The 41,908-nt window shown below is 70.0% G+C and carries 24 protein-coding genes and 1 pseudogene; 7 read left to right on the forward strand and 18 right to left on the reverse strand.

Annotation, left to right across the window (positions count from 1 at the left end):
- Window positions 1-375 (forward strand): annotated as a pseudogene (locus ACGWYJ_RS31905) (hypothetical protein); the annotation flags it as partial.
- Window positions 376-1,119: 744 nt separating this feature from the next.
- On the forward strand, window positions 1,120-1,503 hold the full coding sequence (locus tag ACGWYJ_RS31910) for a hypothetical protein (protein ID WP_395110156.1): 384 nt from the start codon (window positions 1,120-1,122) through the stop codon (window positions 1,501-1,503).
- 328 nt (window positions 1,504-1,831) lie between these two features.
- On the opposite strand, the gene ACGWYJ_RS31915 is transcribed toward ACGWYJ_RS31910, so the two are convergent.
- From ACGWYJ_RS31915 to ACGWYJ_RS31970, 12 genes are all read right to left on the reverse strand, one after another.
- Window positions 1,832-9,214, reverse strand: coding sequence for a neuraminidase-like domain-containing protein (locus ACGWYJ_RS31915; protein ID WP_395110179.1), 7,383 nt, complete (start codon window positions 9,212-9,214; stop codon window positions 1,832-1,834).
- A gap of 221 nt (window positions 9,215-9,435) precedes the next feature.
- The gene (locus tag ACGWYJ_RS31920; RefSeq protein ID WP_395110157.1) at window positions 9,436-11,520 is read right to left on the reverse strand and encodes a hypothetical protein; all 2,085 of its coding nucleotides are present in this window, start codon (window positions 11,518-11,520) and stop codon (window positions 9,436-9,438) included.
- A gap of 19 nt (window positions 11,521-11,539) precedes the next feature.
- Window positions 11,540-18,829 (reverse strand): SpvB/TcaC N-terminal domain-containing protein, encoded by a 7,290-nt coding sequence (locus tag ACGWYJ_RS31925; RefSeq protein WP_395110158.1) that lies wholly within the window; start codon window positions 18,827-18,829, stop codon window positions 11,540-11,542.
- Between the two features lie 198 nt (window positions 18,830-19,027).
- Window positions 19,028-19,558, reverse strand: coding sequence for a nuclear transport factor 2 family protein (locus ACGWYJ_RS31930; protein ID WP_395110159.1), 531 nt, complete (start codon window positions 19,556-19,558; stop codon window positions 19,028-19,030).
- Window positions 19,559-19,655: 97 nt separating this feature from the next.
- The gene (locus tag ACGWYJ_RS31935; protein WP_395110160.1) at window positions 19,656-22,346 is read right to left on the reverse strand and encodes an AAA family ATPase; all 2,691 of its coding nucleotides are present in this window, start codon (window positions 22,344-22,346) and stop codon (window positions 19,656-19,658) included.
- Between the two features lie 257 nt (window positions 22,347-22,603).
- Window positions 22,604-23,809 (reverse strand): phosphoribosyltransferase, encoded by a 1,206-nt coding sequence (locus ACGWYJ_RS31940; protein ID WP_395110161.1) that lies wholly within the window; start codon window positions 23,807-23,809, stop codon window positions 22,604-22,606.
- Window positions 23,810-23,822: 13 nt separating this feature from the next.
- Window positions 23,823-25,310 (reverse strand): D-Ala-D-Ala carboxypeptidase family metallohydrolase, encoded by a 1,488-nt coding sequence (locus ACGWYJ_RS31945; protein WP_395110162.1) that lies wholly within the window; start codon window positions 25,308-25,310, stop codon window positions 23,823-23,825.
- Between the two features lie 10 nt (window positions 25,311-25,320).
- On the reverse strand, window positions 25,321-26,628 hold the full coding sequence (locus ACGWYJ_RS31950) for a hypothetical protein (protein ID WP_395110163.1): 1,308 nt from the start codon (window positions 26,626-26,628) through the stop codon (window positions 25,321-25,323).
- 10 nt (window positions 26,629-26,638) lie between these two features.
- On the reverse strand, window positions 26,639-27,208 hold the full coding sequence (locus tag ACGWYJ_RS31955) for a hypothetical protein (protein ID WP_395110164.1): 570 nt from the start codon (window positions 27,206-27,208) through the stop codon (window positions 26,639-26,641).
- A gap of 31 nt (window positions 27,209-27,239) precedes the next feature.
- Window positions 27,240-28,526: a hypothetical protein gene (locus ACGWYJ_RS31960; protein ID WP_395110165.1), complete on the reverse strand. Its 1,287-nt coding sequence runs from the start codon at window positions 28,524-28,526 to the stop codon at window positions 27,240-27,242.
- Complete coding sequence (locus tag ACGWYJ_RS31965; protein ID WP_395110166.1) at window positions 28,519-30,894, reverse strand: hypothetical protein; 2,376 nt, start codon at window positions 30,892-30,894, stop codon at window positions 28,519-28,521. Before ACGWYJ_RS31965 ends, ACGWYJ_RS31960 begins: the two co-directional genes overlap by 8 nt.
- Before the next feature lie 72 nt (window positions 30,895-30,966).
- On the reverse strand, window positions 30,967-31,152 hold the full coding sequence (locus ACGWYJ_RS31970) for a hypothetical protein (protein WP_395110167.1): 186 nt from the start codon (window positions 31,150-31,152) through the stop codon (window positions 30,967-30,969).
- 153 nt (window positions 31,153-31,305) lie between these two features.
- Between ACGWYJ_RS31970 and ACGWYJ_RS31975 the strand changes: the two genes are divergently transcribed.
- The 3 genes from ACGWYJ_RS31975 (at window position 31,306) to ACGWYJ_RS31985 (ending at window position 34,785) form a co-directional block, all read left to right on the forward strand.
- Window positions 31,306-32,061 carry a BTAD domain-containing putative transcriptional regulator gene (locus tag ACGWYJ_RS31975; RefSeq protein ID WP_395110168.1) on the forward strand — a complete coding sequence of 252 codons (756 nt, stop codon included), beginning with the start codon at window positions 31,306-31,308 and terminating at the stop codon, window positions 32,059-32,061.
- A 362-nt stretch (window positions 32,062-32,423) separates the two neighbouring features.
- Window positions 32,424-33,320: an AMP-binding protein gene (locus tag ACGWYJ_RS31980; RefSeq protein ID WP_395110169.1), complete on the forward strand. Its 897-nt coding sequence runs from the start codon at window positions 32,424-32,426 to the stop codon at window positions 33,318-33,320.
- 256 nt (window positions 33,321-33,576) lie between these two features.
- On the forward strand, window positions 33,577-34,785 hold the full coding sequence (locus ACGWYJ_RS31985) for a PP2C family protein-serine/threonine phosphatase (RefSeq protein WP_395110170.1): 1,209 nt from the start codon (window positions 33,577-33,579) through the stop codon (window positions 34,783-34,785).
- 74 nt (window positions 34,786-34,859) lie between these two features.
- Here ACGWYJ_RS31985 and ACGWYJ_RS31990 read toward each other — a convergent pair whose 3' ends face one another.
- A complete protein-coding gene (locus tag ACGWYJ_RS31990; protein WP_395110171.1) occupies window positions 34,860-35,591 on the reverse strand; it encodes an NAD(P)-dependent oxidoreductase in 732 nt (243 codons plus the stop codon).
- 787 nt (window positions 35,592-36,378) lie between these two features.
- Between ACGWYJ_RS31990 and ACGWYJ_RS31995 the strand changes: the two genes are divergently transcribed.
- On the forward strand, window positions 36,379-37,125 hold the full coding sequence (locus ACGWYJ_RS31995; RefSeq protein ID WP_395110172.1) for a GAF and ANTAR domain-containing protein: 747 nt from the start codon (window positions 36,379-36,381) through the stop codon (window positions 37,123-37,125).
- 48 nt (window positions 37,126-37,173) lie between these two features.
- A complete protein-coding gene (locus tag ACGWYJ_RS32000; protein WP_395110173.1) occupies window positions 37,174-37,914 on the forward strand; it encodes a GAF and ANTAR domain-containing protein in 741 nt (246 codons plus the stop codon).
- Between the two features lie 435 nt (window positions 37,915-38,349).
- On the opposite strand, the gene ACGWYJ_RS32005 is transcribed toward ACGWYJ_RS32000, so the two are convergent.
- The 5 genes from ACGWYJ_RS32005 to ACGWYJ_RS32025 all read right to left on the reverse strand — a co-directional run.
- Complete coding sequence (locus tag ACGWYJ_RS32005) at window positions 38,350-38,532, reverse strand: hypothetical protein (protein WP_395110174.1); 183 nt, start codon at window positions 38,530-38,532, stop codon at window positions 38,350-38,352.
- A gap of 696 nt (window positions 38,533-39,228) precedes the next feature.
- Window positions 39,229-39,588, reverse strand: a complete 360-nt coding sequence (locus ACGWYJ_RS32010) for a CBS domain-containing protein (protein WP_395110175.1) — start codon at window positions 39,586-39,588, stop codon at window positions 39,229-39,231.
- 361 nt (window positions 39,589-39,949) lie between these two features.
- Entirely contained in the window at window positions 39,950-40,753 is an 804-nt protein-coding gene (locus ACGWYJ_RS32015) for an FAD-dependent oxidoreductase (protein ID WP_395110176.1), read from the reverse strand.
- 322 nt (window positions 40,754-41,075) lie between these two features.
- A complete protein-coding gene (locus ACGWYJ_RS32020) occupies window positions 41,076-41,474 on the reverse strand; it encodes a nuclear transport factor 2 family protein (RefSeq protein ID WP_395110177.1) in 399 nt (132 codons plus the stop codon).
- A 160-nt stretch (window positions 41,475-41,634) separates the two neighbouring features.
- Window positions 41,635-41,908, reverse strand: a 274-nt coding sequence (locus ACGWYJ_RS32025) for a hypothetical protein (RefSeq protein WP_395110178.1), incomplete at its 5' end; no start/stop codon positions are given.

Genomic DNA, 41,908 nt, shown 5'->3' on the forward strand with positions numbered 1-41,908 from the left:
CTCGCCGCATGCCTTGACATCTATCTGGACACCTATGTCCAGAACCCGCTGATCTTGAAGCTATGGCTGCGGCGCAGGGCCGGGGAGGCCGCCGATCTGGGGGACATGGAGGGGCAACTCCTCCTGCCCGAGTTCAGCCGGTACGCCGCCCTCTTGCGTGACGCGGCCCCATCGGATCTGGACATCGACTACATCCTCTCGGCGGTCAGGTGGATGGTGGAGGGCTTCCTGACCAGCGGCGTCATCCATAGCGACCCGGAGCGACATCCCGGGCATCCGCAGGGCGTGCACAGATTGCCCTCAGACCTCGATGACTTCCGCACCTTCTTCAAACAGGTCATGGACCGGCTACTACCACTTCCGGACGAGCCTTGACCCCAAGCGTGGCCGACCGCTGAGCCCAACGATCCACCAGCAGCCGCTTGACGAATATCGGAGTCGCTGATGTCCCTGGCGGTGACGTCCTTCGGGCGTGGAAATCAGGTGTGGTGCTGCTCGCCGACGTCGAGGAATGTTTGGCGCCGGTGAGCCCGTATAGGAGTCTGATCGCTGGGAGCCGCTTCCGGGGTCCTGCATTGTTGCCTTGGGCACGTGATTCCACATCGTATGTCCCCTGTCGGTTCCGGCGGGCAGTCCCGCTGGTTTCGATCACCGTCCGCGCCGGGACAGGACGATCGTCATGGACGAGGGTGTCGAGCAGGCCGCCGAGCTGCTGGAGCGGGTGGCGGCGCTGGATATCGGGAAGGCGTCGCAGTGGCGTGTGTGCGGGTGCCGCACGAGCGTATGCCGGGTCGACGCCGGCAGGAGGTGCGCAGGTTCGCCGCAACCACCTCGGCGTTGCTGAGCTTGCGGGCCTGGCTGGTGTGCCAGGGCGTGACCCGGTGCGTCATGGAAGCGACGTCGGCGTACTGGAAGCTGCCGTTCTACCTGCGGAGGAACGAGGTTGAGTGCTGGTGGCGGGCGCCCGCGAGGTCAAGGACGTGCCTGGACGTCCGAAGACGGACAGGATCGACGCGGTGTGGTTGTGCAAGCTGGCCGAGCGGGGCATGCTGCGCCCCTTGTTCATCCCGCCGACCTGGCGGGGAACTGCGGGACCTGTGCCGCTACCGCCGGGTGCTGATGCAGGAACGCACCCGGGAAAAGCAGCGCGCCGAGAAGCTGCTGGAAGACACCCAGATCAAGCTGTCGGCCACCATTTCCGACATCTTCGGTGTTTCGGGCCGGGCGATGCTGGAGGCCCTGATCGCCGGGCAGCGCGACCCGAAGGTGCTGACCCAGACCTGTCCCGAGGGCGATGCGGCCCGGGACGTGCACGAGTCGAGCGCGCATTCTGGGTGCTGGCCGCCACCCGTGAACTGGAAAGATCAGATTCTGGATCTGCGTACCAACCAGACGCCCCGGCACCTGGATGCTGCGCACGCGGGTGACGCTGAGCGTGGTGCATGCGCCGAGAAGGAAGGTCCACTCAGAACCCGGCCGGGTCGAGCAGGCGGTTTAGGTTGATTGCTCGCTACCGCCTGCTTGGAGGTGAACGGTCTGTCAGCGTTGGGAACGCGGCTTCTCGCACTTCCAGTTGGATGCGTCGTCCAGATCGCCGCCACGGAATCTCGCGGTGCGGGGTTCGGGGTTCGCGGAAGCGGCGGAAGAAGCGGCGGAAGTCGAAGGGCCCGTTCTGGGCGCCATCGGCGGCCGCCTGCTGCAGGCGCCGGTGCAGTGCCGGGTCGTCCAGATCGAGGTCGGTGAGGAAGTCGACGTCGGCGCTTCAATGCGCGCCGGGAACCCGTGCCTGCCGGTGAAGGATGCGGTTCCGGGCGCCGGCGGGCGGGGAGTGTCAGTCTTCAGGGCGAGGTCTGTCCCCGGATAGGCCGGGAGCGGGACGCTCTCGGGGCGTGAGTTCGTAGGAGCAGATCATGAACACGCGTTCGGGATGATGGAGGTCGTCCGGGAGCCGGAAGGTGCCCTGGGGGCGCCTGGCCCGCCCGTGGTTGGCCCAGAGGGCGATGTCGTCCAGGACCCCATGGAAGAAGCCAGGCCAGTCGTCTCCCGCGACACACCTGATGCGGTGTTGTTGTCCGCCGGTCTCGGCGAATCGGATGAGCCGGTGCGCGCCGGGCACCGCATCGTCGGCCTCGACGAAGAGGTCGATCCGGTTGACCCGCACGCCGTGCGGTCCGGCGACGAAGGGGAACATGCCACGGCTGAGCACCACCGGGAGCTCCCGCGGCCTTTCCCCGTGCGCTGGTCTTAGTCGTGTCCATGCGTCCGGCATGTCGTGCTGGATGTCGAAGTAGCGCACGCCCTCGCCCGGCAGGTGGTGGCCGGCGGTGGCGGCTGCCGCCTCCCGCAGTGCCTCGCCGCCTTCCCTCGCCGTGTAGTTCAGCGTGAGGACGAAGTCGGACAGCGTGCCGAGATCGAAGTGGTTGTCACCGGGGGGCAGTTCGACCCGCCACCGTGATACGGCCCCCGCGAACGCGAACGGCAGGCGCCGCTCGTCGCGGAAGTTCAGCTCGAACAGGCCGGTCTCGTTCTCCTGACCGGTGGACGTCGCGATCGCCTCGCCGGCGATGTACCGGTGCCGGACGCGGGGGTCTCCGGGTGCCGCGAGGTAGCCGCGGCCGGGCGCGCCGTCCGGGCAGCACGCGGCCGACTCGGCCAGTGCGGGACTCACCCGGGTGCTGCTGCCGAGCAGGCTCAGTCGGCAGTGCACACCGGTGTAGGGGCTGGTCACGCATGGTGCTGTGACGGCGACGTGGCTGATCAGGCGGTGGTAGTGACCCGGGAAGTCCTGGTCGAGCATCCACTCGGCGATGTCGAACTCGCAGCGGCCCGTGGCCTTCAACCGCAGGAACTGCAGCGGGAAGTGGGTGCGCAGCGAGATCCTCTTGGTGAGCTCGTATTCGCGTTCGTTGGTGTCGCTGTAGGCCTGCTCCATCTGGTGCAGCGCGAGGGCCAGCCGTTCTCCGCTCTGCAGCCCCTGGTGGAGATCGTCCCATGCCGGGTCGGGGGGTACGAAGCTCCTCCTGGTGTGACCGCGTTCGTAGCGGAACGCCGCCTCGGCCTGCCGCGCGGCGTGCAGCGCCAGCTCGTAGGTTTGGGCGTGCAGGGCCGTCGTCTCCTGCTGGAGCCACAGGTACAGCTCGGATGAGGTGAAGCGGTCGCGGAGGAAGTCGTGGATCTCGGCGGAGTGCTCGATCTGCCGACGCTGGTGGTTCAGTTCCCGCAGAGAGATGTCGCGGCGGCGCTCGGCGGCCCGGATCTGCCGGGCGACCTGCTTCAGCTCCAGTTCCAGCACCTCTTTCTGGTGCTGCCACTCGTCCGCGCGGCGCTCCCAGCCCGACTCGGTGACGCGCAGGCCGGCCGTCGTCGTCCCGATCTCCGCGGTCGTGTTGTGGACGCGGGCGATGGCGGCGAAGAACTGGGAGATCTTCGTCCCGATGGGCAGTTCGACGAAGTTGGACGGGAAGCCGACGTACTGGTCGGGGACCGCCGCGAACGCCTGGCCGATCCCCTCCGACAGGCTGCCGCCCGCGCGCAAGCTGAGCGCGGAGTTCGTCAGCGCGCCGTGTTGCGCTTCACGGTTGTTCAGCCCGCTTTGCAGGAGCTGGACGTAGTAGCGGAAGCGGGCCTGGGTCATCTCCCTGGTGGCCTGGAGCGCCTGGAACTGCCAGTCGGCCTCGCGCCATTGCTGCTTCCGTACGTCCAGCGCCAGGTTCAGCAGCTCACGCTCATGCGTCGCGCGGACGGACGCCAGGTATTCGGCGTCACCCTTTTCATGGGCGGAGAGCAGCGCTGCCCCCAGCCCGCGCACCTCCGCGGTGAGTTGCTGCGCCCGCTGCAGGAGGATCGTGAAGCGGTACGGGCTGGGCTGGGCGCACCATTCGTCCTCCTCCAGGCACAGCTCGTCGGCGGTACCGGGTCCGGCGTCCGGGCCCGTCGGGTGCGGCGTCGCGTAGGTCGTGGCGTGCACACGGCGGACGCGGTCGAGCCGGTCCGCGGTCGTTTCGTAGAGACCGAGCAGCCGGGGGTTGAGCCTCGCGGGCTCTGGCTCGAACTCCTCGACGGTCATCGGCTTGGCGATACGTCCTCGCGCCAGGACGACGCGGCGGGGCCGGGGGCCGAGGATGCGCGCGGCGGTGCCGTACACGAGCCGTGCCCGCTGGGCTGCCTCCGCGGTGCCCTCCCGCAGGGCGGCGTCGCCCAGTGACACGAGAGTCTCCAGGTAGTGCAGGGTGATAGCGCGCCGCCGGAACTCGTCTTCGGCCGGTGCCGTGCCGTCGTGGGACCAGGTCGCGTCCGAGCGCAGCGGGGCGAAGGAGGTCTCATATGCCCTGAGCGCCGCCTCGAACCGGCAATGTGAGCGCAGGTGGCCGGCCATGGCGACGGCGGGCGCGAAGGGGCGCCGCGGGGTCAGCGGCGCGCCCGGCGCTTCATAGGCGAAGTACGGGAAGGCGGCGAGCCGTCCGAGGAACGAGGGCTCCTCTTGGGCGTCCCCGCCGCCATCGTCCTCGTCATCGGTGGGGTGGGGGAGCGGCGGCAGCGGCGCCGCCTGGTCGTCGGGCAGGTCGTAACGGAATCCGGGCGGAACGCTCGCGTCGTGGCCCGGCACCGGCTGCACGGCGTTCATCACCTCGAACGTCAGCGAGTCGCCGCGCCTTCCGTGGAAGAGCAGCCCGGGTGGCGCGCCGGTCGTGGCGACGAGATCGGCCGAGCATCGCGGTTGCCCGAACTCGCCGTTGTGCACCCTGCACCAGGCGAGCCGGACGCCGGGCTTGGAATCCCAGCGCAGCAGGCCGGGCAGGATCCGCGGGTCGTCCCACGACCAGGCCGCGTTCTGCGCCTCGTCCGGCTGGGTGTAGCGGCGGGCGTCGACGAGCCAGAAGTAGTACTCGTCCACCATGGCGGGGTGGTCGCCTCCGCATTCGGCGCAGCACGCCGCGGCGCGCCGGTCCGGGCGTGTGGTGAACCGGGCGGACGCCTGGGGCGGGCCCGCGGCGGCGACGCGCACGAACCGGCTGCCGAGCCTGACCGCGGCCTGGATCCACAGCGGGGGCGTCCCGTTCTCGGAGAGCCTGCGGTGTTCGGACGTGGCCAGCCACGACGGGCGGGCGTGCAGTTCCGGCGTGCCGCCGAGCGTGAAGCCCTGGAGGCCGGACAGCCGGCGCAGCCGGGACGGCTCGTCCTGCATCAGCGTGAGCCCGTTGTCCGGACGCTCGCCCGGCAGGTACACCTGACCGCCGCCGGCAGGTATGGCCACCGCGGACCGGCGCAGCCCGTTCTCCAGGAGCCGGAACGCCTCACTGTCGCGGGCCTCCTCCAGTTCGTCCCAGTCGATCCAGTCCTCGCGATAGAGGGTGCGGCGTTGGTCGGCCGCCCATACGCGGTGGCTGGCGAACCGCCGGTCCCAGAGCTGGACGAACGCGGGCGGCACCTGCCAGCCGGGTTCCAGCCCGAGCCGGGCGCGCTGCACGAACGTCTGGACGGCGCCGATCGCCTCGGCGACGCGGGTGCGGCTCTCGGCGTACCCTGCCTCGACGTCCAGCAGGAGCAGGTCGGTGAGGTCCGCCGCATTCCCGGCTTGCCCGCCCTGCGGCAGGGGCAGGCGGTCCATGCCGCAGAGGTAGGCGAGCAGAGCATGCCGGCCCCGCTCGCGCAGCCCGTCGTTGAGCGACCGGAGATCGGCGTACCGGCGCGGCTCCCCGCTGCCGAGGCAGCCGTCCCGCACGTAGCCCATGAGGTTGGCGTCACCCGGCTCGCCGCCGTCCGCGGGGACGGCGCCGGGGTCATCGGCGGCCCACAGGTCGGGGCGGGCCTCCCGGATGTCGCGCTCCGACAGGTTCCGGCGCAGCGCCCGAACCCACGCGTCCGCCCGCCACACGCGCAGCGGCCAGCGCTCGTCCACCAGGTCGTCCGTGGTCACCGCGGCGTCCGCGAAGTAGCGCGTGACCAGACCGTGGTGGTCGATGCCGACGCCGAGGTACCAGACGAGCTGGGCGGGGTCGTCGGGGTGGTTCTCGGCCGCCTCGTGGAACAACAGCCAGACGGGACGTTCCGGTGCGGTGCGGGCGGACTCGCGCATCATCGTGTAGTCGAAGATCCGCTCCCACCAGTCGAACATCGCCGTCCGGCGCCGCACCGACGGGGCGGCTCGCAGATCCTGGTCGGGGGTGGGCCGGTGGTAGTTGTCGTCCACGGGCAGCAGGTTGAAGTCGAGGTGGGCGTGATGGACGCCGAATCCCCTGTCATCGCGGTGGTACGACCGTCCGGCGAAGTCCGATGCGTGGGCGAGCAGGTGGCCGATCTCGGACTGGCCGTCGTCCGACTCCGGCTCGGCGGACAGCCCGAACCGGTGGACGAACAGCATCGCCTTGAACGCGCGCTGGTAGGTGCGGCGGATGTCGCGCAGGGTGGAGGTGTAGCGCAGGGTCAGGAACCGCTGCGGCGTGTTCTCTACGTTGTCGAGACCGTCGGCCAGCGTCCCGTCCTTGCGGTCGCGGAACAGCTGGGCGACCGGGATCGTGACCGGCCGCTCGCCGTCGTTCCGCCCGTCGTCGCCGCGCCGCGCGTATGCGATCTGCAGTCCCCCGCTGATCGTATGGAGGTCGTCCGTGCCGGCGAACGCGGGCGCGGGCTGCGCCAGCTCGACGGTGACCCGGTACGTCCCCTGGCGGAGCCGTACGGGTGCCGAACGGCCGGGCGGCGCGGATTCCCCGGCCCAGGCATGGCTGAGCAGCGTCCACACCTGGCGACCGCGGCGCAGCCGGACCCGCCAGCGTCGGACGGGGAACGCGTCCGGGCCGGGAGGTTCGCCCTCCGCTGCGGGAGCGCCCGCCAGGAATTCGTACTCACCGTGGCGCTCGATGAGGAGTTCACCGGTCCAAACCGCGGTGTAGCCCTGCGCGCCACCGAGCACCGCGCCGTTCGGGTCGGCGAGGGCGAAGCCGTTGCGGACGGCGGCGTACTGCTGCTGAGCGTGCGTCAACGTGAGCCCCATCGAGGGCACGATCGTCGGCACGGGCGCGTTGCGGGCGTTCTGCGCCGTCCCGAACGGGGCCATCCGGCCGCGGACCTCCCGCCACCCGGCCGGGCCCCCGTCAGGACGCAGCTCGCCGAGCGCGCCGGTGCCGGTGAGCCCGAGCAGCGCCGCGAACGCGCCGCCCGAGGGCTGGTCGGGCCAGGTGACGGCCGGCGGGGCGCCCGAGTCGTCCTCCCAGGGTGTCAGACCGCGGTTCTCGTCCGCGAACAACCGCCGGAGCAGCTGCCAGGCCAGCTCCGCGGTGCCCGCGCGCTCGCGCCCGGTCCACGCGGTGACGTGCCCGGCCAGATGTTCGGCGATCAGTTCGCAGCGGGTGTGGGCGAGCGCGAACGACCGCTGGAAGTAGTCCCAGCGGGACTGCTCGTCGGGCTCTTGGAGCAGCCGCTCCTCCGCCTCGGTGAAGTCGGCGAACAGGAACGCCAACGGGGCCAGGTCGGCCCGCGGCATGAAGTACAGCCGCTTCACGGCCGCCTGTTCGTCATCGTTCAGCCGGCGGAGGCGACAGAGCTTTTCGATGACCGCCTCGTCGGACAGCGGCAGCTGTGACCACAACTGCTTGGCGCCCGTGTCGTATCGGAACGGACCCGCGTGCGGCGTGTTCCACATGCGCGGCGCGGTGTCGCCCAGGTCCGTCCGGTACTGCCGCCGCTGCGGCGGAACGGTGTGCCCCGCCGCCTCCAGCACTGACGGGAAACAGTGCTCGCCGACGGCCCGCAACGGATCCTCCGCACCCGGCTGTGCCTGCAGGCCGAACCGGTCGCGCATCGCCGACTCGATCCGGGGCCACGTCCAGCGCCGGACCTCGCCGTCGGCCACCTCGGCGTCACGGAGGGCGAGCCGCAGCCGCCACAGCGAGAACTCCCGGTCGTCGTCCGGCAGGCCGAGCGGCGAGTCGAGCGCCTCGTTGCCGGGCTGCAGCGGGAACGGGTCCTCGCCGTCGAGGTGGGCGTCGTCGAACAGGTACAGGACCTCGCCGACCCCGAAGTCGGACGCGTACACCTTCGCCAGCACCTCGGCGAACCGCAGCGTGTGCGCCGGGCGCGCGTGCCAGGTGTCGCCGTCCGCGCCGGGGTCGAACCCGGCCAGGACGGACAAGGCGTCCAGGTTCTCGGCCAGCAGTTTGGTGAATCCGCTCGGCCGGACGTCGCAACGGTGACGATGGGTCGCGTACCGCTGCACGGCCTCAATGAGCCGGTCGCGGGCCCACTCCCACCGCGGCGTGCCGGGACCGGCCCACAACGCGAGCAGGTGGGTGCGGGCGGCGCCCGTCGCGTTCTCGCCGGCCGCCGTCCCATCGGTGAGGGGTGGGCCGAAGTCGTCCAGCAGCATCTGGAGCGCGGCGAGCTGCCGGACAAACCCAGGGGCGATGTTCCCGTTCTCGTCGAAGAGCCCCAACACCTCGCAGATATCGCGCAGGACCGGGAAACCGTGCCCGCCACCTCGACTCGACCGCAGCGTCCGCCACAGACGGATGAACACGGCCAGCCGCCGCAGCGCAGCGGTCCGGTCGTCGTCCTCGAGCTCGATGCGGTCGCCGGTCAGATCGCACGCCTCGCACTCGGGGAACCCGCCGGTCTTCCCGAACGGGACGTACCGGCACTCGGACAGCTCCCGCAGCTCGCAATAGTCAAGGCCGGTGCGCCGCAGGAACTCCGGCACCTGCAGAACGATGTCGGTCCAGTGCTGCTCCCCGACCATCTCCGACGCGAAGCCGAACAACTCCCGGACCGTCAGCCGGCCGTCCTGCGGTTCGAGACCGGCGTCGCGGGTGTAGAGCAGGTCGTACTCTCGCGCGGTGATGCCCAGGTACTCGCGTGCGATGTCGGTCCGCACCGGGTAACGCCACAGATGCCGCTGGAATCCGTCCGGCTCGGCCGCCGGATCGAGGACGAGTTCGGTGATGTCGCGGCGGAAGTTCCGCATCGTCTCGAACCGGCTCGTCCGCAGGTGCCGCAGATAGGAGCGGTTCACGTCCACCGGCTGGTCGTAGGGCAGCTCCGGTGCGGTGAAGGTGGTCCGCAGCGCGGCGTAACCGTCCCCGGACGCCGGCGTCGAGTGCTCTGGGACCGCCCGCACCGCCGCGGCGTCCGCGCCGTCGGAGGTGTCGCGGACGGCGCCGCCCGCGAACGCTCCCGGGTCCCGGGCCGCCCGCTCCAGCGACTCGTTCACGAGGTCGGCCATCGGTATTGGCGTCTGCTGGTTCGCCCGCGTTACCCGCAACGACCCCAGCGGGCCGCGCCGCCCCTCCACCAGCCGACCGAGGGAACGCCGCTCGCCGTCCTCCGGCGTCGGCGTCTCGCACGTGGCCGCTGTGGACAGCCGCAGCAGGTCCTTGAGATACGCGAACTCGCCGAGCCGGTCGAGGTGAGGCGGGGGCACGCAGTCGGCAAGGTGTCCGTCGTTCACGGGGCGGAAGCTCGTCTCCTGCTCCTCTTCGTCCTCTTTCCGCTCCGCCCGTCCATGGACGGTCTCGGCGTGCTCGTACGCCGCGCTGCCCGCCACCGCAGCGCGGAACTCCTCCAGCGAGAGAGCCGTGACCTGCGCCTTGCTGGTGAACCCCCGTGCGTACAGGGCCTCCAGCACCGAGAAGCGCAGCTCTTCCGGCACGTCCACGGCCAGCATGGACAGCTCGTTGATCGTCTGAACGGCCTGCTCCAGCCATGCCCGGGCCACCGGATCGTCAGGGAACACCACCCCCAGCGCCTGCGCCATCCTGCCCTCGTCGAGCGGCTGAGCGAAGTCGAGGTCGGCGCCGTAGGCCGTTCCGAACGCCAGGAGCCGGTCGTCCTCCACCGACCCGAACAGCGGCGGCGCGCCGGCTCCGTCCCGCCGGGATTCCGCGCCCCCGCAGGTTCGGCGGCGAAGAACCGCTGGACGTGCTGAACGAACGCGGCGACCCGTTCGTCCGGCTCGCCCGGCCTCGTGAACGCGGGCAGTCGCGACGTCAGCACCTGGCCCGCGTCGTCACGGAAGAAGCCCTGCCAGTCCACCGGCGTCTTCGCCGCCAGTTCCGGCGCGGAGTCCACGCCCAGCTCGTCCTTGATCGCCTGGCTCAGCGGCGTGCCGCCCTCGACCACGTGCCCATCGGTCAGTGCGAGCAACACCAGGTCGAGGTGCTCCTCCGCAAGCTCCTGGCGTTGCCAGAACGCACTGATGTCCCCGCCCTCGAACCGGAGCCACGCCCGCACAGCGTCCCGGATCGACGCCGCGTCGTCCAGGTCCGCGTGCGGTGCCGTCCCCTGCACCGCCCCCAGGGCGCGCAGCCGCCGCACCGCCTGCGGGATCCCCACTTTCAAGGGCTGAGGGTCGTCCGGATCGGCCCTGTCGGACAGCTCGATGGTCACCGGGTCGATCACCCGTGCCTCCGCCGCCGCGTTCAGCGCGACGAGCAGCCGCGCCTCCTCTTCGTAGGTGGCCAGCGCGTACCGCTGGACCCCGTCGATCGACGGTGAGAGCACCGCCCCCAGCGCGTAGAAGTACGCCGCCGGCACGGTGAAGTCCGCGTTCACCACCGCGTCCCGCGCCACGTCGTCGAGGACGACCCGGATCTGCTGGAACCGCGTCCCCGTCGCCGCCGGTCCGGGCAGCACCGGGAAGAGCAGCCCCGCCTGCCGAGCCTTCCCGCTCAGATCCTCCGCCCTGACCGCCGCCGACAGCGCGAAGACATACCCCGTCAGCCGTTCCGCGTCCGCGTCGGCGGTCGCGTAGTAGGACAGCAGCGTCCCCTCGAACTGGCTGCGGTCCTGGTCGTCCTCGGCCGCTTTGCGTCCGGTGTACATCTCCTCGAGCTTGGCGATCTGCTGGTCGTGCGCCGCGCCCTCCGGCGTGGGCAGCGGCCGGAACCGCTGGTTCGCGATGATCTCGTTCGCCACATGCCGCGCCTGCCGAGCGGTCAGCCCGGCCAGCCCGTCCGGGGCCGGCTCGGCGGTCAGCACCGCCTCCACCGCCGTCCGCAGCCGGTCGAACGGAGGTGGCGTCCCATCCGGCGGCAGTTCGATGTACATGCCGGGGTCCGCGTCCTCCGGTGGGGGCGCGGGCAGCGCCAGGTACAGGCTGGTCGGCTCCAGCCTCCGGTACTCGCCCGGCGTCGGCGCGTCCGCCAGTTCCACGCTCGGCACGTTGTAGTACACCTCGTGCCGCACGAACTGCCCGTCCGCCCTGCTGAACTCCAGTCGGACGTCGCTATTCCCGAACTCGGCCCGCTGCCCGGTCACCTCGATCACCGCGGTGGCCACCGAGAACGGCACCGGCACCGGCGGGAGGCCTCTCGGCACTACGTGCTGGACGATCGTTGTCAGCGGATTGGGCTCCCAATCCGGAAGCGGCGGCCGGTAGGTCGCCGACCCCAGTCGCACCTCCTCGTCCTCCCGCGCCGCCGCCAGCCGCCGATCGACCGCCGTGATCGTCAGCCCCTCCAGATACTCCTGGAACTCCACCGGCCCCACCGGCTCCACCGGCCGCAACCGCAGAACAATGAACAACGACATGACTCCTCCGGGTGTCTGGCTACGGGGCCGCTGGGACTGGTTGTCGGGATGCGGACGGGGCGGTTCGTGTGAACTCGTCTTTATGGGCGGTCGCCTCGATGGGAGCCTTGGCGGCATAGTTGGCGCCCCAGCCCAATATTCCCTTGCTCAGGGGATCGAGCGCTGGGTCGAACAACAGGCCGCCGACAGACATGTTGCGCGGGCGGATATCGTTGAGAAGTGTCCCCATGCGGTAGGTGCCGCGGCCAAAGCCCGACCAGAATTTTTGGGTGAACCAACCAGAGGTTGTCATGGCCTTACCGGCGTCCTTGGTAAAGATCATGCCCTCGCTGACGAAGTGCGGTACCGCGAGATCACCCAGTTTCTTCAACCCCTGCTCTTGCGCCTCGAGTGCCGCCGTTGCCCAGCTCTTCATCAGGCTGCCGGACTCGGGCAGGGGCCGTTTCACGAACCAACCCTCGGCCGCGAGCAGTTGAGTCCGGGGCAATCCGGGGAGTGTCCGCCACGCTTCGGGTGATGCCTTCGCCGCATACTCTCGTGCGGCGGCCGCGGACGCCTCGGCCGCGACCAGGGGTGCCGCCTCGGCCGCGGCATGCGGTGCTGCCTTGGCCGTGACCGCTACGGCTTCCTTGGCGAGGAGGCGCGCGCCGCCGCGAACCACCAGCTTCCCAACACCCATGACAAGCGACTTCACGAGAAAGACATCGCTGATGGCGAGAAGCCCCCAGAGCGTTCCTCGGACGTAGTTGCCTTGCTGGAAATGATTCACTGATTCTCGTCCGGAACCCCAGATAGGTATGAGACTCTCCCAAAATCCCGGCTCGCCGACGGATTGACGCGTGGTCATGGGCGGCGACGTTGAAACCTCCGGGCGAGATTGCTGGGTTTCCTCTTCAAGGGGAGGCGCGACCGGCTCGTTCCCGGATGAGTCGATGAATCTAACGGGATTGGTATCTGCGTATGCATAAAGATTCGCCCTTTCGGGGCTCTGGACCGGGTCGGGGGCGGTCCAGCGGGTTTGGTGGGGGGCGTAGTAGCGGGCGCCGTGGTAGGAGAGACCGTTTTCGGGGTCGTGTTCCTTGCCGGTGTAGCGGTAACGCTTTGGGGTTTCGGTGCCTGAGCGGACGGCCTGGTAGGACGTCGTGCCGTAGGGGTGGAACTCTTCGCGAGTGATGATCTGGGCGGCGGCGTCGAGTTCGAGGAAGGCTGAGCCGAGGTGGTCGGGAAGCTGGTAGCGGGCGAGGCGGGCGGCTCCGCGGTCGTGGCCGGACGTCCTGGTCTCGACGAGGGCGACCAACTGCTGGCCCGCGAGGACGTGAAGCGTCTCGCGTTCCAGGGTGACGTTCCCGGCGTGGTCGTACTCGCGGTGGATCTCGAACGCGCCGAGGTAGAGGCGTTCGGACCTGCGGCCGCCGGAGACGGCGTGGTCGGTGGCCTTGCGTACGCGCTGCCCGGAGGCGTCGTAGAAGTAATGGGTGAGAGGGCCGTCCGGGGTACGGGAGGTGGCGGCCAACTCGTCCTTGTGGTTCCAGCGCATGGTGGGCAGCCCCGGCATGGCTGTCAGGTTGCCGTGCTGGTCGTGCGCGTAGCTTCCGCTCGGGCCGGTGCCGACCTGGGTGGAGGTGAGCCGGTTGCCGGTGTGCGCCGGGTTGAGGCGGCTCGGGTCGGTGTAGCGGTAGGCGCGGGTCCAGCCCGGGACGGCGGGGTCCGCAGGGCGGTGCGTCAGTTCCAGGATGTTGCCTACAGGGTCATAGGCGTAGCGCTCGGTGTGGCGGGCCATGGCATTGCCGTCGCCTGGGTGGGGCAGGCCGATGCGGAGCGCCTCGGTCTGGCCCTGGTGCTCGCGTCCGGTGGCCTTGATCAGGCGGTAGAGGGCGTCGTAGAGGTACTCGGCGCTGGGGTCGACGCGCTGGTTGCGGAAGAAGACGGTCTGCTGGGCGGCGTCGGTGATGTGGGTGACGTTGCCGGACGGGTCGTAGGTGTAGCGGAGGTCCTGGAGAGCCTCGTTTCCGCGGACGGTCCGCAGGGAGGCCAGGCGGAAGGTCAGCGGTTCGTACGTGAACGTCGTTCGGGTCCCGTTGCCATAGACGCAGAGGGTGCGCTGGCCGCGCGCGTTGTAGTCGAGGTCGGCGATGAAGGTGGTCGCGGTGGACGCGCCGCAAAGTCTGGCCTCGACGCGTTCGATGAGGCTGGCCTCGTTGTAGAGGGGCAGGACGACGCTGCCGTCCGGGGAGGTCAGGGCCGCCGGGCGGTTCAGCGCGTCGTAGCGGGTGTCGCCGGTGTAGTGGCGGCGTTCCAGGACGACCGGTTGGGACCAGTCCGGGACGGTGGTGTGGTCCTGCGGGAGGTGGCGGCGGGAACGCAGTAGGTTCCCTTTGAAGTCGAATGCGACATTGGTCGCGACGCCGGCACCGTCGTAGGTCTTCCAGACGCGGCCGCGCAGGTTCAGGCGAATGGCGCCGGGGGCGGCCTCGCCGTACACGGTACGTTCGCGCAACGATTCCCGGCCTTCGTGATGAACGAACACGCGGGTCGGGCGGCGCAGCGCGTCATATTCGGTGCGGAACCGCATGCCGCGGTCGTTCCAGGTGAGCACCGGCTTGCCCGTGACGTCCGACAGGATGAGCCGCTCGCCCGCGTCCATGCTGGCCCGCCGGACGGCTGTGGCGAGCATGTCATGGTCATCGCGCGTGATGGTCCGGCCGAGCGCGTCGACGACCGCGCGCGCGTTGCCCTCGATGTCGAGGACGGTGCGGGTCAGGTACGTCTCGTCGGTGTCGCCGGTGCGGTTGTGCGCGGCGCTGAGGAACGTCCGGCCGAGGGAGTCGAGCCAGACGCGGGCAGGGGCGCGCGCGTGCGCTGCGGCCTTGCGGGCGGCGTCGCGCTGCTCGGGGCCGAGGGAGCCGTCGTCGCGGTGGGAGTGCCAGCTTCGCCAGCCCGGACCCAGGTGGGGACGCAGGAGGCCGCCGACGTCCGGGTCTTCGCGCGGATCGTCCAGGACGGTGTCGTTGACATCCCAGGCAGTCTGGGACCAGGGATCGAAGACGACCTTCTCCCATGTCGCGTCGGGATGCAGAGTCGCCACGACGCGTTCGACAGGGTCGTAGCAGAGGATCGAGCCCACACCCGCGACGGCGTCCGGCTCGTACCCCGGGGTCGCGCTGAAGAACGGCTCGTACTGGCGGACGGCCTTGCCCTTGTTGTTGTAGACGGTCCATCCGGTGCCGGCCCAGCGTTCGGTGACGTCCGGGCCCCCCTCGGCGACAGGCCCGGGTTCCGCCTGCGCCTTCCGCTGGATTTCCCGCCCGAACCCATCAGAGTAGGTGCGGCCGATCTGGATGCGGGTGTGCTCGTCGGCGTGGGATTCGCGGGACAGCGCGGTGACGCTCGCGGGACTCGGCTGCGGCTCGTCCCGCGTACGCAGGTAGGCGAACAGGTCGTGGACGAGGCGGGTCGTCGCGGCTGCGAGCATGTCGCGCGGGGACGCGGTGCCGTCGGCGTCGGGGTCGAAGCCGGTGAGGGTGTCGCCTGCGTGCTCGCCGGGCTTGCCCATCACGGCGGTGCCGGTGACGAGGCCGAGCGCGTCGGAGGCGACCTCCGTGCGGTTGCGGTTGGTGTCCATGACGAGCCGGGGCCGCATGAGCCGGTAGTCGATTCCGGTGACCGTCACGGTGCCGTCACTGTCGTGCTCGCCGGCGGTGACGAGGTTGCCGAGCGGGTCGCGGGTCTGCTGGGGGAGCAGGTCGTAGCGGTCATGGGCGACGGTGCTGACGGCGCCGAACGGGTCGCTGAAGCGTTGGGGGAGGAAGAAGTGGCGTCGGGCGTAGGACTCGTCGTCGCCGTTCTGGGCGGGGGAGTAGAGCACGCGCCCGCTTGGAGACCACCAGCCGCCGTCGTGGTGGACGTATCCGGCCGCACGCAGGTCGGCGGCGGTGATCCGGTCGCCGTGCAGCGCGGCGGTGAGGCCGTCGGGCAGGGCGAGCCGGTAGGTCTCGTCCGGCAGGCCGAGGGGTTCCAGTACGCCGGGTGGGAGCGGGCCGGTGAGGTCGTCGCGGCGGTAGACGGTCCGCTGGTGGTCGATGAGTCGCCGGGACGGTCCTGGGGGTGTCCGGTCCCATTCCTGATAGGGAAGCGTCGCGGTGCAGGCGGCGATCTGTGATGCGAGGTCGTCGAAGGTGAACCGTCCATCGAGGGGCAGGCCGCGCAGTTCGTACACGCGGGTCTCGGACGGACTCGGAGCCCGGTAGTCGTCCGGCTCCTCGACCGCGTTGGTATGGCTGTTCTCTGTGAGGGTCACGTGGGTGCGGTGCTGTTCGGCGCGTTGACGGGCGTCCAGGTCCGGGTCGGGGATTCGCCGCCCGTACCCGATGGACGCCTGGGTGAGCACGTTGCCGAAGTCGTCCACGGAGAGCACCAGCTCGTGCCCGATTCTGGGGTCGTCGCGCATCCGGCCACCGGACGGGTAACGGGCGCGTTCGTAATGGGCGGTCAGGGTCTCGCGCGGGTGGACGTGGAAAACGGCGTGTGTGCCTGCGCCGGACGCGGGCTGCAGCAGTTCGATCGTGTAGTTGCGTTCGGTGACGGTGTAGGGGCGTCCGGCGGCCTCACCGCCGTCGCATCCGTACACTTCCTGCCTCAGCACCGAGCCCTTCAGCGCGCGATACGCCTCGCGGGTCTCCGCCGCCGAAAGCTCCCACGGCACGGGGCCGCCCGGCCGCCGAGCCGCCGTCGGAAGGACGGTGTCGTCCAGGTCCAGATCGTCGCAGTAGTACTCGTGGGCGTGCTGCCGGGTGACGCGCTGGCCATCCGTGGCGGCGCCGGTGTGGTACCAGGTGCGCGTCAGTGCGGGGGCAGCGTGGACGACCGGGTCCGCGCCGGTGGCGGCGAACTCCTCGGCGTCCCACTGTTCGACCATGGCGAAGCCCCGGAACTCGCGTTCCGGGCCGTCGAAGTAGCCGTGGTGGTAGGCGTAGCGGGTGACGAGGCGGTTGCCACTGACATGGTCGATCGTCTCCACCTGCTCGACCACGTGGACGGGGAAGGGCAGTCGGGTCCGCCAGGGTCGCCCGGATGCGGCGTCGGTCAGGTAGAAGCGGGTGGAGGGCGCGTACGAGACGCGGGTCTCGGCGCCGAGGTTGTTGCGGACCCCGGTCAGCAGGTGCGGCTTCCGCCCGCCCATGAGGTCGATGTACCGCAGTGGCGTCCCCGCCGGGCCGGGCAGCGGCGACGACCAGACCAGGCAGCCGGTGCCGGTGCCGAGCAGGTCCACCGTGGTGACGCGCGACAGGCTGTCCGCGAGGGGGAAGGCGCAAGGGAGGCGGTGGGGGCCGGTCCAGGCGTTGCCGTTGCGGTTGAAGTGGACGCGGGCGCCGTCGCGTCCGAGGTAGACGATGTCGCTGGTGCCGGAGTCGTCGATGTCCAGGAGGCGGAGGCGGCGCGGGTCGAACTGGTCCGGCTCGTCCAGCCACGGGGAATCGTCCATGGTCACCTTGGCGTCGAACCGCCCGTGGCCGAGGTTCGGCCAGTAGCAGACCTCACCGTTGCGGACGCGGACGAGATCGGGAAGCCGGTCGCCGGACATGTCGGCCAGGAAGACCGCCTCGGTGGCGTCGGCCCCGGCCAGGCGCGGCCCTTCGTCCTCGTCCACCGGGGCGGCGACCCTGCGGGCCGGGCCGAAACCGTCCTCGGCCAGGGAGGGATACCAGGCGACGGACTCGTCGGTCGCGATCATGACATCGGCGTGGCCGTCGCCGGTCAGGTCGGTGAGCCGGAGACCCGGAGCGGACCAGTCGATCCGTGCGGTGGACGGGAACGGCCGGAAGCCCGCCCAGCCGTTCCCGCCGGCGCGCTCGTAGAAGCCGGGGACGGCGCCCCCCAGATCCACGAGGTCCGGCTCGCCGTCGCCGGCAAGGTCGAGGAATCGCTGTGCCTGGGGCGTGGCCGTCGCGGGAATGGCCGGCAGGACGTTCATGGGGCCGAGCCGTCCGCCGCCGAGGTTGGGCTTGTAGTACCAGGCGCCGCCCTGCCGGGTGACGACCCCGGACAGCCCCTCACCGTTCAGGTCGAGCCACTGGTAGGACGCGCCGTCCACCCCGTACGGAAGGTTCCGCGCGCTCTCGGCGTCGAGGGTCCGTACGTGCCGGTCGAGGACAGGCTCGCTGTAGGTGAATTCGAGCGGCGGCAGGGACTTGGCCACGTAGCCATGGACGCCGTTAGGGCGCCGCCGGTACCCGGTCTGCCGGACGGACGCGATGAACGAGCCGGTCGGGCTGACGCCGGGCGCACGGTACAGCAGATCGGTGGACCGCACGAGGCAGTCCTTCCCGACGCCGTCCTCGCCGGGGAAATGGTGGAACATCAGCACGCGTCGCAGCAGGCGGTAGGTCCGTACCTCGAAGCCGGAGCGGTAGGACGAGAACGGGTCGGGCCGGCACGGCCATCGGCGCGACTCGGCCGGCCTGGGAACGCACTCGTCGTGCTCGCCGTAGTCGAAGACGACCTCGAAGTGCCAGCCGGTGCGGGACAGGTCCGGTTCGACGAGAGCCGAGACCCTGTTGCCGTATCTGATCGTCTTCAGGTAGCGGGTGGCCGCCCGGTCCGCCGCGGTCCGGTTCGACTCGTGCGCGGCCGTCTCGTCGACACCCGCCCCGTCCTCGGCCTTGTAGCCGTAGACGACGGCGTTGCCGAGACCGTCGCGGCTCTCGCAGATCAGCCAGGTGAACACGCGGGACGGGTCGGTGGGATCGGCGATCCGGCTCAAGGGCGTCCGGCCGTACCAGGTGGTGACGTTGTCGCGGGTGATCGAACGCCAGTGGACGTCGCCGGAGCCGGTGTCGATCCACCGTTCGATCCGCGCGAACGCCGTCTCGATCCGGGGCCGGTACCGCCGGACCTCGTACGCGCGCCCGGCCTCCTCTCGCCGCACGGTCCCGTCCATCGGCACCAGGTCCTCGGCGCCGGAGAGCAGGAACGTGTCGCCGTCCCCGTAGCGGGGCAACCCCCGGTCGGTCGTGCGGCTGATCGTGGGCAGCGACAGGTGCCAGCCGAACCCGCACATCCCGTTCCCGGCGCCGGAATCGTACGCAAGGGCGAGGGAAGGGCCGAACCCGGAGCGGCCGGGGCTGGTCATGATGGGGACCGAAACGGTTCCGGTGCCCGTGACGGGATTGGCGGAGAACTTCTCTCCGATGCCGCGGACCGCCCCGCCACCCTTCGGGAGGGTGATGGAGGAAGGCGGCGGGTCCGGCGTGGCCTGGACGTTCTGGGGTGGAGCCGGCTGGGGTGGAGCCGGTCTTTCCTGCGGGGGCATGTCGCTGCCTCCCAAAGTCGTCCAGTTCGGATTCGGGCCTTGCCGGGACGTATCGCTCGGTGCCTCCCGGGAAGCCCGTTACGGACGCTAGCCCGATGCGGTGTCCGGGGCCTCAGGGTGCGGCCCGGGGATGCCCCTAGGGCCGAGCCGGCCTCGACCAGGATCGGGACAGGGGCGGGCAGCACGTAGTGGGCGCGGTCATGGTGCGAGCCTCGTCACCTGCCAGGCCAGGCAGCGCCAGCGCTCGTCTTCGAGGACGAGAACATGGAGGTTGCGGAACCGTCCTTTCACCGCGTGATCGATCCGCGATCGATCGCGGGTGGTGACGATGCTGCGCACGACACCGAAGATCGGATACCGGCGGCTCCATGCGCCGACCACGTCGAGCTCCCGGTGCAGCCGCAGATCACGTGGCGAGGCGAGCTCGTCCAAGAACTCCTCCCGGGTCTGCTCGATTCCTCCGGCGCGCGTGACTCCCACGCAGGACTCCGACAGGACCCGATCAGCTGTGTTCCGGTCGCGGTGGTTCTCCGCCTCGACGAGCTGACGTACCGGCTCGACGAGGTCACGCGGCGGTTCGGGGCGGCTCTCCCCTTGGGCCGGGGGCGGCTCGAGGAGGCGGATCAGTTCCAGCCAGCCGCTGAAGGACTCGGCGGAATTCCGGTCTTCCAGGGTCACCTGGCCGTGGATACCGTCGGGACCCGGATACAGGTCCAGAACAAAGCGCATGCGGCCTCCCCTGTTTCCGGCTCCGCCACACATGATCGCCGCGTACCGGGCCGCGCACCTCGGGGAGGAGCCCGGGGAAAACCCTCACCACAGCCGATTACGGCAACTCCTCGGCAGTGACGCGGGCGGTGAGCTCGGCGCGGTTGGTGACGCCCAGCTTGGCGAAGACATGGCCGAGGTGATATTCGACCGTCTTGACGCTGAGCAACAGCTCCCTGGCCACCTGCTGGTTGCTCTTCCCGGTGGCGACGAGCCTCGTCACCGCGAGTTCCCGTGCGGTCAGGTTCCATCGGCGGCGTGTGCCGCCTGTTGCCTCGCCGCACGCGGCCAGCTCACGTCCGCATCGTTCCAGATACGGGCGGGCGTGAAGAGCACTGAAGACCGTGTGGGCGTCCTTCAGCCGTTCCGCGGCCTCGTTGCGCGAACCGTGACGCCGCAAGAAACATCCGTAATCCAGATCGAGCCGCGCATTGTCGAACGGGACGTCCGAACGGCGGGCATGGCGGCGACCGCCTTCGAAGGCATCCATCGCGGCGGCGAAGTCCTCGCGCGCGGCCAGCACATTGGCCTTTGCCCTCAGCGCCCGCACCAGCGACATGGGGTTTCCGCGCGCCAGCGCCGACTGCTCGAACGGCTCCAGCACGGCTTCAGCCCGGCCTAATTCCCCCACCGCGATCTGGGCATCGCTGAGCAGGTCGCGCCAGTCCAACAGGCCCGGCTCGTCGATACCGCCTCGCCCCTCCAGCTCCAGCAGCGGAAGGAGAACACGCCCCACACGCTCCGGGTCGCCCCGCGAGGTCGCCAGCCACGCTTCGGCGACGGCGACGAAGAACCTGGAGGCGAGGATCTCCCCGGCCATCCGCCACCCCTCGGCGACATGATTTTCGGCGGCATCCCAGTCCCCACGCTTGGCGGGAACGAGGGCGGCCAGCGCCCGCGCTCCACCGGCCATCCAGACCTGGTCTCCCTCCTCGGCGAGCACGGTGGAGATCTCGCCGTGGACGAGCGCGTCGTCCCAGCGACCCAGCAGGTGCAGCGCGTTGCCCACGTGAGCGTGCGCGACCACGCGTTGGAACGCTGAGAGCTGTTCGGGGTTTCGGAGCAGGGCGGTCAGGTCGGAGACCGCTCCGGCCAGGTCGCCGGTCCAGGCTCGGACGGTGCCTCGGCCGACCAGCAGATCACGGTCCGCCGCGCTTTCCGCAGCCGGGTACGGGAGGTGCTCCGTGCTCTCCAGGGCCTTGTCCGGGAATCCCATGGCGGCCAGAGCCAGGATCTGCACGCCGCGGACGATTCCGGTGTCGAATCCGGAGACGGGACCGGTGAGCGCACGTTCGGCCCAAACGGTGGCCTCCTCCGGGTCGGAGCCCATCATCGTCAGCATGGCGAGTTGCTCGGCCGTGCGGACGGCAAGCGTCGGCTCGGCCGCGGCGTCGGTCCGGTTCCACGCCTCGACCAGCAGCTGGGTCGCCTCGCGACTCCGGCCTGCGATCTGGGCCAGTATCCCGTACGCGAAACAGCGGACCTCGTGCGGGCAATCGCCGGGCAGCCGTCGTGCCAGTTCGGTCGCCTCCTGAACCCGGCCCGCATGAGCCAGCGTGCCCACCGCCTCACCGGCGAGCCGGGAGCGCCGCGCCCCATCGCGGACGAGACGAGAGGCCTGCACCAGGTGCGTACCGGCGCTGGACCACAGGCCGGTGCGCTGTTCCTCCTCTGCGAAGGCGGCCAACTCTGCCGCGAGCCCAGGGGCCGGCCCCACCGCGGCGCGCACCCGATGATGCAGTCGTTCAACATCACTCGTCGCCAGTTCGGCGGCCCGAAGATGCAGCCGGTGCCGGATGGCAACCCCCAGCCCCTGGTAGATGGCCGCCTGGATCAACGGATGCGGGAACGCGGCGCACATGCCGAATCCGCTGACCCTTTCCTCGAGCAAACCCGCCTCCGCCGCTTCATCGAGAGCCGCCAGCGGCTCCACATCGCAAAGCGCACCGATCTGGTCGACCCGGCACGGCGCGGGGAGCACGCTGGTCGCGCCCACGAAGTCGCGGGTCGCCGGTCCGCACGCGGCGAACCTCGCCGGGATCAGCGAGGCATACTCGCGCGGAGCCGGAAGCGGGCGGACGAGATCGTTCAGGGCGTCGGCCGGCAGGCTCCTCATCAGCTCCCGAGCATGCAGGGGATTGCCATCGGTGAACGACCACAGCCGATCCGCCGCCGCGCCGCTCAGCGCCGGACCACCGCGCAGCCGCCCGAAAAGCCGCAGATCGGCGGCGCGGAGCCCACCGAGCCGCAGGTGGGCCGTGCGCCCATCGTCAAGCAGTTTGTGCAGCCCGGTCGGGAGCACGGCATCCGCGATCTCCCGCACGATCACGATCGCCAGGACCCGATCCGCGCGCAGGCGACGAAGCGCGAAGGTCACCGCCTTCAGTGACGGTAGGTCGGCCCACTGCACATCGTCGAGCACGACCGCGATCGGTCCGCCGTCCTGGAGCCGCCCCAGCAATTCCAGCAACCCGGCACCCGCGGTGATCGAGTCATGGTCGGCCGGACACGTTTCCCCGGTGAGTTGCGCCAGGACACCGTACGGAAGCCCCATCTCGTTCTCGTCCCCGCTGGCACTGAGCGTGGACACCTCCGGGTGGTCGGCCAGAAACCGCCGTACCAAGGTCGTCTTGCCGACACCGGCCACTCCGGCGACCAGCACGAGGCGCGGTGCACCGGACCGAACTTGCCGGCAGACCTCACCCAACCGATCAAGCTCGGCCGAGCGCCCTACGAAGGTCGTCGCCATCCCTTCATCGTCGGTGCAATGCGTCCCGGCGGCCAGGGAGTGGCCCCGACCGGCCCAGCCGGAATCAAGGCATCCGGGACTGTGGATGAGAGTGTCGCCCCATGTCACTTGTTCGTTGGCTCACTTGGTCGGAGGATTATCGCCCTGATGACGGCGTCGGCCAGGGCACGGGCCCGGTCCCGGTTCAGGTCGATGCGCCGGGCCCCGTCGTGGGTGAATTGGCGGATGTCCGCTAGTTCATCTGGTTCGTACGATCTTTAGGTGCTCTTGGTGGTCCGAGGAGCCTTGTGTGCGCACGGCGGTTCCGATGCGCTGATGGTGCATGTCGCCGTGAGGCCGAGGATCTGCCGCGCTCGCGCATTTCGCAACGCTGTGGACGCTGCCCGCAACTTCGCGCCGGACCGGTAGACGTCATCGATGAGAATGATCCGCTTCCCCTCTGCGGTCGAGGGCTCTTCCACGGTGAGTTGAGGTGGATCTCCAGGTCGATCCGCTTGGATCTCGATCATCTTGACGAGAGACTTGTTCGTCCTGTTTGCCACGGCGTTGGCAAGGCGAACGCTGTAGCTGCCGGGAACCGCGGCCATGGCATCGGCCTTCTGATATTCCGGATGAAGTTCAACGACGGTTGCGAGTCGATCTGCCAGGCTCTCGTGGGCGGCTGTCGGCTCGACGGCGGACCGCGAACGCTGAGGCCCGTACTTGGCCAGCACCACCTGCGCACCGATGTCGGTCAGCTGTAGTTCTTCGCGTCTTTGGGTCTCGCTGATCGGACGAGCATATCGGTGATAGTCAAGGGCGATGATGGCACCTGTCGCGTCGTCTTGCGGGCCCACGATGACCAGGCTTCCCAGTTGTCGTACGACTTCTTCAAGGGCGTCCCAGGAGAACCTGTTGTCGCCGAGTTCCGGGTACGAACCTGGCGGGCGTTCAGCGGGTTGCGCGTCAGGCTTCCCGCTGGGTGACCGCACGCGTGTAACAAGTTCGGATTCGTCGAGTCGAATCCTGAGGTCGCCGTCCAGGCCGAGCGCCGCGCGCAACATGTACAGCCGCCTCCGAGCCCTGCTCAGGTCGGTGTAGGCCCAATTCCTGCTCACGGTCACCGAGGTTTGATCGACGATCTCCTTGATCTCCTGGCGGTAGCTGTCGGCCCTGCGATGTGCGTCCGTCCGGCCCGCGTGGACGAGCGCGGTGTAGATCAACGATCTCGATCGCCCCGACCTCGTGAACACGGTGGCCAGGCACAGCGCCTCGAAGAGCTGTCGACGGCGTCGCGTCGAGCGCCGGTTGCGCCCCTTCGGGAATTGGCCGGCCTGCACTTTCATCGCTACGGCGGCAGCGGCAGCGGCGTTCTCGCCTTGCAAGTCGATCAGCAACTGTTGTCGCCCTCGCGCGGCGTATTGTTGGAGGCCGATCGCGATTCCTGCGATCGCTATCAGCGATGGTACGAGCCAATCGAACATACCGATCCCTATCTCACCGCGTCGGCGGAGCGATTCCGCGGCTCAGTTCGTCTGGTGTCAGGTCGATCTGGAAGTGCATCGAGTCGTGCGAACTGGTCCACCGGCCGCCCCAGGCGAAGACCCTGAGCCCGTCCACGGTGCGGATCGCCTCGACAGCGGCGATCTGCTGCGGGGTGAACACGGTGTCGGCGCGTCCGGCGGCGACGTCCGCGCTGCGCCCAGCCCGGGTCGGGGCGGCGGAGAAACGTACCGGTCCGACAGTGTTCATCAGGTGCGGGTTCTCGGACGGGTCGATGTCGAGGGCGATTCCGAACGAATGCAGGGATCGTTGCGTGGAGTTCGCGATCAGGCGGCAGGTGTAGGACCAGGTGCCCTTGGCCTCGTAGCCGGTGCTGCGGAGGGCCTGCGCGAGCGCCGTCCACGCGTCGACGGTCAATGGGTTGACGGGGGTCCGGGTGCTCAGAACCTGCAGATCGACCATGTCCTTGTCCACGCACGCGTACCGGGCCCATGCGGTGTTGAGGAAGGAGGTAGTGCGCGGCTGCGGCTTGCCGGATGCCGTGGAGGGAACGGCTGCCGGCGGGCCTTGTGGTCTGGGCACCCATGAGCCGCCGGTTGCGGGCGTGCCGTGACCGGAGGAGGGGCGTCCGCCTGACGCCCTCCACTTCGCGAGGAAGGCGTCGATCTCCGCCTTGGCGGCGGTGTCCTTCGTCCCTGTGTAGTAGGTCCACCGGGACCAGGAGCCGCGGACGTCCACGTGCGCGTAACCGTCGGCGATGCCGACGCCGATCCCGTCGCCGAGCGTCTCGATCGCCAGCTTGGCGAGGTCCATCCCGGTCTTTCCCGGTGCGGAGATGTCCGCGGCCTGACCGCTGCAGTGCCTGCTCTGTGTGGGGGTCTGGTTCCGCGACTTGTAGAGGGCGACGTTGTACGCCCATGACCGGTAGCCCGAACTGATCCCGATGGGGAGGCCGAGCCGGTCCCGGATCGCCTGGAGCGCGCGCACCAATTCCACCGAGATCCGGGCCGGGTCGGCCCGGTGCTGACCGCTGCGGATCAGCTCACCCACCGTGAAGTTCGCCGACAGCTTCTGCGCGTGGACCTCGGGGCCGGTCCGGTACAGCGGCAGGTTGACGCCGGACGGGTCCCAGTGCTCCTCATCCTTGCCGATCGCGCCGGTCGTCGTCGCCAAAACCAGCCCGGACGGGAACGCGCCCGCGGCGGACGCAGCTGCGAACTGCGAGAAGAGCTCCCACTCGGCGGTCTCGGGCCCTTCCGCCTCGTGCTCCTGCTCCACCTGCGGAGACGTCCCGGCCTCGGAGTACACCGCTGCCTCCGAGTACGCGGCCTCCGGCGCGTAGACGGCGCTCTCGTTCCACTCCGACTCGTACTCGGTGGGCCCGGCCGCAGGTGTGACGATGCCCGGATCGGTTTGGTAGCTCGACGGGTCGGCCGCCTCGCGGGGGTCGGCGGCGAATATCTGGAAATCGGCACTGCTCATGACACCCACCTCACCGGACGCCGACCGGGCCGGCCCCGTTGGCGGACGGAACGGGAAGGCCTGAGGATGAGGGTGGGGCCGTGGCCGGCCGGGCGGAGGGGACGGCGCTGGACCGGGCAGAGACGGCGAGGGACTTGATCGGGTCGCCGAACGCGTCCTGCCAGAGGTTGACGATCCGGCCCATCTGGTCGGCGACCACCGCCGACGGCATCCCGCGGCTGCGGTAGAGCAGCTCGGCGGTGCTCAGGTCGTCGAAGAACCCCAGCTCGATGAACCACACGACCGGGGACAGCGCGTCGGCCAGCTCGAACAGCGACCGGGCGATGCCGGGCACGGCCATGCCGACCCGGCCGGCGATCGCCGACAGCCGGTCGGCGGCGTTGCCGCCGCTTCCGGCCCTGGCGCTCAGGTCCGAGACCACTGTGGTGTCCGATTCCACTGACAGGTGGAACCAGCTCAGCATGGCCACAGCCCAGAACTCCTCGGCCGAGGTCATCCCGCCCCGGCGGCGCATCCGCAGCACCTCACCGAGGCTCTGGCACAGCTGGGCGATCCGTGTCCCGTCGGTGGGGTTGGCGCCTGCCGTGTTCCGGTCGTTCTCGATGCCGCGCCAGACCTGTTGGAGCAGTTCGCTCATCAAGGGGACGAACTCGGTGTTGATGGTCGGCCCGGCGTCACGCTTCCACAGGTGGTCACCGCCGGCACGGTGCTGGTGCGGCAGGTCACGGCCGAACATCCGCCAGTATGCGCGGCGCCGTTCGACATCCCCGTCGGGCCGGAGCAGGCTGGCGGCGCCGCCGGCCGGGAGCAGCGGGCTGCCGCTGAAGAACAGCCGCTCGGTGGTCAGGGCCCAGGCCAGGGTGCCCACCTGAGGCGGGCCGAGCCTCTCACCGGACAGATAGAGCCGCACCACCTCTCGCAGCACTTCCACGATGCCCGTGCTCTCGACCAGGTAGGCGTAAATGAGGTGGTCCCACGGCAGCGGGACGATGTCCACGCCCAGCGCGCTGTGGCCGGGAGGCGCCTCCACATACCCGGGGGGCAGGGGGACCGGGCTGGGCGGGCGGATACCCGACTGGAGCGTCCCGTCCACCAGGCCGGCGGGCACTTGCAGCCGTTCGACGACCTGGTCGTCGCCGAGCGCCAGATCCTGGAAGCCCTGGCCGGGCCACCGGGCCATCCCGCCGCCCGCCCACATCTGTTCCAGCCATCGGCTCAACTGGTGGGGGTGGAGGGCGAAGACGGCCTCGGCGTTGGGCAGCGCGCTGAGATCGTCGAGTTCGGGATCACTGATCAGTCGGGCCAGCGTGCGGAACATTCTGCGTGCCTCATTTCTGCTGCGGCTTGGGGGACCGCCGGGAGGGTGTCGACGTGACGGCCGGTGCCTTGGCCGCGGCGGGCCGGGGCTCGGCCTCACCGGCCGTGCTGGGTTGGGTCTCGGTCTTGCCGGCCGCGGTGGGCTGGGACTGGGGCGCGGCGGTGTCCCCGGCCGGTGTCTCGTCCGATGTCTCGTCCGTGCAGGGCGGTGGCCTGTGGCCGCTCGTAGGTATGTCGCCTCTGGCCAGCAGCTGATTGCTCGCACCGTTGACCGTGAAGCGCACGGCGAGCGGATGCCCGCGGATCACCTTCTTCTCGCACACGTTCAGGACGACGCTGACGCTGCGTCCCGTGCGGTCGAAGAGGATCACCTCGGCCGCGGCCTCCGGAAGCGGGCGGTCGAAGTGGAGGTGGCCGTCCCTGACGGCCGGTGTCAGTATCGGCACCCGCCCGGTGCCGATCCGCCGTGGCCCCTTTCCCAGGAGCCGCTGCAGGTCGGCGAAGCTCGCGGCGACCCTTCGCTGGTCGGAATCGAGCGGATCACGACGCCGTGGCTCGTCACGGTCGATGATGTCTGTCATGAGAGTCCATCCCCTTGCTGTCCGAACGGTGTCAGGCGGCGAGAGAGCGCTCGCCGCCGAGACGGTGGAGCCAGGATTCGAACGCCGTGGGCCCCGGCCGCGCCTCTGATCCGGCCGTCGGCAGGTACTCCTGCAGGACCGACCACGACAGGATCCGCATCGGCTCCAGCCGCTGGAGATGGCTGGAGGTGTACAGCGACGGTCCGGCCCGTCCGGCCAGCTGCCGCAGTTCGGCGGGCGCGACCCGGCGCGGGTCGATCAGTTCGGCGAGCGTCCGGCCGCCGAAGGCGCGCATCGGTGTCCGGGTGCACACACCCGCCAGGTTCGCGAGCCGCGGCAGGCTGCCCCGTGCCACCTCGGCCGCCTCGGGCGGCGCGCCGTCCAGCGGATGGCGGGCGGCCCAGACGGCGCCGAGCGCGTCCCAGGGACCCGGCCCGAACCACTCCCCGCACAGCGCGACGTTGAACTGGACGCGCAGCCATCCGAACGGATGCGGGTCGCCGGGGACCATCCGGAAGACCGTCTGCGCCGGCCCGTCCACGACGGTCGCGAGCGCCGGCACCGGGGCGTACCCGAGCAGGACGAAGGCGTAGACATCGGCGGCGACCTCGGACGCCCAGCCGCGCCACGCCTGCGCCGCGGCGGCCGAGACGGGACGCAGCGCGGTGAACAGGGCGTCGCCGAGCTCGCCGTTCCAGCCGGTGAGATGCGCGAACTGATGCCCGTCCTCGTGCAGCAAGGAGGTCGGGCGGAGCAGGTTGTGCCGGGTGATCTTGATGGCCGCCGCGGGCGACAGGGACGCGTCCCACAACCGTGCCCCGGACCGCATGATCGAGGCGCCCAGCCCCTTGTCCAGATACGTCAGCACCGGCGGCACCTCGATGCCCAGCGGGCGGAGCCCGCGGTCCAGGCCGTCCACCGCGAGCGCGTCGAGACCACGCAGGATCGTCCCCATCCGGGGCGCCGCCCGGGTGGCCACCGCGTCGGTGTAGAAATCGATCACCGTCTCGGCGCGCAGGTACCCGCCGCGCAGCCGCAGCATGCCCTGCCGGACCCGTGCCAGGTCGTCGGCGTTCCGCGCGGCGGCCAGGTCGGCCGCCACCCGATCGGCCTGCCGCAGGACGTCGCCCGCCGACCGCCGCAGGCTGGTACGCACGGCCCGGCCCAGGTACGACTCCAGCGCCGCCCAGGTCGCCGGTGCGGCGACCAGATCGAGGTCGGTCAGGGCGGCCGCCGCTCCCCGCCAGTGCCGCAGTTCCTCGGCCAGCATGGCGCGGGACGCGTCGGCGCCGGGAACGCCGAAGGGGACGTCAGTCACGGCGCGGCCATCCCGGTCGCACGGTGACCTGCCCGGCGGGCAACGCCCCCGACAGGCTCTGCCGGGTCACCCCGGGGAAGGCGATCCGCACGCTGACCCCATCGGCCGGATCGCGCACGGCGGCGGCGAAGGTCACCGCCCGCTCGGTGAGGAAGGCCGAGAGCGCGGCGCCGACGGCGGCACTGACCTTCTCCCCGATCGTCGCCGAGTCTCCGCCGCCGGCTCCGGTATCGGCGGCTTCGCCGCCGCCCGCATCCGCGTCCGCCCCGCCGCCCGCATCCGCCGGGGCGGCACCCGCCCCGGCGCTGTCCGCGGCGGCCGCGCCGGCCGCACCCGGTGCATCCGCTGGGACAGCGACACGCTTCAACCGTTGTGCGACCACTCCGGGCAGCGCCTTGGCATAGTGCCCCCGCAGGATCTTCAGTACACCGGGAAGGTCGGTCTTCGCGCCCTGCCGGGACGGCTGGAGCCGATCCAGCACCTCCTGGGCCTGCCGCTCGGTGAGCCGCAGGACGACCGTCAGCCGCGGGGCCGATGCGCTGGAGTCGAGCCAGACGAGCACGCGGTGACGCGGGCGCCTGGGACGCCGTTGGTGGCCCGTCCCGGCCGGGCGCACCCGGAACATCCGCTGCCCCGGCCGCGGACGGCGCGCGTTCGCCCGTGCCGCCGGTCGCCGGCCCAGAGCGGGCTCCTTCAGCAGCAAGCCCGCGGTCTCCGGCGTCAGCGGCTGGAACTCCGCCGCGTCGGGGGCGCCCTCCCCTTCGGTCAGATGCCCGAGGCGGGTTGCGTCCATGGCCTCGTACAGGTCGACCTCGGCCAGGACGGGCCAGCTCGGCGCACCGCGGTCCAGCAGGTAGGACTCCAGCGTGCCCCCGTCCGACCAGGGGATCGCGCGCGCCGTCTGCCTGGTGATCGGGACGGTGAAGACCTGGCTGTACCGCCGGAAACGGTAGTCCGGCCGAGCCCCGCGGGGCATCAGCAACCAGACGCCGCCCTCGCCGGCCGTCTCCCGTTCCGGCAGATCGGCGTGCAGGAACCGGTCCGGCATGAACGCCGCCGCCGACTCGGCGAACGCCTGCTGCAGCGCCGTGCCGAGCTGCAGTTCGTCGGAGAAGGTGGCGACCGGCATCTCCAGCAGACGCGTCACGGTGCCCTCCACCGTCTGCGCCAACGCCTCACCCGGCAGGTCGCGTGCGGCGGCCGGCGTCACCTCGAAGCCGAGCGTGCGCAGGCCGATGTCGACCAGCGGCCGGCTCAGCCTGCCCGCCGCCTCCGGCCCCACCATGCCGCTCACCAGGTTGGCGATGCCCTTGGCGATGAAGTTCACGACCTTGTCCCGGCCGATCAGCTTGATCCCCATCTTGACCAGCGGCTGCAGCGCCATGACCGCGGGCAGGAACTCCTCGATCTCGGCGACCGGTGCGGTGCCGGGCGGCAGCTCGACCAGCCGCTGCCCGAGCCGGGCCCGCGCGGCGTCCAGCTCGGCGAGCCGCTCGGCGTGCGCCGCCGGTGGCTCGCCCTCGTCGGATTCGGCCACCGCCGTACCGTCGGGAGCGAGCAGGAGCGCGGCGACCTCCTCGTCGAAGTCGTCGGCCAGCCGCGAGACCGGCTCCGCACCTTTCACGACCCGCAGCCCCAGCTTGCCCGCCACCGTCGTGGCGATGGGGCGCACGGCCTCGGGGAGCTTGGCGATCGCGCTGCCGAGGATCTTGTTCAGCAGCGGGCGGACGAGGCCCTTGAGCCTGCCGAGTACGAAATTGATGGGCGACAGCTTCCCCACCAGCTTGAGACCCTTCTTGGCCAGCGAGACGACACCGGTCACGGCCTTGGTCGCCTTCTTGAGCAGACCCCCGATGAACTCGTCGAAGACCTCCTGGCCCAGGTGCGGCGGCGTGGCGGCGGTGTCCAGGAGCGCCTGCAGCTCGGTGTCGCTCATCGTCAACGGGTCGGCCCCGGCCAGCGTGGTGGCGAGGCCGTCGATCACGCGCTCGGCCTCGCTCGCGACCGGTTCCAGCCACTCCTGGAGCATGGCGTGCGCCTCGGCGATCGAGGGCGGCGCCGGCCACGCCGCCTGGTCGGCCAACCGCCGGGCGGCGGCCTCATCGACGAGGTCCTCCAGTGCCTCGGCGAAGTCCTCGTCGGCGAGGTGGTCGAGCACCTCCGACAGCACCTCGACATCGCCCCGGGCCTCGGCGGTGAACGACAGGCTCCCGGCGAAGGGCGACTGGAGCGTGTCCGGCCGCTCGTCCACCGCCTCATCGGCGCCCGGCACCTCCACCAGAAGGGACGTCGGCAGGTCACCGAAGGGACTCATCAGATCGGCCTGATCTGCGGTCGGCTGTCCTCGGCCGCCGGGCAGCGCGCTCATGGAATCCTCCTCGCGGAAACGGTGGAGGAAGTCTCGCGAGCCGCCGTATCGGCATCGTCAACGCCTCGTTCATCAGGCGTCCGCGTCGGCGGCGCCGCCCTCCCCGGTGATCTCAAGGACCCAGCGCTCGACGATCTCACCGGCCTCACGGGCCGAAGAGAAGACGGCAACGGGGCCGCCGTCACTCCTGACGACGCGCCCACGCACACCATCGGTTTCCAGCCAGACCCGCAGGAGCACCGCATCCCATGTGCACATGAGGCCACTCTGATTCCAGGCAGTACCGCGCACCGTCAATGGTCCGTAGTCCACAGACGGCCAAGGGCCCGTAGACGGCGTTGACGTACCATTAACGGCGACCGACACACCAGCGCGCGATTGTGTGCTGGCGTCGGCGACGAGGAGGCCGCTGTGGTCGCCACCAGCGAATCCGACCTGGGCGCGTTCCCCGGTCTACCCCGCCTCCGGCTGCTCGGCGGCTTCGTCCTCGAAGTCGCCGCCCAGCCCGTGACACTGCCGCGGCATGCACAGCGGGTCCTCGCATTCCTCTCCCTCAATTCCCGAGGCCGCGCCCTGTGCCCTCGCGGGACGCTGGCCGAACGGCTATGGGTGGACTCCACGACGGCACGCTCACACGCCAGCCTGCGCACAGCACTCTGGCGAATCCGTCAGGCCGACTCGCGGCTGCTCCGTACAGGCGGCGGCGCCGTCCGCCTCGGCGACCAGGTGTGGGTGGACCTCTACTGCGGCCTTGCCTGGGCCGAGCGGCTGCTCGCCGCCGACGAACTGGCGCCCGGCGACGTGCAGGTGAGCGAACTCGCCGGCGACCTGCTGCCCAACTGGGACGACGACTGGCTGATCATGCAGCGGGAGCAGATCCGCCAACTCCGCGTGCACGCACTGGACGCGCTGGCACACCGCCTGCTTCTCCTGGGACGGCACGCGCAGGCCATCACGGTCGCTCTCGCCGCCGTGGACGCCGAGCCCCTACGCGAGTCGGCACAAGCGACACTGATCGACATCTATCTCGCCGAACGCAACGTCAGCGAAGCCGTACGGCAGTACGACCGCTACGCCGACCTGCTTCGCAGCGAACTCGGCCTCGCACCGTCCCGGGAACTTTCCGTCCGGATCCCCCGGCGTCTCCGCGTCCCCGTCCACCGCTGATCCGCCGGCGATGCATGAGGTGACACGGCGATCGACCGCCCCAACACGGCCGGGGGCGCCACTGGATGTTTAGTGGGAACGGTGGCTCCGGCGTTGCCGAGGGCGGCCTCGGCGTTGCGGCGCAGTTCCGGAGGGATCAGTTCGAGCAGCTGGTCGGGGCGCGGCGGCAGGTCGAGCAGGCTGAGCGTGACCCGGCTTCGCTGAGCGTGTTCGCTCGCCGAGAGCCGGACGACCTGCGCGGCGTCCGGGCGCGTCACGGCGGTCAGCCGGTGGCCGAGCCCGAGCTCCGCCCGCGTGGTCGAGCGTTGCCTCGCCACTACGCGCCCTGGTCACCTACGGCGCTCAGGTCACCTTGTCCCGACGTGGCCGAGTTGCCGGCCCACCTCGGCGACGTCCGTCCCGAACTGTTCGCTGCACCACCCCGAGTATGGGAGAAACTCCGCGCCGCGGTGCACGCCGCGCTCGCCGCCGATCCGCAGCGCACGTCCGCCTTCACCGACGCGATCGCCGCGACCGTCCCGATCGCCGAAGCGCTCGACGCGGGCTCGGCGACCGATGAACAGCGGGCCACCTGGGAGTTCCTCGACGAGGTGGCGTTCCGCGATGTCCGGCAGCGGCTCGGCCTCGATCAGTGCCGGGTCGGTGTGGTGATGGGCGCACCGGTCGGCGCTGACCTCCTGGCCTGGTTCCACGCCATCGGCGTACCGCTGTTCAACGGCTACGGCCTCTCCGAGACCACTGCGGGGGTCTGCGTCCACGAGAGGTACGCCAAGAACGGCTCGGCCGGCCGCCCGTTCCCCGGTATCGAGATCCGGCTCGCCGCCGACGGCGAGATCCTCGTCCGTGGCGGTGGGGTGTTCCGCGGCTACCTGGACGACCCTGCCGCGACCGCCGCGGTGCTCGACCCGGACGGCTGGTTGCACACCGGCGACGTCGGGACCATTGACGCCGACGGGGACCTGGCGATCACCGACCGCAAGAAGGAACTCATCATCACCTCGGGCGGGGAGAACATCGCTCCGTCCGCCCTCGAGCTGGCGCTCGAACGGATCGAGCTCATCGGCACCGCCCGCGTGGTCGGGGACAACCGGCCCTACATCACGGCACTCGTAGCACTCGACCCCGACACGGCTCCCGATTGGGCCCGCAGCCAAGGTATCGAGTACGGGACGCTGGCCGACCTCACCCCCACCATGAAACTCAAGCGCCGCGGCATCCAAAGCTGCTACGCAACTGAGATCGAAGCGCTCTACCACTAAGCCCCCGAACACGAACGGTCCGCCTCCGAACGAGGCGGACCGTTCGTGGGGCCATGCCTGGACGGTGACGTCGCAGGCGGCGCGGCCAGCGCGGTCCACACGCGGCTTCGCCACTGATCGATGCCAGGACACGTGCAGATTGCCCCGTCTTTGGACTAGCTTTCCCGGACCCGAGCCGGAACGGCCCGTTCGACCGGTCGGCGCGGGGAATCTCATGGTCATGTCCGATGAGGTACGCCGGTCGCGTGGGGTTGCCGTGGACCGTTCGGAGGGGTTCGGCGAGCGGTTGCTCGGCCAGTTGCTGGACCGCGCCCACCAGATGCCGCCACAGATGGTGGCGGCGCTGGTCGCCGAGGAGGTCGGCCGGATCGGCGGCCGGGAGGTGTCCATTTTCCTCCAGGACTACGACCAGCTGACGCTGGCGCCGTTGCGATGCAGCCGGCTGCTGGTCCCCGAGCCCGAGCCGATCGACGACTCCCCGGCCGGGCGTGCCTTCCTGGAGACGACCACGGTCGAGCGGCCGTTGCCCGAGGGTGTCCGGTTGTACCTGCCGTTGCTGGACGGCAGCGACCTGGTCGGGGTGCTGGCCCTGACCCTGGATTCGGTCGACGACGATGACCGGCGGCTGCTGCGCCGGCTGGCCGGGCTGGTCGCCGACATGCTGGTGACCAAGAACGCCTACACCGACCTGTTCTACAAGACGCGCCGCCGCGAGGCGATGAGCGTGGCCGCCGAGATCCAGTGGTCGCTGCTGCCGCCGCTGACGATGACCACCCCGCAGGTCATGGTCGCGGGGATCCTGGAACCGGCCTATGACGTGGCCGGGGACAGCTTCGACTACGCCCTCAACGACGACATCCTGCATCTGGCGGTGATCGATGCGATGGGTCACGGGCTCAACGCCGCGGTGCTGGCCACCGTGGCCATCGGCGCCTACCGGCAGGCCCGCCGCACCGATATCGGCCTGGCCGAGCTGTACGCGTTCATGGATGAGGCCATCGACGCCCAGTTCGGGCCCGAGCAGTTCGTCACCGCGCAGATGTCCCGGCTGGACCTGTGCACCGGCCGCCTGGAATGGGTGAACGCGGGCCATCCCGCGCCGCTGCTGATCCGCGACCGGCGGGTGGTCGCCAGCCTGGACTCGCCCGGCACCCTGCCGGTCGGGTTCGGCGGCGCCCGCCCCCAGATAAGCCAGACCCGCCTCGAGCGGGGCGACCGGCTGCTGTTCTTTACCGACGGGCTCATCGAGGAGCACCAGCCCGGCGGGCAGGAGTTCGGGATGGACCGCCTGATCGAGGTCGTCGAACATGCCTGCCGCAGCGACACCAATGCCCAGGCACTGGTCCGCAGGTTCTCCCACACCCTCATGCGCGAACGCCGCGGCATCACCACCGACGACGCCACCCTCCTCCTGGTCGAATGGCGCGGAGGCAGCGCCGACCACCTCACAAAACTGGAAACCTGACCATCCCACGTCACGGGGTTCGCCCGACCAAGCTCATCCGCCAGCCGAACCGTCCTCAGCGACCTCGACCCAGATCACAGTGCTGGGGTGTGCGCGAGTGCTGAGGGGGTCTGGCGGCCGACTATTGCCGGTGCCTCGTGGATGAGTTCGTCGTTCCTGGTGGCCTCCACCATGAACAAGGCGAAGTCCACGCGGCGGGTGAGGTTGCTGTTGAGGATCGGGTCGCCGACGTGTCGGCTCCACACGGGCAGGCCCTGGCTTTCGCCTTCCTCCAGGTCGCTGCCGCGTACGACGGTCCACAGCGTGTCGCTGGCGAAGACGCGCCGGCATGCTTCCACCTGGTCGTCGAGGTCGGCGAAGCGTGCCAGTCGCGCGAGCGGGCCGAGGACGTTGACGAGCGCCTTGATCTTCCACGAGTACACGTCCTGGCCGTCGAGCGTGATGTGCCACCCGCACGAGAACACCAGGCGCGCCCCCGGCCGCGCGTGGTCGAGTACCGCCTGGGCCGTTCCCGACGAGTAGTTGTTGACCCCGCGTGGCACCAATACGGTGAGCACGCCGTCGCAGCCGGCGACCGCGCGCTCGATGACGTCGCGGTCGTCGGTCGCGCCCGGAATGATGGTGATGCGTCCCTTGAACGCCTCGAGCTTGTCCACGCTGGCTTCTCGGCACACCCCGACGACCTCATGGCCCCGGTCCAGCGCGTGCTGCACCATGTACCGCCCGAGCTTTCCAGAGGCCCCGACGATGCAGATCTTCTGCAAGGCAGGGTTACGGCCTTGTGTTTGGTCTCGGGCCGGTTCCATGGCGTCCTTTCCATCGCGGCGCTGGGTAGGCCGCGGATCGGTTCCTGGCAGCGTCTTGGATCGCAGCCCGGCTCTGCTCTAGCCCTGTTGTGGCATGAGGATCGCGGGGAAGGCGAACGGGCCCGGCCACCAGCAGCGCTGGCGGCCTTCCCCATACAGAGGAGAAGGGCCCGCTCGCCGCCCCCGTCACCCCCGACTCTTGGCCGGGGGCGTCCGGATTCAGGGCCGGCGGCCGATGGCTCGACGAACCAGAGCAATTCCCTTGGCGCCGTGCGGATGTCGTCCGCGAGCAGCCCTTTTGCGCACCGGTCGGCGCGCGCCATGGGCTCAGTCCTGCGTGGGCCGGGAAGGGTCGGAGTCGATGAGAGCCAGCGTTTCCACCATTCCGAAGAATCCGCCTGGATCCATCTCATCGGGCACTATCGCGCTAGGCGGCGGAAGCGGTTGGTTCAATGCGCCCGCAGGCTGTGCCTCGGGCGGAAGCCGCGGGTTCGGGGGAGGATGCGGAGGCTGTTTCATGGCCGTGTCCTTCAGGCGTCCCGTAGACATCGGATCGTGGATGTCGCCGGGGTCTGGAGCGACAGCGGGCGGGCCACCGGACGAAATCAGCGCCGGTCACCCAAACAAGCCCTCGCCATCACCCTACGCCCCAGCTCGAACCATGTGGAGCGAAAACGGCGAACGTTTTGGGCCGGAGTATTTCGCGTCGCGCCCGGCCATGCTGTGCAAGGCTGAAGCGGCGGCCGACAGGCTGCCTGGCCGGGGCAGGGGAAGGCGCTGAGCAGCAATGACGACATCGGGCGAGGCGCGGGCCGCCCGATTGTGGATGCTGGTCACCGAGTTCGCGGACGGCGAGGTGGTAGCGGCCGCGCACGTCTGCCAGGCAGCCGTTGTGGCGGTAGGGGTGGACGGGGCGGCGCTGTCATTGACCTCGCGGCCGGATCGGCGGCAGCTGGCGCACGCCACCGACGCGGTGGCCGCGGTCCTGGACGAGCAGCAGTTCGCGCTGGGGGAGGGCCCGGGCATCGAGGCCTCGGCCTCCAGCGGCCAGATCCTGGCCGCTGACATGTCCTCGCCTGCCCACGCCGCTCGATGGCCGGTCTTCACCCCGGCGGCCACCGAGGCCGGGGCGCGGGCGATCTTCGCCTTCCCGCTGCAGGTAGGAGCGATCCGGCTCGGCACTCTGACCCTGTACCGGGCCACCGCGGGCGGGCTCACCAACGAGCAGGTCGCCGACACGCTCACGCTGTGCCGTACGGCGGTGGCGGTGATGCTGACCACCGGCCGGCCACCGCCGGACGGTGCGGGCTCGGATCAACGGTCGTGGCCGCTCGGCGGACCCGGCGAGGGCCGGATCGAGGTCTACCAGGCGACCGGGATGGTCGCGGTCCAGCTCGGCGTCGACCTGCACGACGCGTTCGCCGCCTTGCGCGCACGCGCCTACACCAGCGGGATACCGCTGGCCCGGCTGGCACGTCAGGTGGTGGACCGGCAGCTGCGGTTCCACGGCGACCCCGACTCCGACGACGGTTGACGACCACGATGGACACCCCGGCTTGGCGGAAGGAAGGGAGGGCACGGGATGCCCCAAGAACAACGGCTCGCTGAGGTGTTCGTAGAGCTCGCCGACACCCTGGTACTCGACTTCGATCTCATTGACTTCCTGCAGCGGCTGGCGGAACGCTGCGTGGAACTGCTGGAGGTGGAGGCGGCCGGAATCCTGCTCACCGACCAGGCCGACGCTCTGCAAGTGATCGCCGCCTCCACCGATCAGGCCAGGCTGCTGGAACTGTTCCAGCTCCAGTCCCGCCAAGGGCCCTGCATGGACTGCTTCGCCACCGGCCGGCCGGTCAAGGTCGCCGACCTGGCCGCCGACCCCGACCGGTGGCCGATCTTCACTCCGGTGGCGCTCGACGCCGGTTTCAGCGGGGTGCTGGCATTGCCGATGCGGCTGCGGGAACGCGTCATCGGTGCGATGAACCTGTTCACCGCGACCTCCACCGGCCCGAGCAGCGGCGCAGCCACCAAGATCGAGCAACTGGGGCAGGCGATGGCCGATGTCGCCACCATCGGCATCCTGGGCCAACGCGCGGCTCACGAGCACCATCTGCTGTCACAGCAACTGCAGATCGCCCTCAACAGCCGTGTGATCATCGAACAGGCCAAAGGGGTACTCGCAGAACGCCACCAGATCTCCGTCGATCAGGCCTTCGCCGCGCTGCGCACCCACGCCAGAAACACCAACCGCAAACTCACCGATCTCGCGCAGGCCGTCATCGACAGCGACCCCGCCACGTTGGATTCTCTCCGCCCCCCACGATAGCCCGGTGGCACAAACCGCACCTGACCACCCGCTCAGCAACTTCGCCTCTCAGCGGGCATTCCCAACCCCCGTCCCGCGAAGGCGTGAGCAGAGCTGTGTCATTGATAAGCGACAATCAGCGAAATGCATTTTCGACCGGACAGGGTTGAAGGCGCATCGATTCACCGACGTGCCGATGCAACCTAATCGACTTGGCCCAGCAGCTCGACGTGCGTGGTCGGACGTCGTAAGAGCCGTTCGATGGATTGCCGTGGGCCATAGGAACTCCGGATGAGTGCACGACGACCTCGCTCAAGCATCAACCCAAGGAAGGGCAGGGGCCCCTGGGGCTGCCCGATAAGGACCTTCTATTCGGTTTCAAGGGGCGGCCTGTCGGCCGCCGGCGGCCGGGAGCGTGCGGCCTCTTCGGGCCGGTCTCCCGGCCGCCGCGCGTCATCAGTCGGTGGTCTCAGGCGTCGCGCAAGCGCTTCCCGTCGCGCTGGTCATCAGATTGCAGATGAGGTTCGTCTCGGCGACCGTGTCGTCGTCTGGGTCGTTGCCCGCGAGGGCGGGGCCAGCGGTTCCGAGCAGGGCACTTGTGGCGACAGCGGTGGCCGCGAGTACGGTGCGAAGCCGCATGGAGTCTTCCTCGCTGTGTCCGTAAGGTCAGGATCCGGTGGGGCATGCCCACAGTGATCAGAGCACGTTCGATTGCACTAAGCCCCGATCTGACTACTGCGCGTAGTTCCCGTGGTCCCGGTGGAGAAACGCCATTTGGTCAACTCCAGGCTGTGGGGTGCCAATATTGAGCGTATGGGCGTTGAGCTGGGCTTCTGTGGAGGGCTCAGGCGGCGCGGTGGTACTCGTTGACCCGCCCGGATAGAACGGTGCGGCGTTGAACGCAGGCGGTCATGTCGGCCACGTGATGACGTGCCGCGCAGCCATGCCCGGGGTACCCGGTGGGTGTGGCCTGAGGTGGTGGGCGAGGTGGTGTTGGCCGAGTGGACGGCGGAAGGGGGCTATGCCATCCCGCTTGGCGGGGCTTGAGCGAGAACAAGCAACCTGGTGAAGGTATATCGCGGATCTCCCCGACCTCCCTGGCGTCGACCAGCCGGGGCAGCACGGCGCCGAACGGCGCGAGGGCGACGAGCAGACCGGCGGCCCGGCCGAGCCATGCGCGGCCACGGCCGGTGGACCGCGGGCCGCGTTCGCGGCGGGACCCTCGTCCGGCCCGGCGCCGGTCACCGGCGGTGCGGGCGCCGACATGACGATCTCCTTGCTGAAGTGGGACGCGGGTACGGGACGCCACGGGCGCCGCGTGAACGAGGCCCGGTCCTAGCTCCGATCGGCGGGCTCGCGGACAGTGACCCTGGATACCCCGGGCACGGTACGGGCCAGCACCTCCGACAGCCGCCGCGCCGTATCATCGGCCTCACCGCGCAGCTCGACGCCTCCGTCCCGGACGGTCACGGTCCACCGGTCGTACGCTCCGTGCTCCCGGAGGGCGGCGATCACGTCGTCACGGATGCGGGCGTCCCCGCGCGCCAGCACCGCGAGCAGGTCGCGGCGGCTGACCATGCCCACAAGCTCGGCGCCCTCCAGCACCGGCACGCTCTTGATGCCGGTCCGGATCATCATCTCGGCCAGTTCCGCGGCATCGGAGTTGGGTCGTGCCGTGCGCACCTGGGTGGTCATGACGTCCTCGACGCGGCGCGACGGTGATGTCGTGCTCGTGCAGCACCCGGATGGCCTGGCGGACATGGCCGACCTGGGCACGGTCACCACCGGAGAGGTCATCACTTCACCGATTAAACATGGTGCGCATTCACTCTCTGTCGGCTCGTATCGCCCACGGGGGCGGGCCCTCTATCAGGGTGCAGCGCGGGCGGGCGATGGCTGCAGGGCCGAAGGTCCCGGCCGGAACCGCCAAAGGGACCGTGGACATCCCTCCGGCGCCGTTCATGGCCAAGGTCCCGGCAGGAGCCGACCTTCGCCCCTCCCCAGGCGAGATGCCCCGGTGGTCGGGTGAAAACCGGAGTCGAACGAAGGGACGTCATCATGGGAGCCGACGGGGTCGCGGCACGTCCCGGCCGACACGCCGGAGGGCCTGGCGGCGGACGTCCGCCGGGCCGTTGAAGCGGCCGTGTGGGCGCCCTCGGTGCACAACACCCAGCCGTGGACGATTGGCGTCCAGGGTTCCTGGATCACCCTGCGCGTCGACGCCGACCGGAGGCTGGAGGCCGCCGATCCCAAAGGTCGGGAGATGCTGATCAGCTGCGGCGCGGGAGGCGTAGGTCGGCGAGGCGTGGATGCGGTCTCTGGTGGCGGGGAGTCGCCGAGTTCGGCCAGCCAGTGCGGGGGTGCGGGTGTTGCGGCCGGTGGCGTCCACCACCAGGTCGACGTCGTGTTCTCCGGCTGAACCGTCGGCACAGGTCAGGTGAACACCGCGGACGCCGGTCGCGTCCGGTAGCAGGCCGGTGACGGGCCATCCGTTGAGGATCGTCACGTTGGGGGTGGCGGTCAGCCGCTGCCGCACCGTGTGGTCGAGCAGGCAGACTATGTCCGGCCGCGGCGCGAACTGGATGCACCAGCCGCGGGCGTTGAGCCAGCGCAGGTCTTCTGGCGCGCCGATCTGGTGCGCGCCGACCCGGCGCAGATCCAGGGTCAGCCCGGGGAAGAGCTGCTCCAGGGCACGCTGCCCGCCTTCCCATAGCGCGTGCAGATGCCGAGCCTGCGGCACCCCGCGGCGGAACCCCTCGCCGCGGGGCGGGTAGCCGTCGCGCTCAACGAGCGTCACCGTGTCGAACGTCTCGGCCAGCGCCTGCGCGGTTGCCAAACCGGCAATGCTGCCGCCGGCCACTACCGCGTGTCCGTATCCCATCGCGGTGTCTTCAGCTCTTGGTCATCGGTATTGAGGGCTCTGATGGGTGGTCGTGTCGCGGGCTCGTGGTCGTCGAGACCGGTTGGTGGGACGGGACGCCGACGGGGTCACTCGCCGCTCGCATGTGGGCCGCCGGGTCAGACGGCCTGTTTGTCGAGAGGCGTGTTGTCGGCGGTTGGGCGTCGCCGGTTGCGTAGCCGGTGACTGCCGTAGCCGCGTGGCCCGGACTGCCGGTCACCAGATCGTCGTGCGCAGTGGCCGGGGTTCGGCTCAGCTCGTCTGATATACGCCCGTTGGCGGATCAGGGCGCGTAGACGGGCGTGAGGTCGAAGAAGACCCGGTAGTCGGTGATCAGGCCGTCGTCGCGGGTGTGCCAGATCGACACCACTGGGACGGAGACGTACTTGTCGTCGAGGCGGTGGTAGGTCACCTCGGTCTCGGCGATGGTGTCGGCGCCTGTGTCGGTGCCGATGTGCCAGTCGTTGATGATCCGGTGTTGCAGGCCGTTGATGGTGGCGAAGAACCCCTGGATGCCGGCAGTGATGGCCTCACGGCCCACCAGTGGGTCGGCGTTGCCGAACACCATCGTGGCGTCCTCGGTGAACAGTTCGGCGATGCTGCCGGGCCGCGCTGAATCGACCGTCTGGAAGACATGTTGCGTCAGTTCGTGGGGCATGAGTTCGTTGAGCACGTCGATCATTCCCTTGCGTGTGGATCGATTCAGCCGGAGGAGTGCGGTGCGGTCTGGTTGCCGGTGCGGGCGTGGGTGGGCACCTGGATGCTCGCGCCGTAGCGTGGTGCGAATTCGACGATGGAACCTGCCTGCACCGGGTGGGGTCTCGGCTCCGTCGAGAAGTGATCTAGCCGGGTGAGACGGTGTGCCTCTCGGGCTGTGCACTGGCGGCGGCTGAACGTCGCCGATTGCGTAGCCAGTGGCCGAGAGTGACGAGCCCGAACCCCGCCGCGTAGATCGCTGTGGAGACCACGAAGTAGCTGATGGTGTTTCCGGTCAGCCCCTGGGACTGGCTGGCCGAGAAGGCGCCGGTGGATCCGTTGGTCCATTCCATCACCAGGACGGCCGTCTGGAAGGTGTACACCTGGCCGAAGGTGATGGCGTAGATGAGGTAGGCCGCC

The organism is Actinomadura sp. SCN-SB (assembly GCF_043906805.1).
GTDB lineage: Bacteria > Actinomycetota > Actinomycetes > Streptosporangiales > Streptosporangiaceae > Spirillospora.

Excerpts from the sequence above, each read along its gene's own strand:
- ACGWYJ_RS31930 (WP_395110159.1), bottom strand. The coding sequence starts at position 19,558 with ATGCGCTTTGTTCTGGACCTGTATCCGGGTCCCGACGGTATCCACGGC.
- ACGWYJ_RS31920 (WP_395110157.1), bottom strand. The coding sequence starts at position 11,520 with ATGTCGTTGTTCATTGTTCTGCGGTTGCGGCCGGTGGAGCCGGTGGGG.
- ACGWYJ_RS31945 (WP_395110162.1), bottom strand. The coding sequence starts at position 25,310 with ATGAGCAGTGCCGATTTCCAGATATTCGCCGCCGACCCCCGCGAGGCG.
- ACGWYJ_RS32010 (WP_395110175.1), bottom strand. The coding sequence starts at position 39,588 with ATGACCACCCAGGTGCGCACGGCACGACCCAACTCCGATGCCGCGGAA.
- ACGWYJ_RS31965 (WP_395110166.1), bottom strand. The coding sequence starts at position 30,894 with ATGAGCGCGCTGCCCGGCGGCCGAGGACAGCCGACCGCAGATCAGGCC.
- ACGWYJ_RS32000 (WP_395110173.1), top strand. The coding sequence starts at position 37,174 with ATGCCCCAAGAACAACGGCTCGCTGAGGTGTTCGTAGAGCTCGCCGAC.
- ACGWYJ_RS31995 (WP_395110172.1), top strand. The coding sequence starts at position 36,379 with ATGACGACATCGGGCGAGGCGCGGGCCGCCCGATTGTGGATGCTGGTC.
- ACGWYJ_RS31950 (WP_395110163.1), bottom strand. The coding sequence starts at position 26,628 with ATGTTCCGCACGCTGGCCCGACTGATCAGTGATCCCGAACTCGACGAT.
- ACGWYJ_RS32005 (WP_395110174.1), bottom strand. The coding sequence starts at position 38,532 with ATGCGGCTTCGCACCGTACTCGCGGCCACCGCTGTCGCCACAAGTGCC.
- ACGWYJ_RS31970 (WP_395110167.1), bottom strand. The coding sequence starts at position 31,152 with ATGTGCACATGGGATGCGGTGCTCCTGCGGGTCTGGCTGGAAACCGAT.
- ACGWYJ_RS31990 (WP_395110171.1), bottom strand. The coding sequence starts at position 35,591 with ATGGAACCGGCCCGAGACCAAACACAAGGCCGTAACCCTGCCTTGCAG.
- ACGWYJ_RS31955 (WP_395110164.1), bottom strand. The coding sequence starts at position 27,208 with ATGACAGACATCATCGACCGTGACGAGCCACGGCGTCGTGATCCGCTC.
- ACGWYJ_RS31925 (WP_395110158.1), bottom strand. The coding sequence starts at position 18,829 with ATGCCCCCGCAGGAAAGACCGGCTCCACCCCAGCCGGCTCCACCCCAG.
- ACGWYJ_RS31935 (WP_395110160.1), bottom strand. The coding sequence starts at position 22,346 with ATGGCGACGACCTTCGTAGGGCGCTCGGCCGAGCTTGATCGGTTGGGT.
- ACGWYJ_RS32020 (WP_395110177.1), bottom strand. The coding sequence starts at position 41,474 with ATGATCGACGTGCTCAACGAACTCATGCCCCACGAACTGACGCAACAT.
- ACGWYJ_RS31910 (WP_395110156.1), top strand. The coding sequence starts at position 1,120 with ATGCAGGAACGCACCCGGGAAAAGCAGCGCGCCGAGAAGCTGCTGGAA.
- ACGWYJ_RS31915 (WP_395110179.1), bottom strand. The coding sequence starts at position 9,214 with ATGGCCGACCTCGTGAACGAGTCGCTGGAGCGGGCGGCCCGGGACCCG.
- ACGWYJ_RS31940 (WP_395110161.1), bottom strand. The coding sequence starts at position 23,809 with ATGTTCGATTGGCTCGTACCATCGCTGATAGCGATCGCAGGAATCGCG.